This is a genomic window from Micromonospora sp. LOL_021, from assembly GCF_048060215.1.
GTDB lineage: Bacteria > Actinomycetota > Actinomycetes > Mycobacteriales > Micromonosporaceae > Micromonospora_E.
Genome location: NZ_JBHMIN010000051.1, coordinates 1 through 48,430 on the forward strand (window position 1 = coordinate 1; position 48,430 = coordinate 48,430).

Sequence of the window (48,430 nt, forward strand, 5' to 3'; positions counted from 1 at the left end):
GCGGCAACATCGTCCAGTACGACGACTGGGGCGGCGCCAACCAGCAGTGGCAACTCGTCCGCGTCGGTTAGTGACCGGCGTCCCGGCCGGCACCGTCCACCGGCCGGGACGCCCCGCCGCCCACGTCCGGCCCCGGGGTCGCGCCATGCCAGGGTCGTCCCGGTCAGTCCAGGATCGTCCGCAGGGCGTCGACCACCCGGTCCTGGTCGACGTCACTCAGGTCCGGGTGGATCGGCAGTGACAACTCCTCGGCGTAGTACGCCTCCGCCGTCGGGCACTGCCCCTGCCGGTAGCCGAGGTCGGCGAACACCGGATGCCGGTAGACCGGCAGGTAGTTGACCTGGACGCCGATGCCCGCCGCCCGCATCCGGTCGTAGACCTCACGTCGGCGACCAGCGAGTACGCGTACCGGGTAGAGGTGCCAGACCGGGTCGACCCAGGGCCGCCGTTCGGGCAGCCGCAGACCCGGCAGACCGGCGAGCAGTTCGTGATAGCGGGCCGCCAGCCGGGCCCGGTCGGCTTTGAACCGGGGCAGCCGGGTCAGCTGGTTGAGCCCGAGCCCGCAGAGTACGTCGGAGAGCCGGTAGTTGAGGCCGAAGCTGTGCACCTCCTGGTGCCAGCCGCCTTCGTCGCGGTACCGCAGCTGCTGCGGGTCGCGCACCATGCCGTGGTTGGCGAACCGGCGTACCCGGTCCAGCAGGTCCGGGTCGATGCCGGTCACCGCGCCGCCCTCGCCGGTGGTCAGATTCTTGGTCGGGAAGAACGAGAAGGCCGTCAGGTCGGCGAGCGCGCCGACCGGCACGCCCCGGTACGTCGACCCGATCGCGTGCGCCGCGTCGTCGAACAGCAGCGCCCCCGCGTCGGCCGCGACCTTGCGCAGCTGCCCGTACTCGGCGGGGTGGCCGGCGTAGTCGACGGCGGTGACCACCCGGGTTCGCGAGGTCACCGCAGCCTGTACGGCGGCCGGGTCCAGGTTGCCGGTCGCGTCCTCGACGTCGGCGAAGACCACCCGGGCGCCGTGCAGCGCGGCGGTCGCCGCGGTCGCGACGAAGGTCAACGGTGTGGTGACCACCTCGTCGCCGGGGCGCAGGCCGACGGCACCGTACGCGGTGTGCAGCGCGGCGGTGCCGGAACTGACGCTGACGCAGCCGACCCCGCCGAGGTAGCCGCCCAACTCGCTCTCGAACCGGCGTACGGTCGGCCCGGCGGTCAGCCACTCGGTGCGTACGGCGGCGGCGACCGCCTCGGCGTCGGACTCGTCCAGACAGGGACGCCCGTACGAAAGCATCGACATCACTCCATCACTGATCGGTGGGTCACACCCTGCTGAGTGGGGCAGGCCGCGGTCGGGCGTCGCCGGCTGGCTCGGGACGCGGGTCGGCGGAGTCCGTGTGGCGGGGTCCGCCCGGTCCCCGCCAGCGGTCCGCACCTGGTCGGCGGCGAGCAGAACGGGGGGCGGCCCGGCGGGTCAGCAGCAGCCAGGACGACGCCGAGATGCCGGCGTACACGGCGACGCAGGCGACCGCCGCGCCCACCGCACCCCACAGTTGGACGGCCAGCAGGAACAGCACCAGCGCCACCGCGCTCCAGGCCAGGCCGAACGCACCGACCGCGCCCATCCGGCCGGCACCGAGCAGTGCCCGGCTCGCCACCGCGTACGGCACGAACGCGACCTCGGCGACCAGCAGCACCACCAGCAGCGGTCCGGCGGCGGCGAACCCGGGACCGAGCAACGGGATGATCACCAGCCAGCCCAGCAGTCCGGTCACCGCGCCGACGGCGGTCACCGCTCCGGCGGTCGCCGCGACCGTGCGGACCGGGCGCAACGGTCCGGACGCGACGGCGGCCTCCCGGTTGACGAGCTGGCCGATGGCGTTCGGCACCATCCTCGGCACCTGGCCGAGGGTGGACGCCACCGAGTAGACGCCGACCGCCACCGCCCCGGTGAGTGCGCCGAGGACGTAGCGGTCCAGCCGCAGCGCCAGGGCCAGCCCGAGGGTGAGGCCGAGTGCCCGGCAGCCCCGGCCGAGCAGTCGGGACAGTTCGCGGCGGGTCGGGGCCTGGAAGCAGAGCAGCCCGGTGGCCCGCAGCGCGACGACCTGCGCGGTGGCCGCCGCGAGCATGCCGGCGCCCTGCCCGAGCAGCAACGACCAGACGTTCGGCGCGACGGCGACCGCGACGAGCAGGCCGAGCCCGCCGCCGAGGGTGGTCGCCATCGCCCAGAGACTGCCGGACCGGAACAGACCGGCCGCGTACCAGCCGTCGGGTAGCTGGGTGTGGGCGACGTACCCGCAGGTCAGCATCGACAGGGCGAGCAGGTAGCGGGGGTCGGCGAGCGCCGGGTCGATCAGCGGCGCGGACAGCGCCGACACCGCGACGGCGAGTACGGCGGCGCTGACCGTGGCCGCCACCGACCACCAGGTGTAGCTGGCGACCAGGTCGCGTCGCCGGGCACCGCCGCCCGCCGCCGGATACGCCGAACGCAGTTGCGGTCCGGTGCCGAGGCCGGCGAGCAGCGGGACGATGCCGGCGGTGGACACACCCAGCACCATCAGGCCGCGTCCGTGCGGGCCGAGCACGCTGGCGGCCAGCAGCGCCGCCGCCATGTTGCTGCTCATCTGGACGGCGCTGGAGCCGGCCAGCAGGGCCAGGGTGGATCGCCGGTCGCGGGTCACCGTGCCTCGGCCCGCCACAGCGACCGCCACTGTGCCGCGGCGTGCCGGGTCTGGAACGGGGAGGCCGCGAAGCTCGCCCGGATCCGGTCCCGGCCGGCCGGAGCCGTCCGGGCGCCGCGCAGCACCGCCTCGGCCCACCGGTGCGGGCCGGCGGCGAGGTCGACGAGGGTGAGGCCGTCGACGTACCGGGATGCCTCGCGCAGGCAGGGCAGGTCGGTGGCGACGACGGGCAGCCCGGCGGCGAGCGCTTCGAGCACCACGCCGGGCAGCCCTTCCCAGTGGGAGGGCAGGACGAACACGTCGGCGGCGGCGAGCACCGGGGCGATCTCGTCCACTTCCCCGCCGAGAATGACCGTCGGGTCGTCCGGCACGTCCGGATGGGCCGACACCACGTCGTCGACTCCGCACGGCCCGACGATGAGCAGCCGGGTGCCCGGCGGGGTCGTACCGACCGGCGAGGCGGTACCGACCTGCGGGGCCGTACCCGCCGACTTTTCGGTCCGGGCCTGGACCGCGCGGTGCACGTCGACCAGGAACGGCCGGTTCTTCTCCGGCGCGGCCCGGCCGATGTAGCCGATGACCATGGCGTCGGGCGGGATGCCCCACCGCTGGCGGGCCGATGCCCGGTCGCCGCCGACGACCCGGGTCGCGTCGACGCTGTTGTAGAGGATCCGGCAGCCGGGCATGCCGACGCGGCGGCCGGCGTACGCCATCGCCGCGTCGCTGACCGCGACGATGTCGGTGGCGACCACGTGCAGCAGGCGGCGCAGGACGGCGCGCAGCAGCCGGCGGGCGACGGTGTCGCGGCGGCCGTCCCCTTCGCTCCACATCCGGGCGATGCGCACCGGCACGCCCATCACGGCGGCCACCGCCAGCACCACCGCACTGAACAGGCTGATGTGCGACACGACGACGTCGGGCCGCCGCCAGCGCAGGCAGCGCCGCAGTCGCAGCGGGAAGGTGACGGCCGGGCGCTGCGGGACCTGGACGACCGCCGCCCCGGCAGCCCGGAACCGCGGTGCCAGGCTGCCTTCCCGTCCGCCCATGGTGATGAACGTCTGCCGTACTTCGGTGGTCGGCACGGCCCGGCACATGTCGAGCGAGAGCGTCTCCGCGCCGCCGCGGTCCAGCGTGCCGATGACGTGGACCACGTGCACGGGTCCGCCGGCCGGCGGGGACGAGCCACGCCGGGGTGCCTCGGCGGTGGAGGTGGCGGCTGGCTGGGTCACGCGTGACTCCTCTGGGTGGCTCGGCTGGGCCCACCGGTGCGGCCCCCGGTGTGTTCTCCGGTGCGCTCGGCGGTCGCCTCGGCGACGGCCTGGTAGTAGGCGGTCCGCCGGGCGGTGAGCACCTCGGCTGAGAAGTCCCGGGCCCGGGTGAGGTTGCGGGCCGACGCGGCGGCCATCAGCTCCGGGCGGTCCAGCAGCGCCGCGATGGCGCCGGCCCACCGGCCCGGGTCGTCCGGCGGGACCAGGAACCCGGGCGGCAGCAGTTCGGGGATGCCGCCGACAGGTGAACCGATCGCGGGCAGTGCCCGCGCCATCGCTTCGATCAGCGCGCGGGGCAGCCCTTCGGTGCGCGACGGCATGACGAACAGGTCGGCGGCGTCGAGTTGGCGCCGGACGGCGTCGCCGCCGGGCAGCGCGCCGGTGAAGACGACCCGGTCGGCGACCCCGTACCGGCGGGCGAGGTCGGCCAGCTCGGCGCGGTGCCGTCCGTCGCCGACGTGGACCAGCCGGACCGCCCGGCCGTCGGCGGTCAGGCTGGCGAGCGCGGCGATGAGGGTGTCGATGCCCTTGTACCGCTGTTCGAGCGAGCCGACGGAGATCAGGGTGGCCGGTTGCCGGGTCGGTGCGACGGTCCCGGTCCGTCCGATGGTGCGGGCGGTGTCGACGTACGCCGCCGGAGTAAGGTCGACATCGGACACCGCGACGCTCACCGCGCCCGCCGACGTCGGGTACCTGTCCTGCAGGAAACGGTCGGTGACGTAGGCGGCGCCGACGGCGTGGCGGCACTGCCGGCGCAGCCGGTCGACGTACAGCCGCCGCAGGACGGGCCGCAGCGGGTGGTCCACCACGCCGGGGGCGAACAGGTCGTACGGATCACCGACTACTTCCATCGCGTACGGCAGGCGACGGCGGTCCCGGGCGGCGGCCAGGATCGTGCCGATCGGCGACGGCGCCCGCAGGATCACCGCGTCCTGCGGGCCTGCGCAGTCGCGTACGGCCCGGCCGATCGCCGGCCGCTGGGCGAGGTAGCGGTACGGCCCGAGGTAGTACGGCACCGGCCAGACCTCGACGCCGGGGCCGTCGACCCGTTTCGCCTCGGCGGCCGGCTCGGCCGCGTCATGTACCCGGGCGACGACCCGGACCTCGTCGAACGCCGTCAGGTACCCGCTCCAGAACTGGTGGTCCTGCCCGGTCCGGGCCCAGATCGCGCCGTCCGGGGTACGGGCGAACCGCGCCTCGATGGTCACCACCACTCGCATCGTCCCTCCACAGGAACCCGTCGGAAACACCCTTGTTCAGAGCGGTATCTACACTTTCATCCGGTCTTGCAGCTCGGATCCGACCGACTCGGACCCGGGCGTCTCGGACCCGACCGACTCGGACCCGGGCACTGACGGGTCAGCTGGCGGCGGGCGGTGGTAGCCGTACCGGCGCAGCAGCGGCGCACACAGTCCGGTGAGAGTCCGGCGGGCGGCGACCGGCAGGCCGGTGCGCCAGGCGTCGTCGACCCGCAATGTCAGGCGGCCGGTGGTGAACCGCATCCGGTTGCCGGAGACGCTGTGCAGTTCGCCCAGCTCCACCTCGCCGCGGGACAGGTAGGACAGATCCACCCCGGTCTGCGGCAGGCCGGCGAGCCGGCTCAGCGTCCCGACCGCACCCAGCGGATCGGCGAGGAACTCCTCGTACCGCATCCGGTGCACCAGCCGCCCGGCGACCGCGCCGCCCCGCCGCCGGCCCAGCCAGCCCAACAGGTCGTACGCGGCGTTGTGCCCACTCCAGGTCAGCGCGCATCGGGCCGCCGGGAACCGCGGCACCGCGACGTCGGTGCCGGACTCCGGGTCGTGCACCCGTCGCCTCCAGGAGTGTGCCACTCCCCTCGAATCCCGCACCAGATGCAGGATCCGCAGGTCGGCCGGGCCGGCCCAGCGCAGGCAATACGCCAACGCGGTGTCCTTGGACGAGTCGACGACGACCCGGGCCCCGGTCACCGCCGCCGCTGCGGCGTAGATGCGCGCGTGGTAGTCGACGTACTCGATCACCCGGGCCCGACGCCGTTCGCCGAGCCACGGGGCGGCGAGCAGCCCGACGTGCCGGGTCCGGCCGACGACGGCGCGTAGCCGGGCGATCCGGTCGAGGTCGACGTTGTCCCAGCCACCGAAGGCGTACTCGCCGATCCTGCTCCACAGCGGGCAGTCGCGGAACGCCGCACCGCACCCGCAGAGCCGGTTGTCCCGTACCCCGTTGTCCCAGACCTGCGCGACCTCGCCCAGCCCGCACACCCCGGGCAGCTCGTTGAGCACCCGCTCGACCAGGGTGCTGCCGCTGCGGCCGATCCCGCCGATGTAGAACAGCCGCATCATTGCCCGCCCCGGGAGGCGTACACGTAGTACGGGATCCACGGCCGGGGGTCGGCCGGTCGGGTGGTGATCGTGTACCCGGCGTCGCGCAGCAGCGCCTTGACCGGGGCGAAGGTGCGCATCCACGCGTCGGCCGGGCCCTCGGCCTTGAAGTCGTGGCAGGACACCACGAGGTTGCCGACCATGTCGAGCACGTCGCGGGCCCCTTCCAGCACGCTCAGCTCGGCACCCTCGATGTTCATCTTGAGCAGGTCGACCCGGTCGACGCCGCAGGTCCGCAGGATCTCGTCCAGCCGGCGGCCGGTGACCTCGATCCCGCCGGTGTCTTCCTGGCTGATCCCGTTGCGGATGTGGCTGAGCGCGTCCTCGTCGATGCGCACCGGGCCGGCCTCGCCGACCACCGCGCACTCGAGCAGCGTCACGTTGGACAGCCGGTTGAGCTCGACGGTGCGGCGCAGGCAGCGGAAGGTACGCGGGTGTGCCTCGATGCTGAGCACCCGGCCCCGCTGGCCGACCACCCGGGAGAACAGTCGGACCTCGGTGCCGACACCGGCGCCGATGTCGACGACGGTGTCACCGGGACGCAGGTGGTAGCCGTACAGGAAGGTGTCCCGGACGGCCAGATCCTCCCGCTCGGCGGACAGCCCGCCCAGCTCGGTGTTGACCACCGTCCCGCCCCGGTACCGGTGGATCCAGGTGTCCTCCTCGTACCGCACGACGCAGCGCGAGCGGGACCGCAGCGACAGCGCGATACCGCCGAGCCCGGCGATGATGCGGGGGTCGACCCGGTCGTCGACCACATCGAGGATCCGGCGACGCAGACTCACCGCCATGACGGCACCCGCCCTTCGGTTCGGTCCGGCGCATCTGACGGCGTCGGATCTTCGGCGACGGTCGGTCGGCCGTGGTCGCGGTACCAGGCGAAGGTCCGCCCGACACCCTCTTCCAGGGCCACCGCCGGCTGGTAGCCGGTGAGCCGACGCAGCCGGCCCAGGTCCGGGCAGCGTCGGTGCACCGAGCCGGCCGGTGCCGGCTCAGGCCGCAGACTCGCGTGACTGCCGGCGGTACGCAGCACCAGCTTCGCCAGGTCGGCGATGTTGGTCTGCTCCGTGTCGTCGCCGATGTGCACGATCTGGCCGGCGGCGTCGGAGGTGGCCATCAGCCGGACCACCGCCTCGACGGCGTCGTCGACGTAGCAGAAGGCGCGGTACTGGTCGGCGCCCGGCACCCGGAACGGATCCTCGCCGCGCAGCGCCCGCAGCGACATCTCCGGTACCACGTGGTCGGTGCCCATCCGGGGCCCGTACACGTTGTGGAACCGGCCGACCACGGCGTGCGCGCCGACCGCGCGGGATCCGTGCAGCACGGCCGCCTCGCCCAGCAACTTGCTGGTGGCGTACGCGAAGCGGGGTGCCGTCACGTCGGCCACCATCGCCGGGACGTCCTCACCGGTCGGTACGGCCGCCACTCCGGCGTCGACCGCTCCGGCGTACACCTCGCTGGTGGAGCTGAAGAAGACCCGGTCGGCGGCGTCGATCCAGTCCATCAGGTGCAGCGCGACGAGCGCGTTGATCCGGACCACCCGGGCCGGGTCGGCCTCGACGTTGCGCACCCCGACCACAGCGGCCAGCAGGTAGACCTGGTCCCAGTGACGGGGCAACGAGGCCCAGGTCGCGGCCCGGGTGAGGTCACCGGCGACCACCTCGACCGCCGGGTCGGCGCAGACCCGGGCAAGTTCGGCGTCGTCGCGGCCCCGGGAGAAGTCGTCGACCACGGTGACCGTGTGACCGTCGGCGACCAGCCGGCGCACCAGGTGCAGACCGATGAACCCGGCACCGCCGAGTACCAGCGCGCGCATCACACCGGCTCCCGACTCGGCCGGTAGCCCAGACTCTCGTAGTGCACCCCGGCCGCCCGTACCGACTCCTCGTCGAGGATCCGCCACGAGTCATAGACGAACCGGACTCCGGTGCCGGGCAGCAGCGTCCCTACCGGCAGCCCCCGGTAGTCGGGGTGGTCGTTGAGCACCAGCACCGCGTCGGCCTCGCTGAACGCCTTGTCGAGGCTGACCGGCTCGCCGCCGTGCGCCCGGATCACCTCGTCGGCGACCAGCGGGTCGTGGCCGAGCACCCGGAGCCCGGCCCGGTCGAACGCCGGCAGCATCGTCACGATCGCCGCGCCGCGCATGTCGTCGGTGGGCGGCCAGCCCTTGTATGCCCAGCCGAGGACGGCGAGGGTGGCTCCGGCGGTCGCGCCGTGCAGTTGCCGCAGCCGCCCGACGATGGTCTCCGCCACCTGCACCGGCAGCTGCTCGTTGCGTTGCCGGGCCGCGGCGACGAGCAGCGGGGTGTGCGCCGGTGCGCTGGCGCCGAACAGGTACGGGTCCTTGGACAGGCAGCTCCCGCCGACGAAGCCGGGTCGGGCCAGGTCGGGTCGGGGGTAGTCGTGGTTGGCGGCCCGGACGACCTCCAACGGGTCCACCCCGTGCGCTCCGGCGAGCAGGGCGACTTCGTTGCCGTACGCGTAGATCAGGTCGGTGTGGCAGTTGTTGGCGAGCTTCACCAGCTCGGCGGTTTCCAGGCTGGAGACCGGGACGACCTGCCGGGCGAGGCGGCCGAACAGTGCCACCCCGGCGCGCCGGCTGTCGTCGTCGAGACCGCCGACCACCTGGGGCAGTTCGGTCAGCTCGCGCAGCGCCTGCCCTTGGATGGTCCGTTCCGGTGCCATCACCAGCCGGGCCCGGCCCCAGGCGGCGGTCAGCGCCGGCAGGACGACCCGCCGGCTGGTGCCGACCGGTACGGTGCTGCGGACCACGACCAGGGTCTGCGGTCCGCAGCGCCGGGCGATCTCGGTCGCGGCGGCCGCGACGTTGGTCAGGTCCGGCTGCCGGGTGCCGTCACGGACCGGGGTCGGGGTGCCGTCACGGACCGGGGTCGACACGCAGATGACGGCGGCGTCGAGGTCGGGCGGGAGCATCGCGTGGACGAACAGGTTACGGCCGAGGGTGTCCCGCAGCGCCTCGGCCAGGCCCGGCTCGTACAGGTGGACCCGGCCGGCCGACAGCTCGTCGCGGACGCGCGGCTCACTGTCGACGCCGTGCACCTCGAATCCGTTGCGGGCCAGGCCGGCCGCCAGGGTCAGCCCGACGTAGCCCATGCCCACGATGCCGATTCGATTTACCATCGTCGCTCCTTGTTCGAGATCGAGATCGAGATCTGTCCGGGCCGGACGCGCGCTCATGCGGGCTCCCGCAGCGCGGCCGGCAGCAGGATCGGTTTCAACGTCTCGAAGCTGCGGTTCGCCTCGTCGTAGTCCTCGGGTCGACCGATGTCGAGCCAGTAGCCGTCGAAGTCGTAGGCGGCCGGCGGGTTGCCCTGGTTGATCAGGTCGAGCATCAGCTGGTCGAAGCCGAACGGGATGCCGCTCGGGTACGCCGCGATCGTCTGCCGGGTGAGCCCGTACACGCCCATGCTGACCCGGTAGTCCAGGGTGGGTTTCTCCTTGAACTCGACGACCTTGTCGCCCTCGACGGCCAGGACACCGAAGTCGACCTGGACCTTGCGCCGGAAGGTCGCCACGGTCACCGGGGCGCCCGAGTCGGTGTGGGCGCGCAGCAGGTCGGCGTAGTTGAGGTTGGTGAGGATGTCGCCGTTCATCACCAGGAACCGCTCCGGCAGCCGGTCGCGCATCGTGAACAGTGGTCCGACGGTGGACAGCGGGGCCCGTTCCTGCGCGTAGTCGACGGACAGGCCGAACCGTGAGCCGTCGCCGACGAACGCCCGGATCAGCGAGCCGTGGTGGTTGATCGCGATGGTCACGGTCCGGAATCCGCAGGCGGCCAGCTGGTGCAGGACCACGTCGAGGATCGCGTAGTGCTCGCCGATCGGCACCAGTGGCTTGGGCAGCGCGGTGGTGTACGGCCGCAGCCGTACCCCTTTGCCGCCCGCCATGATCACGACATGCATGTCGTCCACCTGATGCACCTCCTCGGCAATTTGCACTAATTTGAGGCTAGCAGCACGTTAGGCGACGATTGTCGGTATTGACGATGACCGACGGCCGTCCGTGGCCTGCGCGCGATCGCGCAGAGCACCACGAGCGCCAGCGGCAGCGCCTCGCCGACGTAGAACGCCAGGATGTTGTCCAGATCTGCGGTGACCAGGATGATCGTGATCGCACACAGCGGCAGGCAGAGCAGTTTCGCGGCGAGGGCGTCGGGCTGGCGCGCCCGCGCGTAGTACCGGGTGGCGAACCGGAGAAACAGCCCGAGGAACACGAACGACAGCAGGCCGCCGACCGGTCCGAAATTGAGGATCGCCTCGCCGGTAAGGCCGAAGACCCGTTGCGACCGCAGGCCGGAGTCGTACACGCCCGGCCCGTACAGCACGTCGGTGCCGACCGCCGACTTGGTCTGGAACCGCTCGGCACCAAGGCTGCCCGGCACCAGCAGCAGCGGCGCGGCGACGTAGGTGCTCCCGTAGCTCCAGTCGGCGGCACCGACGCGCTGCCGGTTCAGCAGCAGCGCCTGGATGTCGGCCCGACCCAGATCGGCCAGCAGCACCGTCGGCAGGTCACGGCCGGTCTGCGCGGAGACCTCCTCGACGGTACGGGTGCCCTTGGCGATGTCGACGACCTCCACCCCGGCGCCCTTGTAGAGCCCGTACGCGTACACGAACATGACCACGCCGACCGCCGAGGCGACGAACGCCTTCCTGCTGATCGGCCGCACCAGCAGATGCACCAGGACCAGCCCGAGCACCAGCGGCCACAGCACCGCCGACCGGCTGCCCCGCAGGCCACCCACCAGGAACTGGACCGCGACCAGACCGATCAGCAGCAGCACCATCAGGTCGACCCGGCGGCGCAGCAGCTGCCGCCAGCGCACCAGGACCAGGCAGAACAGCAGCAGCGGGAAGGACTCACTGATCAGCAGCAGCCAGCCCAGTCCGGCGAACGCCTCGCGGTCCTCGGTCATCGCCGTGAGGAAGCCGCCCGGCCCGCCGAGCAGCGCCACCTCGACCCCGAACGCCAGGACACCGATGACGACGGCCACCAGCGCGACCGACTGGTAGCGCGCCGGGTCGAGCCGGGGTGGCGCGGCCGACCGCGGACCACGGCCGGGCAGCGACAGGACCAGCCGGTAGATGGCCAATCCGACCATGTTCAGCAGCGCCATCGTGCCCAGCGCCGGTCGCCACCCGGCCGCCGACGGGTGCAGCAGCGGCGGCCAGTAGTCCACCAGGACGTGCAGCACCGGCGCGAGGTAGTAGAAGTGGACGCCGAACAGGCCGAGGATCGCCTGCGGGTCGAACACGTCGCGCCGGCGCAGCAACCATTCGAAGGCGTCGACTCCGATCAGTACGCCGCAGACCGTGACCGGGATCAGGAACCAGTGCCGCAGCCGTGGGTCCACGCAGGCCAGCACCGCGCTGGCGGCCGGGATCAGGGAGGCGGCCAGCAGCCAGCTCGTCGCCGGCGTACGCGCGTCGTCACCCGGGCCAGCGCCAGTCACGGTGTCCACTAGGCGCCCAGCAGCCCGATCCGCTCGTCCAGCGCTCGCCACAGCAACCGCGAGTAGGTGGCCGAGATGTGGTTGCCGTCGCGCAACGTGACCACGTTGCCGACCAGCGCCGGGCAGACCGTCGACGTGCAGAACCACGGCGTCGGGTCGACCACCAGGGCACCCCGGTCCCGTGCGGCGTCGGCGATCAGCTGCCGGCGGCGTGGCTCCAGCACCACGTCGGACACCGGGCCGTGACAGGTCCGCGCGTCGGCCAGGTGCAGCGCCAGGCAGTCGACCACGGTCGCCGGCAGCCACGGCACGTCACCGATCAGCACCACCTCGCTGCCGGTGGACCTGATCGTGTCGACGGTCCGGGCCCAGCCGTCGGTCCAGACCTGGTCGCGGTCGGTATACCCGCCGACCGGGTCGCCGAAGGTGTAGTTGGTCGACGAGGTGATCACCATCGCGGGTCGCAGCTCGCCGATGAGTCGCAGGGCCTGCTCGCGCCACTGGACGCACTCGTCGTACGGCCGGTTGACCGAGTCCAGGTGGAACCGCACCGACGCGGCGCTGCAGAACCCCTTGACCATGACGACCAGTCGCCAGCCGCGCTCGTCGGCCAGCCGGCGCACCGCCGGGAACCAGCTGCCCGCGTGCGAGTCGCCGAACAGCACCACCGTCTGCCGCGCGTCCGGGTCGCCGTACCCGCAGGGATGGTCGGTGCCGGTGTCGGTGATCCGCAGCACGACGCAGCCGTCGTGGAACACGGCCGGGATGTCGGTGGTCACCTCGGGCAGCGGCGGGGTCAGGTTGGCCGGCACCGGACCGGCCTCGGCGCTGGCGGCGACCAACCGGGCGAGGTCGCGCTCGACGTCGGTCGAGGCGGCCAGCGTGGCCGCGGTGTCGACCGGGCGGCCCGGCCCCACCAGCGTCGGTTTCGTCGCCAGCGCCGGCACCGCCACCGCGACGACGACGGCGGACGCCACGGCCGCCAGGCCGATCGTGCGCCACGGCCGGAGCGTCCGCCGGCGCCGCCGCAACGGGGTTTCGACGAGCAGGTACGTGCCGGCGGCGGCGACCAACGCACCGCCGACCAGGCCAAGGTTCTCCCAGATCGTGCCGTGCCCGCCGAGCAGGGCCGCACCGATCACCAGGAACGGCCAGTGCCACAGGTACCACGAGTACGACAGCCGTCCGATCCACTGCAGCGGACCAAGCGCGAGCAGCCCGCCGGCCCCACCGCTGTGCGGCGCGCAGCCGGCGGCGATCGCCAGCGCCGCACCGGCCACCGGCAGCAGCGCCGGATAGCCCGGGAACGGGGTGGTGCTGTCGAACAGCAGGGCCGCTGCCAGCACCGCGGCCAACCCGGTCCAGGTCATCGCGGCGGCGAGCCGGGCCGGCAGCCGCGACACGGCGCCGGCCCCGAGCGCGATCAGCACACCGGCCAGCAGCTGCCAGGCCCGCGCCGGGGAGCCGAAGTACGCGTACCCGGGCGACGTGGCGGTCTGCCAGACGCAGAGCACGAAGGAGATCGCGGCGATGCCGGCCACGACGACCAGCACCGGCCGCAGGTCACCCGGACGCCAGCGCAGCAGGCGGGGCCAGCCGAGCAGCGCGAGCAGCAGCAGCGGCCAGCACAGGTAGAACTGCTCCTCGACCGCCAACGACCAGTAGTGCTCCAGCGGCGACTCCCGGCGCATCGTGTCCAGGTAGTCCACGCTGTTGCGGGCCAGCAGGAAGTTCACGCAGTACACGGCGCTCGCGATCGCCTGGGTGGCGATCCACTGCAGTTGCAGCGGCAGCCACCACCAGGCGGCGACCAGGGTGGTGATCAGCACCAGGACGGCGGCGGGCAGCAGCCGTCTGGCGCGCCGGGCGTAGAAGCCGAGGATGGAGATGGTGCCGTCGGTGGCGTACTCGCGCAGCAGCACCGAGGTGACCACGAAGCCGGAGATGACGTAGAAGACGTCGACGCCGACGTAGCCGCCACCGAACAGTGGGACGCCCGCGTGGTAGAGCACGACGAGCAGTACGGCGATCCCGCGCAGCCCTTCGATGTCGCGACGAAACGTGCCGTGCTCCCGGCGACCGGTGGCGACCGGACGGGCCGCAGCGGTGGTCGCCGTGCCGGACGTCCCGGACGCGCGCCCCGGCGCGGCCGTCGTGGCCAGCTCGGAACTGGTCATCCGCTGCGCACCCACTCTCCGACCCCTGACAGGTACGGACAGTTCTATCAGTGCTTTTTACGGCAAGAGCGATGTTTACCGGATTAGCCCACTAAACCGGAGAAATCACCCCAGAAGCGGGAGGGGAGGGCGATCCGGCTGCTGCCGGACGGTGGTCATCGGCACCGCGTCGAGCCGCGCCCAGTCGTGACTGATCTCGGCGGCGGTGCTCAGCAGACGCGGCAGATGCTCACCGGTCAGCTTCTCCATCGACGTCTCGGCGGCGTGCACGGTCACGTTCAACGCGGCGACGACCCGGCCGTCACCGTCGCGTACCCCGGTCGCCACGGACCGGATGCCGGCGGCCAGGTCCTGGTCGGCGGCGGCCCAGCCGCGGGCCCGGACCTCGCGCAGCACCCGGTCGAGCTCGGCCCGGTCGGGCCGCCAGCGCGGGGTGATGCCGGACCGCCCGGGGTGCGCCAGCACGGCGGTCAGCTCGTCCGGTTCGAGCGCGGCGAGCAGCACCTTGCCCATCGAGGTGGCGACCGCCGGGAACCGGGTGCCGATGGTCACCGCGAGGGTGACGATCTTCGGTACGGCGACCCGGGTGACGTAGACGATGTCGCTGCCGTCGAGCTGCGCCATCGACGTCGACTCGCCGGTCTGCCCGACCAGGCGCTGCATGTGCGGGCGCGCCACGTCCCAGATGCTCAACGCGTTGACGTAGGTCATGCCGAGTTCGAGCACCCGTGGGGTGAGCGTGAACCCCCGGTCCGGGCTGCTGCGCACGTACCCTAGCTCGTCGAGGGTGAGCAGGATCCGCCGTACGGTCGGACGGGCCAGGCCGGTGGCCGCCGCGATCTCACTCAGCGTCATGGCGGGCCGGCCCGGCGGGAAGCAGCGCAGCACGTCGAGGCCGCGGGCCAACGCCTCGATGAAGTCTGCTCCGGCCTCGCGCGCCACGGCGGCCCCTTCTCGGTGATGATCGGTGGTCCGCCCCGGCGGGCGGTCGACCCGCCGGGGCCCGTCAGACGGTCAATGCTTCCATTGGGCGCTGCCGGCGTCCCACTGGGTGTAGGTGTACGGGTTGTCCAGCACCTTGGTCTCTGGGATGTCCGGGTTCATCCCCTTGGTCCAGGCGTCGTCACCCATCTCGGCGGTGAGGTGTTCGATGGTGCGCGCCACGGCTGCGCGCGCGGCGGCCAGGTCGACGTCGACCAGCCGGTGCTCGTGCTTGACCAGCCGGCCGTCGATCACCACGCTGTGCACGTCGCCGCGCTGGGCCTGGAACGCGACGTGGCCGTACGGGTGCAGGATCGGGAACATCACCGGCGAGGCGTCATTCTTGATCAGCACCACGTCGGCCTTGCGGCCGGGGGTGAGCGCGCCGACCAGGCTGTCCATGCCGAGCGCCCGCGCCCCGCCCCGGGTGGCCCAGTCGACGACCTGCTCGGCCCGCAGGTGACAGTGGGTGACGGTCTCCTGCCGGCCGTGCGCCTCGAGGTGTTCGCGGGAGCGGTCGGCGCTGAGCGTGGCGCGCATCGCGGAGAACAGGTCGCCGCTCCACCAGACGCTGGTGTCCATCGACAGCGACACCGGGATGTCGTGCTGGCGCAGCTGCCAGGTGGGCGGGTAGCCCTGGCCGGCGCTCTGCTCGCTCTCGGTGGAGACCGAGACCGAGCCGCCGGTGGCGGCGATCCGGTTGTACGAGTCGCGGTTGAGGGTGGCGGCATGCACGTAGACGGTCGCTTCGGTCATGAAGCCGTTCTCGTGCATCAGCCGGATGCCGTCGTCGTTGGTGGCGCCCCACACCCCGGCGTGGGTGGTGACCGGAACCCCGAGTTCGCGGGCCACCTCGAAGGCTGCCTTCTCCGGGAAGGTCGGGTCGCCGGTGACGTCGAAGGCCATCTGGAAGCCGAGCATGTCGCCCTTGCCGTGGATGCGGCGGGTGACGAAGTCGCGGAAACCGGGGCTGGTCGCCCACTCCCAGGGGCCCTGCTGCAGGTTGCCGTAGGCGAGGACGAACCGGCCGGGGACGGCTTCCAGGGCGTCCACGGCGGCGTCGGCGTGCTGCGGGGTCTGCAGCCCGTGCGACCAGTCGACGGTGGTGGTGACCCCGGCGTCGACGGCCTCGATCGCGGCGAGCAGATTGCCGGCGTACACGTCCTCGGGTCGGAACAGTTTGCCGGATTCCAGGTAGTACCAGACGAAGTACTGGGTCAGCGTCCAGTCGGCGCCGTACCCGCGCATCGCGGTCTGCCACATGTGCCGGTGGGTGTCGATCATGCCGGGCATGACGATGCCGCCGGCCGCGTCGATCTCCAGCGTTCCGTCGGGTACGGCGAGCGCCTCGCCGACCTCGGCGATCCGGTCACCGACGATCAGCACGTCGGCGCGGGGCAGCACCGTGTGGCTGTCGTCCATGGTCAGCACCAGGCCGTTGCGGAAGACCACCGGCCGGCCGGCCGCCGCGCTCCGCTGCGCGTCTGTGCTCATCAGCGCCTCTCCCATCCGCTCCACAGGCTTTCGGACCACTGTCCGCTAGACGGTCAATCATGATTTCTGCCAGTGTGTTCCGGGTCACGGGCGACGTCAAGAGAAGATTTCTAACTTGTTTCACCCTAGCCTTGAGCACCTTGAACAGGATGTTTGCTGGGATCATGCCGGTGCGGGTTGACACACCCGGGTTCGCGACCGAGACTCGATTTCTCGGACGATCGTCCGCTGTACGGGCAGCGCTGTACGGGCAACAGGGAGGCGACCAGGAGATGGCCGAGCACCACACGCCGACGGGCGACGCGCGACCAGCCGGCGGCACCGGGCCGCTGCACGGGCTACTGGTCGCCGACTTCTCCCGGATCCTCGCCGGCCCGTACGCCACCATGCTGCTCGCCGACCTCGGGGCCGAAGTGATCAAGGTCGAGGGGCCGGGTGGCGACGACACCCGCACCTGGATGCCGCCGACCCGCGACGGCGTCTCCACGTACTACCTGGGCATCAACCGCAACAAGCGGTCCATCGCGCTGGATCTGAAGGATCCCGACGACCTCGACGTCGCCCGCCGGCTCGCCGACCGGGCCGACGTCATGATCGAGAACTTCAGGCCCGGCGGGCTGCGCCGCTTCGGCCTCGACTACGGCAGCGTCGCCGAACGCAACGCCAAGATCATCTATGCGTCGATCAGCGGATTCGGCACCGGCGCCGGTGCCGCCTACCCCGGCTACGACCTGATGGTGCAGGCCGTCTCCGGGCTGATGAGCCTCACCGGTGACCCCGACGGGTCGCCGTACCGGGCCGGGATCAGCGTCTTCGACGTCATGTCCGGGCTGCACGCCAGCATCGGCATCCTCGCCGCCCTGCACCACCGCGACGCCACCGGCGCCGGCCAGCACGTCGAGGTCAACCTGCTGTCATCGGCGCTGTCCGGGCTGGTCAACCACAGCAGCGGGTACGTCGCCGGCGGCGTGGTGCCGTTCCGGATGGGCAACGCCCACCCGAGCCTGTTCCCGTACGAGCCGCTGCCGGTCGCCGACGGCGAACTCATCGTCATCGCCGGCAACGACGGGCAGTTCCGCAAACTGTGCGAGGTGCTCGGCGTACCGGAGCTGGTCGACGACCCCCGCTTCGGCCGCAACCAGGACCGCACCGCCAACCGGGAGGCGCTGCGCCCGCTGCTCGTCGAGCAGCTGCGCAAACGCACCCGCGACGAATGGTTCGAGGAGTTGCTCGCCGCCGGGGTGCCGTGCGCACCGATCAACACCATCGACGGCGGGGTGGCGCTCGCCCAGCGCCTCGGCCTCGACCCGGTGGTCACCGTCGGCGACGGAGACACCGCCGTACCCGGCATCCGGCACCCGATCACCCTGTCGCAGACCCCGGCGCGCTACGCCGCGCCACCGCCCGCACTCGACGAACACGGTGAGGAGATCCGCGCGTGGCTGACGAGCAGCTGAGCTTCCCGACCTCGATCGGCACCTCCGACCGGACCACGATCCGGCTACTCGGCCAGGACCTGGCCGGCGACCTGATGGGCAAGGTCGGCTTCGGTGAGCTGGCGTACTGGCTGGTCGCCGGCCGCCGACCCACCCCCGGGCAGGTCCGGGTCCTCGAAGCGGTGCTGGTGGCGCTGGCCGACCACGGCTTCACCCCGACGGCGATCGCCGCCCGGCTGACGTACCTCAGCGCCCCCGAGTCGCTGCAGGGCGCCATCGCCGCCGGGCTGCTCGGCGGCGGCTCCCGCTTCCTCGGCGTCACCGAGGACTGCGGCCGGTTCCTCGCCGACACCTTCGCCGGCCTCGACACCCGCCCCGACGACGACGCCGGCTGGGACGAAGTCGCCCTGGCGGCGGTCCGCGACGCCCGCGCCGCCAAGCGGCTGCTGCCCGGCCTCGGCCACCCGGTACACAAAGACGTTGACCCGCGTACCCCGGTGTTGATCCGCATCGCGGACGACGAAGGTCTGCGCGGACCGCACCTGCGGCTGTTCGAGGCGATCGGCCGGGTCCACCCGCAGGTCCTCGGCCGCACCCTGCCGCTCAACGGCGCCGGGGTGTGCGGTGCCGCGCTGGCCGACCTGGACCTGCCGGTCGACCTGCTGCGCGGCTTCGCCCTGCTGGCCCGCACCGCCGGGCTGCTCGGCCACCTCGCCGAGGAACGCCGCAACCCGCTCGGCATGGACATCTACCGCACCGTCGACCGCAACGCCCGCTACGTCCCCCCTGCTACCTCCTGATCCCCACTCTTGGAAGGAGCGGCCATGGCCAGCATCGTCGCGGTCATCGCCTCCACCCACCACCCGTTTTACTACCGGGCCACCACCGCCACCGGCGAGGACCGGCCACCCTTCGCCGACGAGTGGCAGCGCAAGATCCTCGCGTTCCGGGAGACCCTCACCAGGGCCAACCCGGACGTGCTGGTGATGGTCGGCTCCGACCACTTCCACCAGCTGTGGCTGGACAACATGCCACAGTTCCTGGTCGGCAAGGCACCGTTCTACGACGCCAACTGGTACAACGAGGAACGCGAGTTCGGCCTGCCCCGGATGCTACTCAAAGGCCAGGAGGACCTGTCGGGCCATCTGCTGCGGGCCGGCCTGGACGCCGGGTTCGACCTGGCGTTCAGCAACGAGCTGCGGATCGACCACAGCATCACCTGCCCGATCATCACCCTGCGGCCCGAGGCCGACCTGCCGATCGTGCCGATCTACACCAACATCTTCGCCCCGCCGCTGCCGCAGCCGAAACGCTTCGTGCAGCTCGGCGAGGCGATCCGGGACATCGTCGCCTCGTGGCCGAACCACCTGCGGGTGGCGATCATCGGCACCGGGCACCTGTCGCTGGAGCTGGGCGGGCCGCGCCAGTTCGGCCCGCACGGCCCGGACCCGGAGTTCGACCAGCGGGCGGTGGAGTGGATCGCCAACGGTGACCTGGACGGCTGCCTCGCCGAGGTCACCCTGGACAGCCTGCACTCCCCCGGCAACGCCACCCACGGCTTCATGGACTTCATGCTGATGATGGGCGTCGCCGGGGCCGGCGCGAAGGCGCACCACGTCGACACCCTCGACCTGTTCCACACCATGGAGGCCTACTTCACCTGGTACCCGAACGGAGCGCCGGCATGAGCAAGTACCTTGTGGACAAGTTTCTCTACACCGTCGACCGGGACCCGGAGCTGGTGGAGCGCTACCGGTCCGAACCACGGGAATTCGTCACCTGGTGGGAGGCGGAACGGGCGAACTCCGTACTGAACTGCCACACCGGCGAGGCCAGCACCTGGCTACGGTTCACCGACGACGAACGCGACGCCCTCGCCGCCCACGACCACGTGCGGCTGTTCGAGCTGGGCGCGCACCCGTTCCTGACGTTGACCCTGTTCATCGCCATGTTCGAACGCGACCACGACGAGCCGTTGGCCTACCAGAAGCAGTACGGGCTGCGGCTGGCCCACTTCGCGCTGCCGTACCCGGACATCGCCACCTGATGGCCACGACGGACCTGATGTCGGCGGCCGTGCTCACCGGGTACGGCGAACCACCGGTGGTGCAGCGCCGGCCCCGGCCGAGGCCCGCCGCCGGGCAAGTACTGGTCCGGGTGAGCGCCGCACCGATCACCCCGCTGGACCTGCTCTGCGCCTCCGGCAGCTCCTACCTGGGCGCGCCGGCCCTGCCGTACGTGCCCGGGGTGCAGGGCGTCGGCGCCCTTCCCGACGGCTCCGGGGTGTGGTTCCCGACCCGCGCCGGGATGGCAGCGGGCGACGGCGGCCTCGCCGGGTACGCCGCCGTGGCCGTCGCCGACCTGGTGCCGTTGCCCGACGGGGTGGACCACCGGCTGATCGCGGCGCTCGGCTACTCGGCGGTCGCCGCCTGGTCGGCGCTGACCCTGCGGGGTGGGCTGCGCCCCGGGGAGGACGTGCTGATCCTCGGGGCCAGCGGCACCGTCGGGCAGGCCGGGGTGCAGATCGCCCGGCTGGCCGGTGCCCGCCGGGTGACCGCCGCCGCCCGGTCGACCGCCGCCGCCGAGCGGCTACGCGCGCTGGGTGCCGACGCGGTGGTGCCACTACGCGCCGACGACGACGTACCCGGGCTCGCCGACCGGCTGCGCGATGCCGCTGGCGGCCCGGTCGACCTGGTCCTCGACCCGCTGTTCGGGGTGCCGGCGGCGGCCGCGCTGCGGGTGCTGCGCCCGGGTGGCCGGCTGGTCAACCTGGGCGGCTCGGCCGGGGCGACCGCCCCGATCGACTCGGCCACGCTGCGCGGCGGCTCGCTGCGCGTGCTCGGTTACACCAACAACGAGCTGACCGGGCAGCAGCGGGCGGCGGCGGTCGCCGCGATCGCCGGGCACGCCCACGCCGGCCGGTTGACCGTCGACCACCAGGTGCGGCCGCTGGACGAGGTGGCCGCCGCCTGGCGGGCCCAGGCCGACGGCTCGGCCGGCACCCGGATCGTCGTCACCCCTTAGGCACCTCGCGCCACGTCAGACCGTGGTCTCCTCGGCCGGGGTGGTGAAGAAGGTGGCAAGGATGGTCAGGGCGGTACGCGACCCGTCGGGTACCGCGTCGAGCACTGCGGCCGAGCCACGACCGGCCAGCGCGTCGGTCACCTCGGCGGCCGGCGGGCCGGCCGGCGCCGCCCGGGTCGCGGTGAGCGTCGCGGTCAGCGTCACCGAATTGTCGGCGGCCACCTCGAAGACGCCACCGCCGTCGCCGCCGAGTTCGAGACGCTGGCGCACCTGGGCACCGAACTTCTGCGCCACGGCCGCCGCGATGAGCAGCCCGTACGCGGTCGCGTAGCTGGTCGCCTCGGGGTCGGTCGGGCGGTCGACACCGAGAGGCAGGAAGATGTCGCGTTCGTGCAGCCACGAGTCCCACAGCGTGTGCAGTGCCTGCACCGTCCAGTCCATCGGCCCGTACGGCAGGACGACGTCGAACCGGTCGTCGCGGGCCAGCCGGTCCCGGGCCACGGCGAGTGCCTTCTCCGTCGTCGCGGCGAGCCGGTCGAGGGTGTCGGCCGGCGACTCGCCGGCCGACGCCGCCAGCCACCGGCGAGGGGTGGTTCGGGGATCGAACCCGGCCGTCAGGTCGAACATCCGGTCGCCCGGGTCGGGGGCGACCGCAACGGTGACGTCGCCCAGGTGCCGGACGGTGTCCTGCACCGACCACCCTGGGCAGCGGGTCGGCGCGGACCACTGCTCCGGGCTCAGCCTCCGCAGGTCGTCGCAGAGCCGCCGCCGTTGAGCGGCGAAGATGTCGAGCAGCCGTACCGGATCCAGATCGGACTTACCGGCGGTCCGCAGCAGCAGCGTGTGTGGCGGGCTGTTCCCGGTCATCATCGAGTCCCCTCCGGTCGCCAAAGACACCAGCATATTCCGGAGTTGTCCAACAGGGATCGGCGTTCGAGGTGGATGCCTAGCCTACGGGAGAGGCGGGGGTGACCATGGCGTCAACCTCGCGCAGCAGCGCGTCGTAGCCGGCCGGGCTGGGCTGCTCGTCGTTGACCAGGGCGACGGTCAGCAGCGTCTGCACGGTGATGTTCTCGGCGGTGGCCGGCAGTGTCTCGTGACTGCCGAGCGCGGCCAGCAGCAGGTTCTCCGCGATGACCGGGTCGACCAGGGTACGGTCGGGGTCGAAGCGTTCCCGGACGCTGGCCACGAATCGGATCACCGCGCCGTGGTCGTCGCGGCGGAATCGCCGGTCGGCGCAGAGCACGAACAACGCGCTGAGCAGGTCAAGATAATGCTGGCGGTCGGCTTCGGTGAACCGTTGCACCCAGCGATCATGGGCGTGCACCTGCCCCGCCATCAGATAGCTCAGCGCCGTCACCGGCTGGTTGGTCGTCACCGGTTGGTTGGTCGTCACCGGCTCTTGGGGCGTCACAGGCGTATCTCCCGCTTCACGTTGTTCCACAATGTCCGACGGAACACCTGCCAGCGGGTCCGGAACCGCAGGTGCCGACGGTTGGCGGCCACTACCGTCGCGGCCATCCGGGTGCCGATGGCAAGCGCGTCACCGTTGGGGCGGGCGATCGGCCGTACCGCAGCGAGCCGGGCGGTCCGCGCAGCCGGCGGATCGACACCGGCGTCGAGGGCGTCGAGGTAGCGGTCCACCGCGCCGGTGCCGACGCTCAGACTGACCTCGACGTCACGCAGCCGGCTCAGCGCAACGGCCAGCCGGTCGGCGGTCGTCTGGGCGTGCGGGTGTTCGCTGCGGTGCAGCCGGTCAGCGGCGTATGCGAGCCGTTGCCGCAGGTCAGGAAGCTGGGCGGCGGCGTGCGCGGCGTGCTGGCGGGCGGTCCGCAGACCGTACAGAATGGATGCGACCGCGACCGGCCGGCCACCCGGCAGCTGCGGGCGGCCGGCGCTGACGGCGTCGAGGACTTCGCCGTACGCCTCCCACGCTTCGTGCAGTGCGGTCTGGTAGCGGTCGGTGGCGAGTCGAGCGTCCGGGTGCCGGGTGCCGTCGAGCTGCTCCTCGGCGTGGGTGACGGTGGTCTCCATCGCCAGGGCGACGGTCCGCAGCACGTCGATCATGTCGGCGGCCGCCTGCAACGCCTGCCCGTCAGCGGGGTCGGTCCGCTCAACTGGTGTGTTGGTCATGCCGACCTCCGCCACCAGGTGAACCGCGCCTGGTCGGCGTCGGTGGTCCGGGCCGGGTCGAGCAGGGCCGCGCCGGGCCGACGGAACGGCAGCCGGTGGTAGCGGGCCAGGGTCGTCTCGGCGGCGGCCAGGTCGACGCACGGGCCGGGCCGTCCGCAGCCCAGACAACACCCGTTGTACGCCGATGTGGTGTGCGTGTCGACGGCCTGTTGCGCCGCGACGACCCGGTCGCGGGCGTACGCCGTGTAGTAGGTAGCTGGCCTCTGGTTGACGGTGGCGGTCGGTGTCGGTGTCGGGGCGGGTCGGGGGTCGAATGTCACCGGTCGGTGCCTCCCGTTCGGGCGTGGAGAGGGCGCGCCTGGTCAGCCGGCGGGGCGGCCGGCTGACCAGGCTCCTTGCGGGGAACCAGCTCCGGGTTTGCAGACCTGGGAACCGGTCAATGGGAGCTTTGCACACCCGGATGCACCAAGCAAGACACCGGGCCAAACTTTATACATCTGGTCGCACAGAGCTTTGCTGTAGTAGCTGTGTCTTGTCGTACATAGCTGGGCTGTGATCCAATGGCGGGGCAGACCTGGGAGTCCAAAATGCCCGTGAAGCCCAAGTGGGAACAGCTCGTCGATCACCTCCGCTCGCAGATCGAGTCCGGCGAGCTGGGCCCAGGTGATCAGCTGCCGTCAACGGCGCAGCTACGCGAACAGCACAACGTGTCCACCACAGTGGTCCGCCGCGCCATCCTCATGTTGCAGATGCAGGGCATCGTGCAGGGCGTACACGGGCTTGGGGTGTTCGTCGCCGACCGCGACGACGCCGGCGGCTCGTAGCCCGACCCTGCTGGACCGCCGCCGGCTGTCGTCAGGAGTGCCCGGACCACACTGCCGCATCGAGTCGCGAGGTCGGTCGTCCGCCGGGCCATCCTCGCCTTGCAGGCAGAGTGCGTAGTCCGGGGCGTACCCGGGGTGGGCGTACTCGTTGCCGGCTCGCAGCCAGTGTAGCTCAAGATCATGTGAGCGCTATGGACGTCTCAACGTCGACGAGACGTCCATAGCGCTCACATGATCTTGGGTGTCAGCAGGCAGATCACCCGGCGCCGGCCGCAGATAGGCTGCACGGATGCATCATCCAGCGCAACCGCAGGTGCGCCGAGCAACGAAGGCTGACGCTCCCGCCCTGGTACGACTCCGGGTCGTCATGCTGCACGACATGGGTGCACCAGTCGGCGACGAGTTGGCCGAATGGCGCTCGGCGGCGCTCGACTGGTTCACCCGGTCCCTCGGCGACCCTGAGATGTTCGCGGCGTTCGTGGTCGACGACCCGCAGCAGGGCGTCGTCAGCAACGCCGTCGGCCTGTGCGACCGGCACGCCCCCTCCCCCGGCAACCCGGGCGGGCTGCGCGGGCACCTGTTCAACGTGTGCACCGAGCCGGACCATCGGGGCCGCGGCTACGCCCGCGACTGCGTGCGGGCCCTGCTGGACTGGTTCGCCACCGACACCACGGTCAGCGTCGTCGACCTGAACGCCACGGCGGGCAGCGGCAACCTGTACCAGTCGATGGGTTTCGCCCCGGCCCGCCACCCGGCGCTGCAGCTACGCCGCGACCAGATGAGCATCCCGGCACCACTCGCCGGCTGAATCCCTGACGAAAGCTGGCGGATCGACCTACAGATTCGACAGGTACGCCTTCAGGCTCTTGACTGCTTGGTGAGTCAGGACTGCGGCTTCCTCGACGTTGGCCCGCGATAGCTCCGACCAGGTGTAGATCTCCTGCGTACGGTCCTGCCGGCCGCCAGCGAGCAGTTGCGCGACGCCGAGCTGGTTTGCCCGCATGGCGTTGGCGACGTTTGCCAGCTTTGCCTGCTGCGTCTCGATCTCGTCAAGTAGCCGACGCAGTTGCTGAAGGTATGAGCCGGTGCTCCCGCCGCTGCCACGGCTGGCCGGGCTGCCGATGGTGATCGTACGGTCGCCTCTGGACCGACTGCGGTGGCCGGAATAGCGGCGGCGGACGCTGCTCAACGGCCTCGCCCCACCACCACCAGCGCCGGAGCCACCCGGAGTCGCGCCATCGCCCGCCCGCGCCTCACGCCGCCGGTCCAACACCGTGTTGACGAACCCCTTGCCGGCGACACCGAGGGCATGACCTATGAAGGCGCCAGCGATGGCGACCGGCGCGGGCGGCAACCCCCATCGGGTGGCGGCAAGCCCGATCAGTGCGCCCAGCCCGGCACCGAGTTGCTGGACCAGCGTCCCGCTGCCTTCCTTGGCCACCTCATGCTTGAAACGCGACGCGAACGAGCGGTCCGGCGTCGAGCGCTGCTGTGCCTGCCGGCGATACCTCATGACGCCACGATCGGATCCAACGCGGCACAGGCCGCCGCGATCATCAACGGCAACACTTCCGCCACCTCCTGTGCCAAGGACTCGGCCGTCAGGTTGAGTGGCTCCCCACCGGCAGCGACGTGCTCGGAGTCATCGGCGTAGAAGGCGCACGCGGTCCACAGGTCGGGATGCAGGAACGAGAACGACCACTGGGCATACACATCGCTCGACACGGCGACGAGGGGTTGGTCGCCGATGCCGATGCGGTGCTGGTGGGGAGCATCCGGGGTGGAGCCGAGGCCCTGGGCCAACGGCAGCAGCTTGTGCCGGCTGAAGACCGGACGCAGGTCGCCGTCCGGGTCGAACTCGACCAGCAGACCCCGGGCGATCAGGTCGTCGACGTACCGGGCGGCTCGTGGCTCCGGCTTCGGTGCGGTCTCCAGCATCCGCACCAGCGACTCCCGGTTGACCGACAGCTTGGCGTGCCGGTCCGGGTAGAGAAAGGCAGCAGCCCAGACGGCGGCCTCGGTCTCGGTCAGCTCGACCAGGTCGTCGCCGAGGTGCACCTCGTAGCACTCCGGCCTCGGGTCCGGCGGTCGGACGTACCGGTAGCGCGGACCCATGCTCAACCCGGCGGGCACGATCACAGTCGACATACCGCCCAGTCTCCCAGCCTCAGCCAAGCTGACGCCGGCGGCCAGCGCCGGCACCGGCGGGTCGGGCGACTCGTCAGGCTGCCACCTTCGCCACGTCGTACGCCTCGACGAAGTCCCGTGCCACCGGTACTCGGTCGACCACCTGCCCGAGGTCGGTCCGCAACCCGGCCAGTCGCTTGCGACCACGCCCGGACTTCAGCTCGGCGATGTCGGGTAGCGCGTCCAGCGCGACGGTGCCCGCTGCGGTGGAGTCGCCCTGCTGGTGCAGCGCGGTCGCCAGGCTGACCTTGTCGAGGATCTGGTTCCGCCGGTAGACGGGGTCGTGGTGGGCCAGGCTGGCCTGCAGGCAGGGAACCGCCCGGTCGGGGCGGCCGAGCGCCAGCTGCGACAACGCCTCCACCGCGTTGACCTCGGTGTCGTTGACGAACCTGGTGTAGAGCGGGTCGTCGTCGCTGGGGCCACGGTCGTACGCGGTCTTGGCTCTGGCCAGTGCGCAGCTGAACTCGACGGCGTCGCCCATCAGCGCGGCGGCGTGGGTGGTCCGCAGGTGCAGCAGGCTGGTCAGCCGAGGAGTCGCCCACGGGCCGGAGATGCGTCGGGCCGCTTCGGCGATCTGCAGAGACTCGACCGGTCGCACATCTCTGACCAGCATCGCCATGACGACCATGGCGTGGACCTCAAGATGCGGGTCGTCGCGCAGTCGAGCGCGGACGATCGCCTCCTGCAGGTAGCGGCGCGACTCGGCACGCCGCTCCGCGTCCAGCGCGAGCCAGCCGATCCAGGCTTCCAGGTCGCCAAGGTTGTTCTGCAGCGCGTCGCCGACCTGCCGGGGATAGGTTGCCTCCCGCTCCCAGCGGGTCAGCCGCCGGTGCATGGCGATGGCGATGTCGCAAAGCCTGCCGCCACCGGCCGCCGCGTCGGCCCGCTCAAGGCCCGCGATGGTGGCCGACACCTGCTGCAGGTGCTCCATGCTCAGGTGCTGCGGCACGTCCGGGGCGGTGATCCAGTCCCGCAGCGGGCTGGCGATGCCCAGGCCCGCCAGAGCGGCATTGATCGTGAACGCACGCCGGTCCGTAAGATCACCTCCATTGTCGTCCCCCGATGTAACGGTACCGCCCCAATCGTCGATGTCCAGAGATGGATTTTCCGGCTTCCCGGCGAGCAGGGCATCGAGTTGATTGACCGAGGTGCCGAGCGCTTCCGCGAGTCGTGCTCGGGTGTACGGCTGTGGCTCGGCCTTACCCCGCTCCCACCGGGCGACCGTGGTCCGGTCGACCTGCAGACGCTCGGCCAGCCCTTCCTGACTGAAGCCGGCCGCCCTGCGCCTCCTGATGAAACTGTCCCGCCGTCCGGTCAACTGGACGCCCTCCCGTCGCGACCTGTGTCCACGGTGCACACAAGTAACGCAGATCGGAGAGATCAATTCAACGGGCTGTGGACAACTAACGCTTGTCATCTTTCGTGGAAGTTCCACCCTTCCTACCTGACCTCAACGGTCTGGCTTTCTCGTTAGTCCGGTCGCGTGAAAAGCTGCAGGAGTACCAGTAGCAGCCACGGCGACCGAAGCGGGCGCGGTCTCGCCCTCGAACGACGGAGGCGATCCGACAGGGTCAGGAGGCACGACAAGTGAGCAGAGCGGGACCCGGTTAGCAGGCGTACCCGGGGGCCGTCGACGACCACGTGGACCTGCCACCGGTCGGACCCGGCTGCGTCGTCGGTGTCGGCGCCATCTGCGACCTCCGACCGCATCCGGCCGATGCGGCGGACACGCAGAGCTTCTCCGTCGGCGAGTTCGTCGTGCTGGACGATGGTCGGCGGGTGCTGCTGCACCAGGACCGTGGCTTCACACTCGGTCGGCGGTCGGCGGGCGACGCACGCCCCGGTGCCGACCCGGTCGACGAGGCCCGGGAGAGCGTCACCCGGTCCGTGTTGACCGTCGTGCTTCCCGACGACGAGGAGACCGCCGAGGAGCATCCCTGGTCATGGCTGGCTGACCTGGCACGCTCCCATGGTCTGGGTGTGGTCGCCGACGACCTGCGTGCTCTGCCGTACGAGGTGGTCCTCACCGACGACGTGACCCGCTGGCTCGCACGCGGCTGACGCTCGCCGGCGGCCAGCATGCGGCACCCGGGATCCGCCGCGTTCCGGCCGGTCGGCTTGCCGGTCCGCTACCTTCGATACGTCAAACGCTCGGCTAAGTTCCCGCGCCGGGGGCCACGCGCAGCGCGGCGTCGTAAGCTCTGAGTGTGACGCTCTGGACCGCAGCAGACGCCGCCCGCAACGCCGCCGCCGAGCTGGCAGGCGGCGGTCTTCAGCACGCCTTCCGCTGTCTCCTTCAGCTCCTCGACGACTACCAGCGAGCACTGACCACGGATGGTGTTCCCGCTGGAGCGGAGCTGTTCGCAACGGCACCATCCGAAACCGGCGACGTTCGGGTGGACGCCGCACTCGCTGGATTGGCCGAACATCTCGCCCGCCGGGATGGCTGGCGGCCACCGACCTGGGCCTTCGACCAGAATCGGTATGCAAAGCCATGGTGGTTCGTATCGGGACTCAAGTCCTGGCATGCCACCGCAATCGTCGAGTCACCACTGGCATTCCGGAAGCGCGGTGTGTTCATCACAGAATCGGCGCTAACGCGAGTATGAGTCTTCTCGATCGCAGCCAGATTCTTCATCTGTTCAACGAGCTCTCCACAGAGCTGCGCAACCAAGACATCCGCGCTGAGATCTTCCTGGTCGGTGGTGCGGCGATGGCCCTAGCCTACGACGCTCGCCGGGCAACCCGGGACATCGATGCCATCTTCGCCCCGAAAACCGGAGTGCACCTGGCGGCCGCTGCCGTGGCAGCCAGAAACGATCTTCCGGACGACTGGCTCAACGATGCCGTCAAAGGGTTCCTCCCTGGATCGGATCCCCAAGCACGCCAGGTGTTCGAAAACGACTCTCTTCGCGTCGACGTCGCCTCACGCTCGCCGGCACACGACACCCGGGATTCGCCGCGTTCCGGCTGGCCGGACCAGGTGGGGTGAGAGCCGGCTCGGTTAGGGTCTGGCCGTGCTGATCACGGACGGGCCGAACGGCGAGAAACACCTGCTCGATGTGCTGATCGCAGCCGCCGACGCCGCCCCGGATCAGACGATCACGCACGTACGCGGGGACGGAGCCGAATGCGTCGTCACCCACCGTCAGCTGCGCGACGACGCACTGCGGGTCGCCGGTGGGCTGGGTGACGCCGGTATCGCGGCCGGCACGCCGGTGATCCTGCTGGCGGATGCCGGCGACGACTTCCAGCCGATGTTCTGGGGCGCGCTGGCGGCCGGGCTGGTGCCCGTACCGCTGCCGCCGGAACCGACCCGAGTGGCCAACGTGCGTGACCGGCTCGGCGGCGTACCGGTGATCGTCGACGACGCCTGCGCCCCGGTCGCGCAACAGGCCGGCGCACCGGCGCTGCACATCGCCAGGCTACGCAAAGGGCCGACCCGGCGACGGCCGCCGGCACCCGACCCCGACGATGTCGCGTTCCTGCAGTTCTCCTCCGGCAGCACCGGCACCCCGCGCGGCGTCGAGCTGCGGCACCGCAACGTGCTGGCGAACCTCCGGCAGATCGGCCAGGCCGCCGCGCTGACCGCCGACGACGCCTCGGTCAGCTGGATGCCGTACTTCCACGATATGGGGCTGATCGGCACCCACCTGGCACCACTGGCGGCCCGGCTGCGGCAGGTACGGATCGGTCCGCTGACATTCGCGAAGCGGCCGCTGCTGTGGTTCAGTGTCGCGCACCGGCACCGGGCCACCCTGCTGTCGGCGGCCAACTTCGCCCTCGCCCTGGCGGTCCGGCGGGTGCCGGCCGAGGCCCTGGCCGGGCTGGACCTCGCCGCCGTACGGCTGATGATGGTCGGCGCGGAGCCGATCTCGCCGGTGGTGTGGCGGGCGTTCGTCGAACGGACCCGGCCCGCCGGGCTCGACCCGGCCGCACTGCAACCGGTGTACGGGCTGGCCGAGGCGACGCTCGCCGTCACCGTCCCGCCGCTGGGCGAAACCGCCGCGCCGGTGCGGGTGGACCGGGCGGCGTTCGCCGCCGGCACGGTGCAGCCGGCTGGCGAGGGCGACGCGGACGCGGTGGAGTTCATGGATGTCGGGCTGCCGGTGCCCGGCTGCCAGGTACGCATCGTCAACGACGCGGGCAGGGTCGCCGGAGGCGACGAGACCGGCAGCGATACCGGCCCACTGCGGGTCGGCCGGATCGAGGTACGCGGCCCGAACGTGGCCGCCGGCTACCACGGTGATCCGGCGGCCACCGCCGAGGTGTTCGTCGACGGTTGGCTGCGTACCGGTGATCTGGGATTTTTGCGCGACGGCCGGCTCTGCGTGACCGGCCGGGCCAAGGACGTGGTCTTCGTCAACGGCCGCACCTTCCACGCCGCCGACCTGGAGGAGGTCGTCGCCGGCACGGCCGGGCTGCCGCCGGGGCGGGTCGCGGTGTTCGGCTGCACCGACCATGCCAGTGGCGCCGAGCGAATCGTGGTGTTCGTGCAGTGGGCCCGGCCGCCGGCCGACGCCGGCACGGTGCTGGCGCGGGTGGCGGCCCGGATCGTGGCGGCGACGGGCCACGACCAGGTACGGGTGCTGCCGGTGCCGGCCGGGGCGTTCCCCCGGACCACCAGCGGCAAGCTGCGCCGGCCCCGGCTGCGCCAGCGGTACGCCGCCGGCGACTTCGCCGCCGTCGAGCAACGCTGGGCGGCAGCGACTCCGCCGACGCCGGCGATCGCACCGACGATGAGCACTGTGGCCGTCGGTGGGAGCCGTGACGAGGTGGAGCGGGTCGTACGGGCGGTGTGGGCTCGGGTGCTGCGCCGGCCCGGCGACGAGATCGGCCCGCACGACCGGTTCACCACGCTGGGCGGTTCGTCGCTGCAGGCGATGGAGGTGCTGGCCGGACTGGAGGACGCGTTCGGCCGCGAACTCGACCCGGCCGAGCTGCGGGAGCAGGCGACAGTGGCGGCGCTGGCCGACCATCTGCTCACCCCAGTGGACGGGAACGCGGCATCGGCCCAGCCGGCGGGCGGAGTGGCGGACAGGCCAGCCGCCGGGGTGGCGACCCGGCCGGCGGAAGGGGTGGCGATCATCGGGTTGGCCTGCCGTTTCCCCGGTGCGGACAGCCCCGACGAGTTCTGGCGGCAGCTGCTCGACGGCCGCGACAGCGTCGGCGAGATCCCGCCGCAGCGCTGGCGGCCGGCCGATGGCGACACCGCCCGTTGGGGGGCGTTCCTCGACGATCCGGCCGGCTTCGACGCCGACTTTTTCGCCATGCCCGACACCGAGGCCGACCACACCGACCCGCACGCCCGGATCTTTCTGGAGTTGGCGCACGAGGCGTTGGAACGCGCCGGGTACGCCGGGCCGCGTCGGCACGGCCGCCAGGTCGGGGTGTTCGCGGCGGTCGGCGAGAGCGGCTACGCGGAACTGCTGCGTACCGGGCCGGACACCGGCGGGCAGCCGGCCGCGCTGGTCGGCAACCTGCGCAACCTGATCCCGGCGCGTGTCGCGCAGGCCCTCGACCTGACCGGGCCGGCGATCGCGGTCGACACCGCCTGCTCGTCGGCACTGGTCGCGCTGCACCTGGCAGTGCGCAGCCTGCGCGAGCGCGAATGTGACCTGGCCGTGGTCGGCGGGGTCAACCTGAACCTGACCCCGACCGGGCACCGGCTGCTCGCCGCCGCCGGGGCGCTGTCGGCCACCGGCCGGTGCCGGGTATTCGCCGCCGACGCCGACGGGTTCGTGCCCGGCGAGGGCGGGTCCGCGCTGGTCCTGGCCCGCGTCGACGACGCCCGCGCCGCCGGGGACGAACTCCTTGCCCTGGTACGCGGCACCGCCGTCAACAACGACGGCCGCTCGTTGAGCCTGCTGGCCCCGAACCCGTTACGCCAACGGGAAGTGATCGTCCAGGCGTACCGGGACAGCGGCGTCGACCCGGCCATGGTCTCCTATGTGGAGGCGCATGGGACGGGTACGGAGCTCGGTGACCCGGTCGAGGTGCGGTCGCTGGCGTACGCCTTCCCGCCTCGCCCGGACGGACGGCCCCGGCTGATCGGCTCGGTCAAGTCGAACCTCGGTCACCTGCTCAACGCCGCCGGGATGCCGTCCCTGGTCAAGGTGGTGCTGGCACTGCGGCACCGGCAACTGCCGCCGTCGCTGCACGTCGACAACCCGTCGCCCCGGCTGGACCTGGCCGCCGCCGGCTTCGAGGTGGTGAGCGGCGCGCAGGACTGGATTGACGACGGTCCGTTGACCGCCGGGGTGAACGCGTTCGGGTTCGGCGGCACCAACGTGCACGCAATCCTGCAAGAGGCTGCCCCGGCACCAGCACCGCAGCAGACCGTGTCGGCACCGCAGCAGGCCGCCGAGGCGGCCGGTGCCGGGCCGTACCTGTTGACCTGCTCGGCGGCGACCGAGGCCGCGTTGCGGCAGTCGCTGCAGGACCTCGCCGCCCATCTCGACGCGCATCCGGAGCTGGATCCCGGCGATGTCTGCGCCACCGTCAACACCGCCCGGGACGACCGGCCGCACCGGGTCGCTGTCGTCGGCGACAGCACCGCCGGGCTCGCCGCCGCGCTGGCGGCCGCCGCGTCCGGCCCGGTCACCGAGGTGGTACGCCGGCCGCGTACCGCCGTGGTGCGGCCGGGCGACGAGGCCGGGCCGGCGGCAATCTGCCGGCGGCTCGCCGACTGGGGAATGGTGCCCGACGCCGTCATCGGCGACAACGTCGACCAGCTGCGGGCACTGCTCGAGGAGGGCTACGACGTGCTGCTCGGCGCCGACCCGGACCGGCTGGCCTGGGCGGTACGCGAGGCGTCGCCGTGGGCGGCCGACCGGGTCGAGGTGCTGTCGGTGCCGGCGACCGACGCCGACGGCGGGCTGACCGGGCTGGTCGGGGCGCTGTGGCAGCGCGGGGTCGCCGTCGACCGGGTCCGGATGGCCGGCGGTCGGCGGCGGGTCGCCGTGCCGACGTACCCGTTCCAGCGGCGCCGGCACTGGCTACCGGAGGCCACAAGGGACGAGCTGATCCATCAGGTGCGCTGGTCGCCGCAGCCGGTGCCGGCCGGCCACTCCCCCGCCTCGGTGCACCTGACCGGGCCGGGTGCGGTGCCCGGCCGTCCGCTGCCCGACGGGCTGCGCGACCGGCTGGCCGCCGACGGCATCGAGCTTGCCACCGGGATCGGTGACGCCGAGATTGTCGTGTACCTGGCCAGCGGTGACCCATTCGACGCCGACGGCGGCGTGGCCGAGCTGGACGCGGCCGTCGACGCCACGCTGCACGGCGTGACCGGGCTGGTCGCCGCGCTGCCCGAACGCGGGTTCCGGCTGCTGGTCGTCACCCACGACGCAGTCAGCACCGGAGCGGCCGGTGAACGGCCGGACCCGGTGCAGAGCCTGGTCAACGGGTTGACGGCCGCGCTCGCCGACGAACACCCGGACAGCGTGGTGTCCGGAGTGGATCTGTCAACGACCGATGACGTACCGGCCCGGATCGACGCGCTGGTCGCCGAGCTGGCGACCGTCGGGGCACAGCCAGACCCGGCGGCGGTCGAGTCGCGGCCGGCGGAGTCGCGGCCGGTGGCGTGGCGGGGCGGGCAGCGGCTGGGCCGGCGGCTCGTCCCGGCCGAACCGGCCGCCGAGGACACGACGGAACCGGTCGACGCCGACGGCGTACAGCTGATCGTCGGTGGCACGGGTGGTGTCGGCGCCGCGCTCGCCGCGGACCTGGCCGCGCGCGGACACCGCCGGATCGTGCTGGCCGGCCGCGCCGCCACCGCACCGGACGGGCTGGTCGACCGGCTGGCCCCCCTCGGCGCGCGGGTCGACTACCGACGGTGCGACATCACCGACGCCGCCGACGTCGACGCGCTGATTGCCGGGCTGCCCGACCTCGCCGGGGTGTTTCACGCCGCCGGTGTGGTCCGGCCCGGCCCGCTGCGGTCGAGGTCCGTGGCGCAGCTGCAGGCCGTGCTGGCGCCGAAGGTACGCGGCGGTCACCTGCTGGTCCGGGCGCTGCGCCGGTACGGTCGACGCCCGGCGACCGTGGTGGCGTTCACCTCGGTCAGCGCGCTGCTGCCCGGACTCGCCGGAGCGGTCGGCGACTACGCCGCCGCCAACGCCTTCCTGGACACGTACGCCGCTGTCGAGCGGGCCGCCGGACGGCCGCTGCGTACCGTCGGGTTCTCGGCCCTGGCCGAAGCGGGGATGGCCGCCGACCCGGGGCTCGCGGCGCGGCTGGCCGCCCGGGGCCTGCCGGCGCTGCCGTTCGACGACGCCCTGCCGGCGCTGCGGTCGGCGCTGCGCCGACCCGCCGCCCACCTGGTCGTCACCCGGCTGACCGCTGCGGGCGAGGCTGCGACAGTCACCGCGAGCGTGCCTCCAGTGGACACCCTGCCGCAACCGCAGGCCGTGCCGAGTGGTGACGCGGACCGGCAGCTGCACACCCCGGGCAAGATCGGGGACATGCTGCGGCGGCTACTCGCCGACGCGCTCGACTGCGACCCGGCGCAGATCGACGACGACACGTCGTTCCTCACCCTCGGCCTGGACTCACTCACCGCCATCGACCTGGTCAAGACCCTCGAAGGTGAACTCGGCCGGCCGCTGCCGACCATGCTGCTGTTCGAGCACGGCACCATCGCCGAGCTCGTTGACCGGCTGGCGGATCCGTTGCCGGCTGTTGCTCCGGCTGCCGTCACCGCCGACGGCGACGCGGAGTCGTTCGCGCTGTCCGGGGTGCAGCGGGCGTTCCACACGCTGCACCGGCTCTACCCGGAGGTGGCCGCGTACGGGTTCGTCCGGCACTCCGTCACCGGACCGCTCGACGCCGACCTGCTCGGGCAGGCCCTGGCACAGCTGACGCGCCGGCACCCGATGCTGCGGACGCGGTGGACCGACGACGGTGCCGCGCCGCCCCGTCAGCTGATCGGCCCGCCGACGCCGCTCGCCGACTGGTACGCCGTCCACGACTACGGCCAAGGTGACAGTGACGGTGACGTCGACACGCTGACCGAACGGCTGTGCAACGAGCCGATCGACCTGACCCGCCGACCGCCGCTGCGCGCCGCCCTGATCCGGACCGGTCCGGACGCCGCCCAGCTGCTGCTGGTGCTGCACCACGCCGCCGGGGACGGGGCCAGCCTGAGTGTGCTCAGCGAGGAGCTGTGGCAGGTGTACGGGGCCCTGGCCGCCGGCCGCGTACCGCAGCTGCCGGCGGTGCCGGCGACGTTCCGCGACCACCTGGCCGTCGCCGCGCCGGCACCCGCGGAAGACCTGGCCTTCTGGCGGGAGACCCTGGCGGCGTGGCCGACCGGGCTGCGGCTGCCGTGGCGCGACCCGGCCGCACCGCCCGCGCCGCCGTACGCCCCTCATCAGGTCAGCGTGGACCCGCCGACGGTGGCCGCGCTGACCCGGGCGGCCGCCGCCGCACAGGTGTCGCTGTTCCACCTGTTGCTCGCCGGGTACGCCCGGTGCCTGGCCCGCGCCAGCGGGCAGCGCACCGTCACCGTGTCGGTGGCGCGGGCCGGCCGCGACGCCCGGCTGCCCGGCGTCGACCGGATCGTCGGGCCGTTCGCCGGCACCCTGCCGGTGACGGTCGACGTCGACCCGACCGAACCGGCGGCCGACCTCGCGCGGCGGGTCCTGGCCGCCTGGCTGGTCGCGCAGCGGCACGGCACGGTCGACGCGGTCGACCTGGCGCGGGCGACGCCGCGCCCCGCCGACCCGGCTGACGACGCCGGCAGCGGCGTTGCCGGCCGGCCGGTCACCACCAGCCCGGCCAGTTTCAGCTTCGCCCGTTTCCCGGCCACGGCGGACACGGACTGCCCGGTACGGGTGTCGCCGGTCGCCGCCGGCACCGCGTCGGCCGGCACCCGGCTGGGGCTGCTCTGCTGGCCCGACGGCGAGCGGCTGCGGTTCGCCTGGAACCATCCGGTGGCGTCGCTGGACCGGTCGACGGTGGCCGGACTGGCGGCCGATTTCCTCGCCGAACTGGCTGACCTGGCCAAGCAGACCGACCCGCCCGCTACGGATTCCACTTCGGGGATGCTGCCGTCAGTGGTGGAGCGGATCGGGCAGGTGTGCCGCCGGCACGCCGACGCCGTCGCAGTCGAGGCGGGCGAGCTGCGGATGACGTACCGGCAGTTGGACGCCGCCGCCGACCGGGTCGCCGCCGCGCTGCGCCACCACGGGGTACAAGTCGGTGACCTGGTCGGATTGCTGGCCGCCCGCGGACCCGCCGCCGTCGCCGCCATCGTCGGGGTGCTGCGCGTCGGAGCCGGCTGGGTGCCGTTGGACGTCGCCCACCCGGCGGCCCGCCACCGCGATCAGCTGCGGCGAAGCGGCGCACAGGTGCTGTTGCACGACACCGAGTCGACGACGCTGGCCGATGCGCTGGCCGGGCTGGTCATGGTCGACGTCGACACGGTCATCGTCAACGGGACCACTGTCGACCCGGTCACAGACGGCACGGCCGCTGCCGACCCGGACGGTACGGCGTACGTCATCTTCACCTCCGGGTCGACCGGCCGGCCCAAGGGCGTGCCGGTCAGTCACCGCTCGACTGGCGGCTATCTGCGCTGGGCGGTCGACACGTTCGGCTACCGCAGCGGTGACCGGCTGGCGCAGACCTCGTCGTTGTGCTTCGACGCCTCCGTCCGGCAACTGCTGGCGCCGCTGCTGGTCGGAGCGACGGTCGTCGTACTCGCCCCGCAGGTGCTGCGCGACCCCGACGAGATGCTGCACCGGGTCGAACACGACCGGATCACCGTCTGGAGCTCGGTGCCGACCCTGTGGGGTCAGCTGCTGGCGGCGGCGCAGCGGCGTACCGCCTCGGGCGGGCAACCGGACCTGTCGGCGCTGCGCTGGATCCACGTCGGCGGCGAAACGCTGCCTCCCGGGCAGGTGCGGAGCTGGTTCGACCTGTTCGGCCCCGGGCACCGGATCACCAACCTGTACGGGCCGACCGAGGCGACCATCAACGCCGCCTGGTTCCTGATCGACCGGCGGCCGGCCGACGGCCTGCGGCGGGTGCCGATCGGCCGGCCGGCCGCCGGCGCGACGCTGACCGTCGTCGACGCCGCCGGGCGGCCCTGCCCACCTGGTGAGGCCGGCGAGCTGCAGATCAGCGGGCCGGGGTTGACCGTCGGCTACCTGGACGAGCCGGAGCTGACCGGGGCGGCGTTCGTCCACCGCGACGGCCGGCGCTGGTACCGCAGTGGCGACCGGGTCCGCGTCGGACCCACCGGGGACCTGGAGTTCCTGGGCCGGCTCGACGACCAGGTGAAGCTGCACGGCCACCGGATCGAGCCGGCAGAGATCGAAGCTGCGCTGGGCAACCACCCGGCGGTCGCCACGGCGGTGGTGCTGCTCCAGACCGAGCCCTATCCCCGGCTCGTCGCGTACGCGCAGCTGACGGACCCGACGGCGGACGCCGCGACGGACGCCGCCGACCTGCGCCGGCACCTCGCCGACCGGCTGCCGCCGCAGTGGGTTCCGGCCCGCATCGAGTTGGTACGGGAGCTGCCGCTGACCACCACCGGCAAAGTGGACCGGCAACTACTCACCGGGTTGCCGGGCCAAGAGCCGGAGCCGGCCGGTGCGGCACCGCGCACGGGCACCGGCACGGAGTGGCGGTTGGCACAGGTGTGGCAGTCCGTGCTCGGGTTGCCCGCCGTGCACCGCGACGACGACTTCTTCGCCATCGGCGGCGACTCCATCGTGGCCCTCGACGTCTTCGCCCGGCTGCGGGAACACTTTTCGGTCTTGCCCCGCCCGACGGTCATCTACGACCACCGCACCCTGGCCGGGCTGGCTGCGGCGATCGACGAAGCCGCCGCCGGGGTGCCGGCGGACGCGGCGGCTCCGGGCCCGTCGTGCCCGGCTGCGTCGACCGGGGACGTGTCCGAGGTCGGCCACGACCCACGGCCGTTTCCGCTGGCCCCCGCCCAGCGCGGTTTCCTGCTCGCCGAAGCGGCCGCACCGGGCAGCAGTTCGACCTGGCTGGCCCAGCTGCGGCTGTCTGGTCGGCTGGACCGGCGCCGCTTCCAGCAGGCGGTCGACGTCGTCGTGGCCCGGCATCCGATGCTGCGTACGGTGTTCCCGGCCGGGGCCCGGCCGCCGATGCAGCAGGAGTTGCCGGCGACGCTGCGGCTGCCGGTCCGGTTCGAACGAGTCGAGTCGGCCGCGCAGGTCGCCGAGCTGGTGGCGCGGGAACGCCAGCGGCAGGTGGAGCCGTGGGCGTGGCCGTTGCTGCGGTTGCTGGTGCTGACCCTCGCCCCGGACGAGCATGTCATGGTGGTGCACGCGCACCACCTGATTGGCGACGGCTACAGTGCCGCACTGCTCAGCCGGGAACTGCTGGCGCTGCACGACGGTCCGGCGTCCGGCACGGCCGCACCACCCCGGACCACGTTCCGCGACTACGTCGACTGGCTGCACCGGCAAAGGCCGGATCCGGCGGCACAACGCTGGTGGCGGAAGCGGCTCGGGTCGCCGTACCATCCGCCGACGCTGCGGGCGTCCGCCGCCAGCGGCACCGGCGCGGGTGGCGTCGCCGTCGAGCAGGACCGGGCCCGCGTCGCCGGGTTCACCCTGGACGCTACGGTCACCGCCAGGCTGCGCCGGCTGGCAGCAGCCGCAGGCAGCACCGGGTACGCGCCGGTGCTCACCGCGTACCGCCGGGGGTTGGCCGGGCTGACCGGCCTGAGCGACCTGGTTATCGGGCTGGCCGTGACCGGCCGCGACCATCAACTGCCGGACCTGCACCGGATGTTCGGCCCGTGCGCGGTGCTGCTGCCGCTGCGCCTCGCCGACGACGCCGAGAGATCAGGTGACAGCGGATCAGGTGCCGAGACGTTCGGCGAGGACCTGGCGCGGGTGGCCGCCGAGGTCGCCGACGCCCGCAGGTACGGCCCGGACAGTGTGCGCGCCCACACCTGCGGCGGCCCGTCCGGCGGCCCCGGCGTGTCCGCGCTACTGGCCGGGGCGCAGTTCATCTTCAGCTCGCTGGACTTCACCGGGCTCGGGCCGGCCTCCAGCGACGGACTTTGTCTGCAGCCCGACGACACCGACAGTGAACTGGAGCCACCGCCGGTCGGCACGGACGTTCTGTTGACCGTCCGGCCGGTGGGTGACGGGCTACGGGTCGCCGTACGGGCCGCTCCGGAGGCGTTGGACGCCGGCCGCTTCGCCGGCTTCGTCAACGCGATCGAAGCCGACCTGGTCGCCGCCGGCGCCGAAGCCGAACTGGTCGCCGCTGCCGACACCGTCCGGGCGGACGCCGGGCGGCTCGCCGCCGTCGGCACTGCGCTGGACGCGGCGATCGTCGGATATCTGCCGGCTCCGGCGCAGTTGGCGGCCCTGGCCGGGATGCCGGCGGCCGCGCTGCCCCGGGAACAGATCCGCGACCTGCTGTTCCCCGCCGGGGCGCCCCGGCTGTTGGAGGAGCTGGTCACCCCGTTCGGCCGCTCCGGGTTCGTCTGCCTGCCGCTGTTCGCCGATGAACTCGGCCCCGGCCTCGCACCGGTGACGGCTGACGCGGTATCCCTCGCCGCTCGGGCGGGTGCCCGCTGCGTGTCGCTGGCCGGCATGCTGCCGTCGGTCACCGGCTACGGCTTCGACGTGGTCCGGCAGGTCGATCCGGCGGTACGGGTGACGACCGGGCACGCGGCGACCGCCACCTCGGTGGTGCTCACCACCCTCGCCGCGCTGGCCGCTGCCGGCCGCGGCCTGACCGCCGGCCCGCTGGCCGTCGTCGGTCTGGGGTCGATCGGCCGGTCTGCGCTGGAGCTGCTGCTGCGCCACGGTGGGCCGCACCCACCGCAGATCGTGCTGGCGGATCTGCCGGGCAGCCGGCGACGGTTGGCCGGCTACCCGGACCGGCTGCGCCGGCTCGGCTACCGGGGCGAGCTGATCTGGGCCGATTCGACACCGGCCGGCTCGACACCGGCCGTCGCGGCCGCGACTGTCGCAGCACCGGTCTACGCGGCCGCGACCGTCGTCGCGGCGGTGAGCGCTTCGTCGGAGATCGTCGACGTGGACCGGCTGCGGCCGGGTACCGTGCTGGTCGACGACTCGTTCCCGTACTGTGTGAACCCGGCCGCCGCGCTGCGCCGGATGCGCCGTACCGGTGACGTGCTGGTGGTCGGCGGTGGCCTGCTCGCCTGCGGTACGGTGCGCCGGGACCTGCCCGCCGGGCTGCCGCCGGTCGCGGTGGCCGGGTACGCGGCACGTGGCGCGCTGCCGGACGCGGTGGCGTCCTGCCAGGTGGAGTCGTTGCTGCAGGCGGCCCGGCCGGACCTGCCGCTGGTGCACGGACTGGTGGAGCCCGAGCTGGCCGGCGCGTACTGGTCGGCGGCGCGGGCGGCGGGGCTGACGGCGGCCCCGCTGCATCTGGGCGACACCACCGTCGCCGACCTGGTCGACGGCCGGCTGCGACAAAGGGGGACGGACGTGACGACGGAGGAGCCCTGGTGACCCCGCAACCCGGCATCGACCGGTTGCTCGACAAGGTCCGCGGTCGCCTCGACCGGGTCGACGCCCGGACCGCCTACCAGGCGCAGCAGGACGGCAGAGCCGTGCTGGTCGACATCCGTCCGACCGCCCAACGCGCGGAGCACGGCGGAATCCCCGGGGCGTACGTGATCGAACGCAACGTGCTGGAGTGGCGGCTCGACCCGCACAGCGCGGCGCGGCTCGACGTGGCCGACACCCCGCAGCTGTGGCCGATCGTCGTCTGCCAGGAGGGGTACGCGTCGTCACTGGCCGCCGCGTCGCTGCAGGACACCGGCCTGCCGTTGGCCACCGACCTGGCCGGTGGCTTCGCGGCCTGGCGGGCCGCCGGGCTGCCGGTGCTCGCCCAGCCGGGCTGAGCGACCACCGGTCAGCGGCTGCGTCAGCGGCTGCGGGACAGGCTGATCGCGAACCGGCCGGCCGGATCGGTCCACCAGTGGGTCAACTCGAACCCGGCGGCGGCCAGCTCGGCGGTCACCCCGGCCCGGCGGAACTTCGCCGACACCTCGGTCCGGATCTCCTCGCCGGCGGTGAAGCTCACCGGCAGGTCGAGATCGGCCACGTACACCCGCATGTCCCGCTCGGCGCGCAGCCGCATCTCGATCCACTCCCGGTCGGTGTCCCAGAGCGCGACGTGCCGGAACGCCGCCGGGTCGAAGTCGGCACCGAGCTGCTGGTTCAGTACGTGCAGCACGTTGCGGTTGAACTCGCCGGTCACCCCTTGGCTGTCGTCGTAGGCGGCGACCAGGGTGGCCGGGTCCTTGACCAGGTCGGTGCCGAGCAGCAGCCAGCCGCCGGTGCCGAGCGCCCCGCGCAGCGCGGCCAGGAACTCGGCGCGTTCGTCCGGTACCAGGTTGCCGATGGTGCCGCCGAGGAACGCGACGAGCCGGTCGTCGCCGGCCGGGATCCGGCCGAGGTGACGGGTGAAGTCGCCGACGACCGCGTGCACCGGCAGACCCGGGTAGTCCCGGTCGATGGCGGTGGCGGCGTCGCGAAGTGCCGCCTCGGAGACGTCCAGCGGCACGAACAAATCGAGGCTGCCCTGCCGGCGCAGCGCGTCGAGCAGCAGCCGGGTCTTCTCCGACGAGCCGGAGCCGAGCTCGACCAGGGTCCGGGCCCGGGTGACGGCGGCGATGTCGTCGGCGTGGTCGGTCAACGCGGCCCGCTCGGCCCGGGTCGGGTAGTACTCCGGCAGGGTGGTGATGCGTTCGAACAGTTCGCTGCCGTACTTGTCGTAGAACCATTTCGGGGGCAGCCATTTCGGGTCGGCGGTGAGCCCGGCGCGGGCGTCGGTCCGCAGCGCCTGCCGCTGGTCGGCGTCGGTCAGCTCGATGTCGATCCGCACAGATCCTCCACGGTGTAGGTGTGCCGGTCGGCGACGACGAGCCGGCGGTCGGCGACCGGGCGCCAGGCCGGGTCGTCGTCGGACGGTTCGGAGGCGATGATCAGCCGCTCCGGCCCGGCGAGGACGGACAGGGAGTGGCCGACGGCGCTGGCCCAGGCCCGTGCGCCGTCGGTGAGCAGCAGGTTGAGTCGGGACGCCGGGGCGGCGGCCAGGACGCCGGTGACGGTGTCGGTGATCGCCGTACCCGGGTCGGCGCCGGACCGCAGGCGATGCCGCACCAGCGCCCACAGCAGCGCCGAGTCGGTCGGCGCGTCGAGGGTGAGCAGGTCGGTCACCGGCAGGGTGGCGGCCAGGTCGGCGACGCTGTCCGGCCAGCCGGCCACCACCCCGTTGTGGCTGAACAGCCAGCTTCCGTCGGTGAACGGCGCGCAGACCGTCTCGCCGAAGGGCATCCCGGGGGTCGCCGAGCGGACCGCGGCCAGCACCGCGCCGGCGGTGGTGGCCCGGCCCAGCTCGACCAGGCCGGGATCGGCCCAGATCGGCCCGGCCCGCCGGTAGCGGACCGGGCCGGTCGGGGTGTACCAGCCGACGCCGAAACCGTCGACGTTGACGGTGCCGCCGCCGCGCATGTCCCGGGGCGCCCAGGACTGGCGGTACAGGCCGTACGGCGGCTCGACCAGCAGCTGCGTCAGGCTGACCGGCGGGCCCAGGTAGAGCTGGTGGCGGCACACTAGGCAATCTCGCCGGGGTGCGGGTCACGGGCGGTACGGAAACCGCTGAAGATCTGCCGGCGGATCGGGTAGTCCCAGTTGCGGAACGTGCCCCGGCAGGCGGAACGGTCGGTGCCGAACGAGCCGCCGCGCAGCACCCGGTAGTCGCGGCCGAAGAAAACCTCCGAGTATTCGCGGTACGGGAAGGCCGCGAAGCCGGGGTAGCCGGTGAACCAGGTGTCGGTCCACTCCCACACGTCGCCGATCAGCTGGTGCACCCCGGCCGGTGACGCCCCGGCCGGGTAGGCGCCGACCGGTGCCGGGTGCAGATGTCGCTGGCCCAGGTTGGCGTGCTCCGGGCCGGGGTCGTCGTCGCCCCACGGGTAGCGGCGGGACCGGCCGGTGGCCGGGTCGAACCGGGCCGCCTTCTCCCATTCGGTCTCGGTCGGCAGCCGGCGGCCGGCCCAGCTGGCGTACGCCTGCGCCTCGTACCAGCCGACGTGCACCACCGGCTCGTCGGGCACGATCGCCGACCGCCGGCCGAACCGGGTGTAGCTGCCGTCGCCGTGCCAGTGCGTCGGCCCGCTGAGCCGGGCCTGCAGCCGGTGGGCCCAGCCCTCGGCGCTCCACCACCGCTCGTCGTGGTAGCCGCCGTCGTCGATGAACTGCTGGTACCGGGCGTTGCTGACCGGCGCGCGGTCGATGAAGAAGGCGGGTACGTCGACGGTGTGCGCCGGGCGTTCGTTGTCCAGCGCCCACGGCTCGGTGGAGGTGCCCATGGTGAACGGTCCGGCCGGGATCAGCGCCTCACCGTCGACGGGTCCGGCCGTCGCCGGCGGCGTCGGCGCGCCGGTGAGCACCGGCGGGCCGGCCCGCAGCTGGTGGGTGGCGAGCATCGTCTCGTCGTGCTGCTGCTCGTGCTGCACGATCATGCCGAAGGCGAAGCCCTGCTCGACCAGCCGGCGGCCGTCGAACGTCACCGTGTCGAGCAGGTCGAGGACCTTGTCCCGGACGGTACGGGTGTACGCGCGCGCCTCGGCCGGGTCCAGCAGCGGCAACGCCGGACGGTCGGCGCGGGCGTGTTTGAACGCGTCGTACAGGTGGTCGATGTCGGCACGGACCGGTTCCCGGCCGCCGACGTCGCGGACCAGCCAGAGCTCCTCCTGGTTGCCGATGTGCGCCAGGTCCCAGACCAGGGGCGACATCAGCCGGGAGTGCTGCCGGACGAGGTCGTCGTCGTCGACCGGATCGGTCAGTGCGCTGCTGCGCCGCCGGGCCCGGTCGAGGTCGGCGGCGAGCGCGGTACGCAGGTCGGACACGGTGGGGTCGTAGGCTGTCTCGGTCACCTGGTTCCTCCCCAGGGGTGGGTTCGCTGGTGCAGCCGTCGGCGCAGGGCGCGTACCACGGTGCTGGTCGTCTCGTCAGGCAGGCCGGTGTCGGTGAGGCGTTCGCAGGCCAGCTCGGCCAGCGAGTGGGCGGCCGACGCGACGATCGGATCGGCGAGCCCGTCGCGGGCGGCGGGCAGCCAGCGGTTGGCCGCGTCCATCACCGTCGATGTCGCGGTCCGCAGCGTCTCGTCGCGGGCGAACAGCGCGGCCAGCACCGCCGCCGGGACGATCCACTCGCCGTCCGGCTGCGCGTCGAGGTAGCGCAGCTCCAGGTAGCCACGCGGGCGGACCGGCGGAAACATGGTGCTCAGATGCAGGTCGAGGTCGGCGTAGGTCGGTGGTCTGGGCGTGCCGGTGAGGATCCATTCGCCGAAGGTGGCCGACCCCGGCAGCCGCCAGCCGGTGGGCTCGTCGACGAACAGCGGTGGCGTGTCGAGCACCCGCCGGGTCCAGTCGGCGACCGGGTCGGACGGCCGCGTGCCGGCGGTCGGGTCGGCCGGTGCGGCGGTGCGGGCCGGGTCGAGGGTCAGCCAGGTCGCCATCCGGCTCGACACCCAGCCGGTGCGCCGGCCGGCCCGCGACGGCGAGTTGGCGAACAGGGCGATCAACGGCGGACCGAGCAGGTGCGCCGCCGACCACCGCAGGGAGAGCTGCCGATCGCTGCCGGTGTCCAGGCAGACCTGCAGGCCGGCGGTGCCGCACATCATGTCGGCACCGGCCCGACCCTGCCGGGCGAACGCCGCCGCCATCGCCGTGTAGCGGTGGTTGCGCAGGATCTGCCGGGGTGGCCGGTACGGATCGCATCCGGTCCGGCCGAGCAGCAGGTTGGCCCGGTCGAGTCGGCGGGTCAGCGCGCCGACGTCGGCCGACGCGACCTGGTGCAACGTGGTGAGGGATTCCGTCGGCGGGGTGGAGATCTCCACCTGCCCGCCGGGTTCGACCGTTACCAGTCCGCCGTGTGGGAGCGGGTCGTGCGGGCTGGTGGGGCGTAGTGTCCGCGGGGCGTGGTCACCGAGGGCAGTCGCGAGGTCGGCGGGGTCGAGCGGTCTGGCGGGTTGGTCTCGGTAGTGAACGGTCCATTCGAGTTCGACGCCGATCCGCCGGGGTGGGCCGGTCTTGAAGCAGATCCGGGTGATGTAGCCGGCGGCGGCGGTCGGATCGACGATGGCGGTCCCGGCTGGGACGTCGGTCACGACGCTCGGACCGGTGGACGTGGCAGACTCGGCGGCCACCGGTAGCACGTCGGGCGGATGGGCGGATGGTGGATGGGGAGCTGGTGGATGGGGAGCTTTGGTCATCGCGTCTCCTCCAGTGAACGATCGATCGCGGGCAGCGATCGATCTTCGCTACCGTATCGTCACCGTCCGACATTTGCCGAGACACCGGCGGACCGCGGGGCGGGCGGCAGGAGACGTTCCTTCTTGCGCAACCCGGCGGTCACCTGCGGATTCGCGTCACCCGGGGGCATGATCGCCGCGGGACGGGGTACCGGCACGGTCGGCGCCGACCGGAGGGGAGTCAACATGACCGACGGGGCAAGGAGCGATGACGACCAGGTGGTGATGCGGGCGGCCCGGGCCGCGCACGCCCACGCCGACGCGACCGCCCAGACCGCCCGGTTCCTGGACCGGGTCGGCGCGGTCCCCGACCCGGCGGTGATCGCCGAGTACGCGGCGCTGCTGGCCCGGGAGGAGTCGACCCGCGACGAGCGGGCCGACGCGCTCCGCGACGCCGGGCTGGACGTGCCGAGCCTGGACACCGACGCGGCGTGACGCCACCCGGTCAGCGCTGCCGCACGTTGGTCGAGCACGCCGCTGTGAAGTTCAGCGAGGGTACGCGTCCCTGCGGTGATCTACGTCGAGGACGTGTACCTCGCGGTGCTTGTCGTCGGGGCCGTTTCCTCATTCGGCCTGTTCACGAGCCCGCCGTTGCGCCATGAGCAGTGCCCTGTCCTCGGCGCTGGTGCACTCGCCCCTGGCGAGAGCGTCGTCTGCCTCCGGTATCCGCGCCATGGCGGTCGGGTCGGCGAGCAGTTCGATGGTGGTCAGCGCACAAGTTCACGGCCGCCCGCCAGGGACAGGATCTGCCCGTTGATGTGGCTGTTGGCCGCCGAAGCCAGGTAGGTGATCGCGCTGGCCACGTCGTCGGGGGTGCAGATGCGGCCGGTCGGGGTCTTCTCCGACTCGGCCGCGACCGCCTTCGGGCCCAGGAAGGGGGCGTTCAAGGCCTTCTCGGTGAGGGTGAATCCGGGACGGACGACGTTGGTCAGGATGCCGTGCCGGGCTTCCCGGACGGCGAGCACACGCGCGGCGGTCTCGAGCGCTCCCTTCGCCGTGGCGTAGGCAAGCGGTCCGGCCATGGGTTGCTCGACGATGTCGGTCGACACGGCGACGATGCGCCCCCAGCCGGCGGCACGCATGGCCGGTAGGGCCGCGTCGATCAACGCCACGGGGCCGACCGTGTTGACGGCCAGCGACGTGGTGAGGCCGCCGATCTCTTCGGCGTCGAGAGCGGGCCACTGTACGGCGTTGGCGACCAGGACGGATATCGGACCGAGACGCGTGGTGACCTGCTCGACGACGCCCCGCACGGCGACGTGGTCGCCGTGGTCCAGGCGTACGGCGCAGGCACGGGCACCGGCCTGCGCGATGGCGTCGACGACCTCCATGGCGGCGTCGCGGTTGGCGTGCCAGGACACCGCCACGGAGGCACCTTCGGCGGCCAGGTGCCGGGCGGCGGCCCTGCCGATGGCGCCGGAAGCGCCGGTGACCAGGGCGACCTTGTTCAACAGACCAGTTTCCATCACCACTCCATAGCCGACTATATGTTAGCCGACTATGAATCAGGATCGAGCCGTTCGTCAACTCGTACACTCTCCGGGTGGAACTCTCGGACGTCCTGGCGACCAACAAAGCCCTGGTCAAGGTGGCCAAGTTGTACCGGAACGCGCAGGCTGACGTACTGGCCGGGCTCGCCCTGCACCCGGGGCAGGACGTCCTACTGTGGGTGCTGGGGCAGGAACCCGAGGGCCTGACGGTCTCCGAGGTCGCCGCCCGGCTCGGCGTGGAGCAGCCGACGGTGACGCGCAGCCTCAGTCGTCTCGAACACGGCGGCTGGTTCGTCCGCAAATCCGTACCCAGCGACCGGCGACTCACCCGGATCGTGTTGACCGACAAGGGCCGGTCCGGCGTTTCGCAGATCGAAGTGGCCTGGCGCACCCTCGCCGAGACCGCGACCGCCGGAATGGCGAACGATCAGCGAGCGACGCTGGTCGAACTGCTCGATAAGGTACGCGGGAACCTGCTCACCCTCGCTACCGAAACCGACTGAGGTACGGTCTGCCGATCGACATCAACAAGCCGCTCACCCGCGCCGCGCTCGCCGACGATCTGGCCTCACTCGGGGTACGACGCGGGTCGGTGATGCTCGTGCACTCGTCACTCAAGGCGCTCGGCTGGGTCTGCGGCGGCCCGGTCGCGGTGGTCCAGGCGTTGCTCGACACGCTGGGCCCCGACGGCACGCTCGTGGTGCCGACGCACACACCGGACAACACCGATCCCGCCGGCTGGCAGCACCCACCCGTACCAGAGTCGTGGTGGCCGGTGATTCGCGCCCACACGCCCGGATTCGACCCGGCGGTGACGCCGAGCCGCTGGATGGGTGCCATCGCGGAGACGGTCCGCACCTGGCCGGGTGCGCGGCGCAGCGACCATCCGCAGGTGTCGTTCGCGGCCGTCGGCCCACTCGCCGAACCCGTGGTGGCCGGGCACCAACTCGACGACATGCTGGGCGAGCGCTCCCCCATCGGTGCCGTCCACCGGCTGGACGGCGACGTCCTGCTGCTGGGCGTAGGACATCACCGCAACACCTCGCTGCACCTGGCCGAAAACCGGCAGCCGGACCCGCCGCGCAAGCAAGAAGGCGCGGCCGTACGCACCCCTACCGGCCACGCCTGGACACGCTGGCAGGACGTCGACATCGACGAAGGCGACTTCGGCCAGCTGGGCGCCGCTTTCGAGACCACCGGCAACGCGTCGATCGGGCAGGTCGGCGCGGCCGAGTGCCGGCTGATGCGTCAGCGCCCACTGGTCGACTTCGCCGTGGACTGGCTCGCGACCCATCGCACGACCCGGTAGCCACCGGACGAACCGCTAGCCACCACGGTGACCGCAGGGGTCGCCCCGTGTCCCGGCTGGTCGAGGGCCGACTGCTGGGGCGGGCGACGGCGTCACGCTGGCCATGCTCGGCGTCGGCGAGGACACCATCTGGCCGCTGGTCCGGCTGTTCGACGAATCGAAGCCGCACGCCTGAGGCATCCCGCTGCGAGCAGTACGGCACCGGCAGTTCCGGACGCCAAGGCGGCGGCACTACATCGAGGTGACACTGATGGGGTTGACCCGGTTTGACGGACAGGGTCGGTAAGTTGATCTCACGCTACCTTGCTGGCT

At 72.4% G+C, this 48,430-nt stretch carries 40 protein-coding genes; 15 read left to right on the forward strand and 25 right to left on the reverse strand.

Annotated elements, in window-relative coordinates; translation table 11 throughout:
* Nucleotides 1-163: 163 nt before the first annotated feature.
* The 13 genes from ACFHWT_RS25490 to ACFHWT_RS25550 all read right to left on the reverse strand — a co-directional run bounded on the left by ACFHWT_RS25490 (nt 164) and on the right by ACFHWT_RS25550 (nt 16,425).
* Complete coding sequence (locus ACFHWT_RS25490; RefSeq protein ID WP_416597235.1) at nt 164-1,288, reverse strand: DegT/DnrJ/EryC1/StrS family aminotransferase; 1,125 nt, start codon at nt 1,286-1,288, stop codon at nt 164-166.
* Between the two features lie 28 nt (nt 1,289-1,316).
* Complete coding sequence (locus tag ACFHWT_RS25495) at nt 1,317-2,675, reverse strand: lipopolysaccharide biosynthesis protein (RefSeq protein WP_416597236.1); 1,359 nt, start codon at nt 2,673-2,675, stop codon at nt 1,317-1,319.
* Nucleotides 2,672-3,904, reverse strand: a complete 1,233-nt coding sequence (locus tag ACFHWT_RS25500) for a glycosyltransferase family 4 protein (protein ID WP_416597237.1) — start codon at nt 3,902-3,904, stop codon at nt 2,672-2,674. The genes ACFHWT_RS25495 and ACFHWT_RS25500 overlap by 4 nt, the downstream gene beginning before the upstream one ends.
* A complete protein-coding gene (locus ACFHWT_RS25505) occupies nt 3,901-5,163 on the reverse strand; it encodes a glycosyltransferase (RefSeq protein WP_416597238.1) in 1,263 nt (420 codons plus the stop codon). The genes ACFHWT_RS25500 and ACFHWT_RS25505 overlap by 4 nt, the downstream gene beginning before the upstream one ends.
* Nucleotides 5,164-5,211: 48 nt before the next feature.
* Complete coding sequence (locus ACFHWT_RS25510; protein WP_416597239.1) at nt 5,212-6,261, reverse strand: sulfotransferase; 1,050 nt, start codon at nt 6,259-6,261, stop codon at nt 5,212-5,214.
* Nucleotides 6,261-7,088, reverse strand: coding sequence for an FkbM family methyltransferase (locus ACFHWT_RS25515; protein ID WP_416597240.1), 828 nt, complete (start codon nt 7,086-7,088; stop codon nt 6,261-6,263). The genes ACFHWT_RS25510 and ACFHWT_RS25515 overlap by 1 nt, the downstream gene beginning before the upstream one ends.
* A complete protein-coding gene (locus ACFHWT_RS25520; protein WP_416597241.1) occupies nt 7,085-8,119 on the reverse strand; it encodes an NAD-dependent epimerase/dehydratase family protein in 1,035 nt (344 codons plus the stop codon). Before ACFHWT_RS25520 ends, ACFHWT_RS25515 begins: the two co-directional genes overlap by 4 nt.
* Nucleotides 8,119-9,444, reverse strand: a complete 1,326-nt coding sequence (locus ACFHWT_RS25525; RefSeq protein ID WP_416597242.1) for a nucleotide sugar dehydrogenase — start codon at nt 9,442-9,444, stop codon at nt 8,119-8,121. The genes ACFHWT_RS25520 and ACFHWT_RS25525 overlap by 1 nt, the downstream gene beginning before the upstream one ends.
* A 53-nt stretch (nt 9,445-9,497) precedes the next feature.
* Complete coding sequence (locus tag ACFHWT_RS25530; protein ID WP_416597272.1) at nt 9,498-10,226, reverse strand: sugar phosphate nucleotidyltransferase; 729 nt, start codon at nt 10,224-10,226, stop codon at nt 9,498-9,500.
* Between the two features lie 35 nt (nt 10,227-10,261).
* On the reverse strand, nt 10,262-11,773 hold the full coding sequence (locus ACFHWT_RS25535; protein ID WP_416597243.1) for a hypothetical protein: 1,512 nt from the start codon (nt 11,771-11,773) through the stop codon (nt 10,262-10,264).
* An 8-nt stretch (nt 11,774-11,781) separates the two neighbouring features.
* On the reverse strand, nt 11,782-13,950 hold the full coding sequence (locus ACFHWT_RS25540; RefSeq protein WP_416597244.1) for an acyltransferase family protein: 2,169 nt from the start codon (nt 13,948-13,950) through the stop codon (nt 11,782-11,784).
* Between the two features lie 105 nt (nt 13,951-14,055).
* The gene (locus ACFHWT_RS25545; protein ID WP_416597245.1) at nt 14,056-14,892 is read right to left on the reverse strand and encodes an IclR family transcriptional regulator domain-containing protein; all 837 of its coding nucleotides are present in this window, start codon (nt 14,890-14,892) and stop codon (nt 14,056-14,058) included.
* Between the two features lie 72 nt (nt 14,893-14,964).
* Nucleotides 14,965-16,425 (reverse strand): amidohydrolase family protein, encoded by a 1,461-nt coding sequence (locus ACFHWT_RS25550; protein WP_416597246.1) that lies wholly within the window; start codon nt 16,423-16,425, stop codon nt 14,965-14,967.
* Between the two features lie 272 nt (nt 16,426-16,697).
* On the opposite strand from ACFHWT_RS25550, the gene ACFHWT_RS25555 reads away from it, so the two are divergent.
* The 5 genes from ACFHWT_RS25555 to ACFHWT_RS25575 are packed head-to-tail and all read left to right on the forward strand — an operon-like array spanning nt 16,698 to nt 20,885.
* Entirely contained in the window at nt 16,698-17,882 is a 1,185-nt protein-coding gene (locus ACFHWT_RS25555) for a CaiB/BaiF CoA transferase family protein (protein ID WP_416597247.1), read from the forward strand.
* A complete protein-coding gene (locus tag ACFHWT_RS25560) occupies nt 17,864-18,661 on the forward strand; it encodes a citryl-CoA lyase (RefSeq protein WP_416597248.1) in 798 nt (265 codons plus the stop codon). Before ACFHWT_RS25555 ends, ACFHWT_RS25560 begins: the two co-directional genes overlap by 19 nt.
* 24 nt (nt 18,662-18,685) lie before the next feature.
* Entirely contained in the window at nt 18,686-19,549 is an 864-nt protein-coding gene (locus ACFHWT_RS25565) for an extradiol ring-cleavage dioxygenase (RefSeq protein ID WP_416597249.1), read from the forward strand.
* The gene (locus tag ACFHWT_RS25570) at nt 19,546-19,908 is read left to right on the forward strand and encodes a hypothetical protein (protein WP_282228712.1); all 363 of its coding nucleotides are present in this window, start codon (nt 19,546-19,548) and stop codon (nt 19,906-19,908) included. Before ACFHWT_RS25565 ends, ACFHWT_RS25570 begins: the two co-directional genes overlap by 4 nt.
* Entirely contained in the window at nt 19,908-20,885 is a 978-nt protein-coding gene (locus ACFHWT_RS25575) for a quinone oxidoreductase family protein (RefSeq protein ID WP_416597250.1), read from the forward strand. Before ACFHWT_RS25570 ends, ACFHWT_RS25575 begins: the two co-directional genes overlap by 1 nt.
* A 15-nt stretch (nt 20,886-20,900) precedes the next feature.
* On the opposite strand, the gene ACFHWT_RS25580 is transcribed toward ACFHWT_RS25575, so the two are convergent.
* The 4 genes from ACFHWT_RS25580 to ACFHWT_RS25595 all read right to left on the reverse strand — a co-directional run bounded on the left by ACFHWT_RS25580 (nt 20,901) and on the right by ACFHWT_RS25595 (nt 23,338).
* A complete protein-coding gene (locus ACFHWT_RS25580) occupies nt 20,901-21,752 on the reverse strand; it encodes a maleylpyruvate isomerase family mycothiol-dependent enzyme (RefSeq protein ID WP_416597251.1) in 852 nt (283 codons plus the stop codon).
* Nucleotides 21,753-21,831: 79 nt separating this feature from the next.
* Nucleotides 21,832-22,299 (reverse strand): hypothetical protein, encoded by a 468-nt coding sequence (locus tag ACFHWT_RS25585; protein ID WP_416597252.1) that lies wholly within the window; start codon nt 22,297-22,299, stop codon nt 21,832-21,834.
* Nucleotides 22,296-23,018, reverse strand: a complete 723-nt coding sequence (locus ACFHWT_RS25590) for a hypothetical protein (RefSeq protein ID WP_416597253.1) — start codon at nt 23,016-23,018, stop codon at nt 22,296-22,298. The genes ACFHWT_RS25585 and ACFHWT_RS25590 overlap by 4 nt, the downstream gene beginning before the upstream one ends.
* Complete coding sequence (locus ACFHWT_RS25595) at nt 23,015-23,338, reverse strand: hypothetical protein (RefSeq protein WP_416597254.1); 324 nt, start codon at nt 23,336-23,338, stop codon at nt 23,015-23,017. Before ACFHWT_RS25595 ends, ACFHWT_RS25590 begins: the two co-directional genes overlap by 4 nt.
* A 267-nt stretch (nt 23,339-23,605) precedes the next feature.
* Between ACFHWT_RS25595 and ACFHWT_RS25600 the strand changes: the two genes are divergently transcribed.
* Both ACFHWT_RS25600 and ACFHWT_RS25605 read left to right on the forward strand, forming a co-directional pair.
* Nucleotides 23,606-23,842, forward strand: coding sequence for a winged helix-turn-helix domain-containing protein (locus ACFHWT_RS25600; RefSeq protein WP_416597255.1), 237 nt, complete (start codon nt 23,606-23,608; stop codon nt 23,840-23,842).
* 289 nt (nt 23,843-24,131) lie between these two features.
* Complete coding sequence (locus tag ACFHWT_RS25605) at nt 24,132-24,650, forward strand: GNAT family N-acetyltransferase (protein WP_416597256.1); 519 nt, start codon at nt 24,132-24,134, stop codon at nt 24,648-24,650.
* Nucleotides 24,651-24,677: 27 nt separating this feature from the next.
* Here ACFHWT_RS25605 and ACFHWT_RS25610 read toward each other — a convergent pair whose 3' ends face one another.
* From ACFHWT_RS25610 to ACFHWT_RS25620, 3 genes are all read right to left on the reverse strand, one after another.
* Nucleotides 24,678-25,355 carry a hypothetical protein gene (locus ACFHWT_RS25610; RefSeq protein WP_416597257.1) on the reverse strand — a complete coding sequence of 226 codons (678 nt, stop codon included), beginning with the start codon at nt 25,353-25,355 and terminating at the stop codon, nt 24,678-24,680.
* Entirely contained in the window at nt 25,352-25,990 is a 639-nt protein-coding gene (locus tag ACFHWT_RS25615; RefSeq protein ID WP_416597258.1) for a hypothetical protein, read from the reverse strand. Before ACFHWT_RS25615 ends, ACFHWT_RS25610 begins: the two co-directional genes overlap by 4 nt.
* Nucleotides 25,991-26,063: 73 nt before the next feature.
* Nucleotides 26,064-27,347 (reverse strand): helix-turn-helix transcriptional regulator, encoded by a 1,284-nt coding sequence (locus ACFHWT_RS25620; protein WP_416597259.1) that lies wholly within the window; start codon nt 27,345-27,347, stop codon nt 26,064-26,066.
* A 323-nt stretch (nt 27,348-27,670) separates the two neighbouring features.
* Between ACFHWT_RS25620 and ACFHWT_RS25625 the strand changes: the two genes are divergently transcribed.
* The 5 genes from ACFHWT_RS25625 to ACFHWT_RS25645 all read left to right on the forward strand — a co-directional run bounded on the left by ACFHWT_RS25625 (nt 27,671) and on the right by ACFHWT_RS25645 (nt 40,898).
* Nucleotides 27,671-28,090 carry a hypothetical protein gene (locus tag ACFHWT_RS25625; RefSeq protein ID WP_416597260.1) on the forward strand — a complete coding sequence of 140 codons (420 nt, stop codon included), beginning with the start codon at nt 27,671-27,673 and terminating at the stop codon, nt 28,088-28,090.
* A gap of 146 nt (nt 28,091-28,236) precedes the next feature.
* The gene (locus tag ACFHWT_RS25630) at nt 28,237-28,638 is read left to right on the forward strand and encodes a hypothetical protein (protein ID WP_416597261.1); all 402 of its coding nucleotides are present in this window, start codon (nt 28,237-28,239) and stop codon (nt 28,636-28,638) included.
* Nucleotides 28,635-29,021, forward strand: a complete 387-nt coding sequence (locus tag ACFHWT_RS25635) for a DUF6036 family nucleotidyltransferase (protein WP_416597262.1) — start codon at nt 28,635-28,637, stop codon at nt 29,019-29,021. The genes ACFHWT_RS25630 and ACFHWT_RS25635 overlap by 4 nt, the downstream gene beginning before the upstream one ends.
* Before the next feature lie 25 nt (nt 29,022-29,046).
* On the forward strand, nt 29,047-40,503 hold the full coding sequence (locus ACFHWT_RS25640; RefSeq protein WP_416597263.1) for an amino acid adenylation domain-containing protein: 11,457 nt from the start codon (nt 29,047-29,049) through the stop codon (nt 40,501-40,503).
* Nucleotides 40,500-40,898, forward strand: a complete 399-nt coding sequence (locus ACFHWT_RS25645) for a rhodanese-like domain-containing protein (protein ID WP_416597264.1) — start codon at nt 40,500-40,502, stop codon at nt 40,896-40,898. Before ACFHWT_RS25640 ends, ACFHWT_RS25645 begins: the two co-directional genes overlap by 4 nt.
* Nucleotides 40,899-40,921: 23 nt before the next feature.
* Here the strand turns inward: ACFHWT_RS25645 and egtD are convergent, their stop codons facing one another.
* Genes egtD through ACFHWT_RS25665 form a run of 4 tightly spaced genes read right to left on the reverse strand, consistent with a single transcriptional unit; the run spans nt 40,922 to nt 45,280 of the window.
* Nucleotides 40,922-41,884 (reverse strand): L-histidine N(alpha)-methyltransferase, encoded by a 963-nt coding sequence (egtD, locus tag ACFHWT_RS25650; RefSeq protein ID WP_416597265.1) that lies wholly within the window; start codon nt 41,882-41,884, stop codon nt 40,922-40,924.
* Nucleotides 41,863-42,615, reverse strand: coding sequence for an ergothioneine biosynthesis protein EgtC (gene egtC / locus ACFHWT_RS25655; protein WP_416597266.1), 753 nt, complete (start codon nt 42,613-42,615; stop codon nt 41,863-41,865). The genes egtD and egtC overlap by 22 nt, the downstream gene beginning before the upstream one ends.
* Nucleotides 42,615-43,940: an ergothioneine biosynthesis protein EgtB gene (gene egtB / locus ACFHWT_RS25660; protein ID WP_416597267.1), complete on the reverse strand. Its 1,326-nt coding sequence runs from the start codon at nt 43,938-43,940 to the stop codon at nt 42,615-42,617. Before egtB ends, egtC begins: the two co-directional genes overlap by 1 nt.
* Entirely contained in the window at nt 43,937-45,280 is a 1,344-nt protein-coding gene (locus ACFHWT_RS25665; protein ID WP_416597268.1) for a glutamate-cysteine ligase family protein, read from the reverse strand. Before ACFHWT_RS25665 ends, egtB begins: the two co-directional genes overlap by 4 nt.
* A 225-nt stretch (nt 45,281-45,505) precedes the next feature.
* Between ACFHWT_RS25665 and ACFHWT_RS25670 the strand changes: the two genes are divergently transcribed.
* Nucleotides 45,506-45,754: a hypothetical protein gene (locus ACFHWT_RS25670; RefSeq protein ID WP_416597269.1), complete on the forward strand. Its 249-nt coding sequence runs from the start codon at nt 45,506-45,508 to the stop codon at nt 45,752-45,754.
* A 272-nt stretch (nt 45,755-46,026) separates the two neighbouring features.
* Here ACFHWT_RS25670 and ACFHWT_RS25675 read toward each other — a convergent pair whose 3' ends face one another.
* The gene (locus tag ACFHWT_RS25675) at nt 46,027-46,785 is read right to left on the reverse strand and encodes an SDR family NAD(P)-dependent oxidoreductase (RefSeq protein ID WP_416597270.1); all 759 of its coding nucleotides are present in this window, start codon (nt 46,783-46,785) and stop codon (nt 46,027-46,029) included.
* A 77-nt stretch (nt 46,786-46,862) separates the two neighbouring features.
* Here ACFHWT_RS25675 and ACFHWT_RS25680 point away from each other — a divergent pair, with 77 nt between their 5' ends.
* Entirely contained in the window at nt 46,863-47,312 is a 450-nt protein-coding gene (locus ACFHWT_RS25680; protein ID WP_416597271.1) for a MarR family winged helix-turn-helix transcriptional regulator, read from the forward strand.
* A gap of 92 nt (nt 47,313-47,404) precedes the next feature.
* Nucleotides 47,405-48,118, forward strand: a complete 714-nt coding sequence (locus tag ACFHWT_RS25685; RefSeq protein ID WP_416597273.1) for an aminoglycoside N(3)-acetyltransferase — start codon at nt 47,405-47,407, stop codon at nt 48,116-48,118.
* Nucleotides 48,119-48,430 lie beyond the last annotated feature (312 nt).

Coding starts and splice junctions, on each gene's coding strand:
- ACFHWT_RS25530 (WP_416597272.1), bottom strand. CDS start 10,226: ATGCATGTCGTGATCATGGCGGGCGGCAAAGGGGTACGGCTGCGGCCG.
- ACFHWT_RS25575 (WP_416597250.1), top strand. CDS start 19,908: ATGGCCACGACGGACCTGATGTCGGCGGCCGTGCTCACCGGGTACGGC.
- ACFHWT_RS25570 (WP_282228712.1), top strand. CDS start 19,546: ATGAGCAAGTACCTTGTGGACAAGTTTCTCTACACCGTCGACCGGGAC.
- ACFHWT_RS25685 (WP_416597273.1), top strand. CDS start 47,405: ATGCTCGTGCACTCGTCACTCAAGGCGCTCGGCTGGGTCTGCGGCGGC.
- ACFHWT_RS25615 (WP_416597258.1), bottom strand. CDS start 25,990: ATGTCGACTGTGATCGTGCCCGCCGGGTTGAGCATGGGTCCGCGCTAC.
- ACFHWT_RS25505 (WP_416597238.1), bottom strand. CDS start 5,163: ATGCGAGTGGTGGTGACCATCGAGGCGCGGTTCGCCCGTACCCCGGAC.
- ACFHWT_RS25590 (WP_416597253.1), bottom strand. CDS start 23,018: ATGACCAACACACCAGTTGAGCGGACCGACCCCGCTGACGGGCAGGCG.
- ACFHWT_RS25550 (WP_416597246.1), bottom strand. CDS start 16,425: ATGAGCACAGACGCGCAGCGGAGCGCGGCGGCCGGCCGGCCGGTGGTC.
- ACFHWT_RS25610 (WP_416597257.1), bottom strand. CDS start 25,355: ATGAGGTATCGCCGGCAGGCACAGCAGCGCTCGACGCCGGACCGCTCG.
- ACFHWT_RS25520 (WP_416597241.1), bottom strand. CDS start 8,119: ATGCGCGCGCTGGTACTCGGCGGTGCCGGGTTCATCGGTCTGCACCTG.
- ACFHWT_RS25580 (WP_416597251.1), bottom strand. CDS start 21,752: ATGACCGGGAACAGCCCGCCACACACGCTGCTGCTGCGGACCGCCGGT.
- ACFHWT_RS25665 (WP_416597268.1), bottom strand. CDS start 45,280: ATGACCAAAGCTCCCCATCCACCAGCTCCCCATCCACCATCCGCCCAT.
- ACFHWT_RS25635 (WP_416597262.1), top strand. CDS start 28,635: ATGAGTCTTCTCGATCGCAGCCAGATTCTTCATCTGTTCAACGAGCTC.
- ACFHWT_RS25510 (WP_416597239.1), bottom strand. CDS start 6,261: ATGCGGCTGTTCTACATCGGCGGGATCGGCCGCAGCGGCAGCACCCTG.
- ACFHWT_RS25605 (WP_416597256.1), top strand. CDS start 24,132: ATGCATCATCCAGCGCAACCGCAGGTGCGCCGAGCAACGAAGGCTGAC.
- ACFHWT_RS25540 (WP_416597244.1), bottom strand. CDS start 13,950: ATGACCAGTTCCGAGCTGGCCACGACGGCCGCGCCGGGGCGCGCGTCC.
- ACFHWT_RS25525 (WP_416597242.1), bottom strand. CDS start 9,444: ATGGTAAATCGAATCGGCATCGTGGGCATGGGCTACGTCGGGCTGACC.
- ACFHWT_RS25490 (WP_416597235.1), bottom strand. CDS start 1,288: ATGCTTTCGTACGGGCGTCCCTGTCTGGACGAGTCCGACGCCGAGGCG.
- ACFHWT_RS25565 (WP_416597249.1), top strand. CDS start 18,686: ATGGCCAGCATCGTCGCGGTCATCGCCTCCACCCACCACCCGTTTTAC.
- ACFHWT_RS25670 (WP_416597269.1), top strand. CDS start 45,506: ATGACCGACGGGGCAAGGAGCGATGACGACCAGGTGGTGATGCGGGCG.
- ACFHWT_RS25675 (WP_416597270.1), bottom strand. CDS start 46,785: ATGGAAACTGGTCTGTTGAACAAGGTCGCCCTGGTCACCGGCGCTTCC.
- ACFHWT_RS25555 (WP_416597247.1), top strand. CDS start 16,698: ATGGCCGAGCACCACACGCCGACGGGCGACGCGCGACCAGCCGGCGGC.
- ACFHWT_RS25600 (WP_416597255.1), top strand. CDS start 23,606: ATGCCCGTGAAGCCCAAGTGGGAACAGCTCGTCGATCACCTCCGCTCG.